The 54,962-nt window shown below is 62.8% G+C and carries 56 protein-coding genes and 1 pseudogene (1 of these 57 running past the window's edge); 25 read left to right on the plus strand and 32 right to left on the minus strand.

The features are described from left to right. Positions 1–863, minus strand: an 863-nt coding sequence (gene tssI, locus N8H74_RS16540) for a type VI secretion system tip protein TssI/VgrG (RefSeq protein ID WP_262148856.1), incomplete at its 3' end; no start/stop codon positions are given. A 141-nt stretch (positions 864–1,004) separates the two neighbouring features. On the opposite strand from tssI, the gene N8H74_RS16545 reads away from it, so the two are divergent. After that, complete coding sequence (locus N8H74_RS16545; RefSeq protein ID WP_262148858.1) at positions 1,005–2,216, plus strand: helix-turn-helix domain-containing protein; 1,212 nt, start codon at positions 1,005–1,007, stop codon at positions 2,214–2,216. A 31-nt stretch (positions 2,217–2,247) separates the two neighbouring features. Continuing rightward, positions 2,248–2,880: a PQQ-binding-like beta-propeller repeat protein gene (locus tag N8H74_RS16550; protein WP_262149168.1), complete on the plus strand. Its 633-nt coding sequence runs from the start codon at positions 2,248–2,250 to the stop codon at positions 2,878–2,880. Between the two features lie 19 nt (positions 2,881–2,899). Here N8H74_RS16550 and N8H74_RS16555 read toward each other — a convergent pair whose 3' ends face one another. Then, a complete protein-coding gene (locus tag N8H74_RS16555; RefSeq protein WP_262148860.1) occupies positions 2,900–3,766 on the minus strand; it encodes a CAP domain-containing protein in 867 nt (288 codons plus the stop codon). A gap of 133 nt (positions 3,767–3,899) precedes the next feature. Next, positions 3,900–4,670, minus strand: a complete 771-nt coding sequence (locus tag N8H74_RS16560) for an alpha/beta fold hydrolase (RefSeq protein WP_217833523.1) — start codon at positions 4,668–4,670, stop codon at positions 3,900–3,902. Positions 4,671–4,782: 112 nt separating this feature from the next. Between N8H74_RS16560 and N8H74_RS16565 the strand changes: the two genes are divergently transcribed. Continuing rightward, a complete protein-coding gene (locus N8H74_RS16565; RefSeq protein ID WP_262148863.1) occupies positions 4,783–5,727 on the plus strand; it encodes an aldo/keto reductase in 945 nt (314 codons plus the stop codon). Here the strand turns inward: N8H74_RS16565 and N8H74_RS16570 are convergent. Then, the gene (locus N8H74_RS16570; protein WP_262148865.1) at positions 5,724–6,620 is read right to left on the minus strand and encodes a LysR family transcriptional regulator; all 897 of its coding nucleotides are present in this window, start codon (positions 6,618–6,620) and stop codon (positions 5,724–5,726) included. The genes N8H74_RS16565 and N8H74_RS16570 overlap by 4 nt on opposite strands. Positions 6,621–6,723: 103 nt before the next feature. On the opposite strand from N8H74_RS16570, the gene N8H74_RS16575 reads away from it, so the two are divergent. Further along, a complete protein-coding gene (locus N8H74_RS16575; protein WP_262148867.1) occupies positions 6,724–7,200 on the plus strand; it encodes a cupin domain-containing protein in 477 nt (158 codons plus the stop codon). 92 nt (positions 7,201–7,292) lie between these two features. Here the strand turns inward: N8H74_RS16575 and paoC are convergent, their stop codons facing one another. The 3 genes from paoC to paoA are packed head-to-tail and all read right to left on the minus strand — an operon-like array spanning position 7,293 to position 11,082. Further along, entirely contained in the window at positions 7,293–9,491 is a 2,199-nt protein-coding gene (paoC, locus tag N8H74_RS16580) for an aldehyde oxidoreductase molybdenum-binding subunit PaoC (protein WP_262148869.1), read from the minus strand. Beyond that, positions 9,488–10,444: a xanthine dehydrogenase family protein subunit M gene (locus N8H74_RS16585; protein ID WP_262148871.1), complete on the minus strand. Its 957-nt coding sequence runs from the start codon at positions 10,442–10,444 to the stop codon at positions 9,488–9,490. The genes paoC and N8H74_RS16585 overlap by 4 nt, the downstream gene beginning before the upstream one ends. Continuing rightward, positions 10,441–11,082, minus strand: coding sequence for an aldehyde dehydrogenase iron-sulfur subunit PaoA (gene paoA, locus N8H74_RS16590; protein ID WP_262148873.1), 642 nt, complete (start codon positions 11,080–11,082; stop codon positions 10,441–10,443). Before paoA ends, N8H74_RS16585 begins: the two co-directional genes overlap by 4 nt. A gap of 377 nt (positions 11,083–11,459) precedes the next feature. Here paoA and N8H74_RS16595 point away from each other — a divergent pair, with 377 nt between their 5' ends. Continuing rightward, on the plus strand, positions 11,460–11,666 hold the full coding sequence (locus tag N8H74_RS16595) for a hypothetical protein (protein ID WP_217833530.1): 207 nt from the start codon (positions 11,460–11,462) through the stop codon (positions 11,664–11,666). A gap of 47 nt (positions 11,667–11,713) precedes the next feature. Here the strand turns inward: N8H74_RS16595 and N8H74_RS16600 are convergent, their stop codons facing one another. Then, positions 11,714–11,986, minus strand: coding sequence for a hypothetical protein (locus N8H74_RS16600; protein WP_262148876.1), 273 nt, complete (start codon positions 11,984–11,986; stop codon positions 11,714–11,716). A gap of 210 nt (positions 11,987–12,196) precedes the next feature. On the opposite strand from N8H74_RS16600, the gene N8H74_RS16605 reads away from it, so the two are divergent. Both N8H74_RS16605 and N8H74_RS16610 read left to right on the plus strand, forming a co-directional pair. Then, on the plus strand, positions 12,197–13,276 hold the full coding sequence (locus N8H74_RS16605) for a hypothetical protein (protein ID WP_262148878.1): 1,080 nt from the start codon (positions 12,197–12,199) through the stop codon (positions 13,274–13,276). 2 nt (positions 13,277–13,278) lie between these two features. Then, entirely contained in the window at positions 13,279–13,632 is a 354-nt protein-coding gene (locus tag N8H74_RS16610; RefSeq protein ID WP_217833533.1) for a DUF1428 domain-containing protein, read from the plus strand. A gap of 20 nt (positions 13,633–13,652) precedes the next feature. Here the strand turns inward: N8H74_RS16610 and N8H74_RS16615 are convergent, their stop codons facing one another. After that, positions 13,653–13,847 (minus strand): hypothetical protein, encoded by a 195-nt coding sequence (locus N8H74_RS16615; protein ID WP_217833534.1) that lies wholly within the window; start codon positions 13,845–13,847, stop codon positions 13,653–13,655. Positions 13,848–13,953: 106 nt separating this feature from the next. On the opposite strand from N8H74_RS16615, the gene thpR reads away from it, so the two are divergent. Next, positions 13,954–14,493 carry an RNA 2',3'-cyclic phosphodiesterase gene (gene thpR, locus N8H74_RS16620; RefSeq protein ID WP_262148882.1) on the plus strand — a complete coding sequence of 180 codons (540 nt, stop codon included), beginning with the start codon at positions 13,954–13,956 and terminating at the stop codon, positions 14,491–14,493. Between the two features lie 173 nt (positions 14,494–14,666). Here the strand turns inward: thpR and N8H74_RS16625 are convergent, their stop codons facing one another. From N8H74_RS16625 to N8H74_RS16645, 5 genes are all read right to left on the minus strand, one after another. Further along, positions 14,667–15,764: a polyamine ABC transporter substrate-binding protein gene (locus tag N8H74_RS16625; RefSeq protein WP_217833536.1), complete on the minus strand. Its 1,098-nt coding sequence runs from the start codon at positions 15,762–15,764 to the stop codon at positions 14,667–14,669. 99 nt (positions 15,765–15,863) lie between these two features. Then, a complete protein-coding gene (locus N8H74_RS16630) occupies positions 15,864–16,742 on the minus strand; it encodes an ABC transporter permease subunit (RefSeq protein ID WP_217833537.1) in 879 nt (292 codons plus the stop codon). Then, complete coding sequence (locus N8H74_RS16635) at positions 16,739–17,620, minus strand: ABC transporter permease subunit (RefSeq protein ID WP_217833697.1); 882 nt, start codon at positions 17,618–17,620, stop codon at positions 16,739–16,741. Before N8H74_RS16635 ends, N8H74_RS16630 begins: the two co-directional genes overlap by 4 nt. 29 nt (positions 17,621–17,649) lie before the next feature. Continuing rightward, positions 17,650–18,792, minus strand: coding sequence for a polyamine ABC transporter ATP-binding protein (gene potA / locus N8H74_RS16640; protein WP_217833538.1), 1,143 nt, complete (start codon positions 18,790–18,792; stop codon positions 17,650–17,652). A gap of 368 nt (positions 18,793–19,160) precedes the next feature. Next, the gene (locus N8H74_RS16645) at positions 19,161–19,922 is read right to left on the minus strand and encodes a gamma-glutamyl-gamma-aminobutyrate hydrolase family protein (protein WP_217833539.1); all 762 of its coding nucleotides are present in this window, start codon (positions 19,920–19,922) and stop codon (positions 19,161–19,163) included. A 282-nt stretch (positions 19,923–20,204) separates the two neighbouring features. On the opposite strand from N8H74_RS16645, the gene N8H74_RS16650 reads away from it, so the two are divergent. From N8H74_RS16650 to N8H74_RS16670, 5 genes are all read left to right on the plus strand, one after another. Further along, on the plus strand, positions 20,205–21,581 hold the full coding sequence (locus tag N8H74_RS16650; RefSeq protein ID WP_217833540.1) for a glutamine synthetase family protein: 1,377 nt from the start codon (positions 20,205–20,207) through the stop codon (positions 21,579–21,581). 284 nt (positions 21,582–21,865) lie between these two features. Beyond that, the gene (locus tag N8H74_RS16655; RefSeq protein ID WP_262148886.1) at positions 21,866–23,356 is read left to right on the plus strand and encodes an aldehyde dehydrogenase; all 1,491 of its coding nucleotides are present in this window, start codon (positions 21,866–21,868) and stop codon (positions 23,354–23,356) included. A 50-nt stretch (positions 23,357–23,406) separates the two neighbouring features. Beyond that, on the plus strand, positions 23,407–24,690 hold the full coding sequence (locus tag N8H74_RS16660; RefSeq protein WP_262148888.1) for an FAD-binding oxidoreductase: 1,284 nt from the start codon (positions 23,407–23,409) through the stop codon (positions 24,688–24,690). 240 nt (positions 24,691–24,930) lie between these two features. Further along, on the plus strand, positions 24,931–25,479 hold the full coding sequence (locus N8H74_RS16665; protein ID WP_217833543.1) for a cupin domain-containing protein: 549 nt from the start codon (positions 24,931–24,933) through the stop codon (positions 25,477–25,479). 57 nt (positions 25,480–25,536) lie between these two features. Further along, positions 25,537–26,094, plus strand: a complete 558-nt coding sequence (locus N8H74_RS16670) for a hypothetical protein (RefSeq protein ID WP_262148890.1) — start codon at positions 25,537–25,539, stop codon at positions 26,092–26,094. A gap of 92 nt (positions 26,095–26,186) precedes the next feature. On the opposite strand, the gene N8H74_RS16675 is transcribed toward N8H74_RS16670, so the two are convergent. Beyond that, complete coding sequence (locus N8H74_RS16675) at positions 26,187–26,474, minus strand: fructose-bisphosphate aldolase (RefSeq protein WP_262148892.1); 288 nt, start codon at positions 26,472–26,474, stop codon at positions 26,187–26,189. A 594-nt stretch (positions 26,475–27,068) separates the two neighbouring features. On the opposite strand from N8H74_RS16675, the gene N8H74_RS16680 reads away from it, so the two are divergent. Then, positions 27,069–27,494 (plus strand): hypothetical protein, encoded by a 426-nt coding sequence (locus tag N8H74_RS16680; protein WP_262148894.1) that lies wholly within the window; start codon positions 27,069–27,071, stop codon positions 27,492–27,494. A 113-nt stretch (positions 27,495–27,607) separates the two neighbouring features. Here the strand turns inward: N8H74_RS16680 and N8H74_RS16685 are convergent, their stop codons facing one another. Then, positions 27,608–28,039: a hypothetical protein gene (locus N8H74_RS16685; protein ID WP_262148896.1), complete on the minus strand. Its 432-nt coding sequence runs from the start codon at positions 28,037–28,039 to the stop codon at positions 27,608–27,610. 166 nt (positions 28,040–28,205) lie between these two features. Here N8H74_RS16685 and N8H74_RS16690 point away from each other — a divergent pair, with 166 nt between their 5' ends. The 5 genes from N8H74_RS16690 (at position 28,206) to N8H74_RS16710 (ending at position 31,359) form a co-directional block, all read left to right on the plus strand. Beyond that, positions 28,206–28,595, plus strand: a complete 390-nt coding sequence (locus N8H74_RS16690; protein ID WP_262148898.1) for a hypothetical protein — start codon at positions 28,206–28,208, stop codon at positions 28,593–28,595. Between the two features lie 16 nt (positions 28,596–28,611). Then, the gene (locus N8H74_RS16695; RefSeq protein WP_262148900.1) at positions 28,612–29,034 is read left to right on the plus strand and encodes an HD domain-containing protein; all 423 of its coding nucleotides are present in this window, start codon (positions 28,612–28,614) and stop codon (positions 29,032–29,034) included. A 37-nt stretch (positions 29,035–29,071) separates the two neighbouring features. After that, positions 29,072–29,719 carry a hypothetical protein gene (locus tag N8H74_RS16700; protein ID WP_262148902.1) on the plus strand — a complete coding sequence of 216 codons (648 nt, stop codon included), beginning with the start codon at positions 29,072–29,074 and terminating at the stop codon, positions 29,717–29,719. Between the two features lie 50 nt (positions 29,720–29,769). Beyond that, positions 29,770–30,789, plus strand: coding sequence for an AbrB family transcriptional regulator (locus N8H74_RS16705; RefSeq protein WP_262148904.1), 1,020 nt, complete (start codon positions 29,770–29,772; stop codon positions 30,787–30,789). Positions 30,790–30,909: 120 nt separating this feature from the next. Continuing rightward, the gene (locus tag N8H74_RS16710) at positions 30,910–31,359 is read left to right on the plus strand and encodes a YMGG-like glycine zipper-containing protein (RefSeq protein WP_262148906.1); all 450 of its coding nucleotides are present in this window, start codon (positions 30,910–30,912) and stop codon (positions 31,357–31,359) included. Here N8H74_RS16710 and N8H74_RS16715 read toward each other — a convergent pair. Genes N8H74_RS16715 through N8H74_RS16725 form a run of 3 tightly spaced genes read right to left on the minus strand, consistent with a single transcriptional unit; the run spans position 31,344 to position 35,041 of the window. Further along, the gene (locus N8H74_RS16715) at positions 31,344–32,369 is read right to left on the minus strand and encodes a DUF2955 domain-containing protein (protein WP_262148908.1); all 1,026 of its coding nucleotides are present in this window, start codon (positions 32,367–32,369) and stop codon (positions 31,344–31,346) included. The two genes, N8H74_RS16710 and N8H74_RS16715, sit on opposite strands and share 16 nt — an antisense overlap. Continuing rightward, complete coding sequence (locus N8H74_RS16720) at positions 32,359–33,495, minus strand: HlyD family secretion protein (protein WP_262148909.1); 1,137 nt, start codon at positions 33,493–33,495, stop codon at positions 32,359–32,361. Before N8H74_RS16720 ends, N8H74_RS16715 begins: the two co-directional genes overlap by 11 nt. Then, on the minus strand, positions 33,488–35,041 hold the full coding sequence (locus N8H74_RS16725; RefSeq protein WP_262148911.1) for a TolC family protein: 1,554 nt from the start codon (positions 35,039–35,041) through the stop codon (positions 33,488–33,490). Before N8H74_RS16725 ends, N8H74_RS16720 begins: the two co-directional genes overlap by 8 nt. 132 nt (positions 35,042–35,173) lie before the next feature. On the opposite strand from N8H74_RS16725, the gene N8H74_RS16730 reads away from it, so the two are divergent. Continuing rightward, entirely contained in the window at positions 35,174–35,689 is a 516-nt protein-coding gene (locus N8H74_RS16730) for a transporter suffix domain-containing protein (RefSeq protein ID WP_217833556.1), read from the plus strand. Positions 35,690–35,788: 99 nt separating this feature from the next. Here N8H74_RS16730 and N8H74_RS16735 read toward each other — a convergent pair. After that, positions 35,789–36,573 (minus strand): annotated as a pseudogene (locus N8H74_RS16735) (NAD(P)H-dependent oxidoreductase). A gap of 84 nt (positions 36,574–36,657) precedes the next feature. On the opposite strand from N8H74_RS16735, the gene N8H74_RS16740 reads away from it, so the two are divergent. Together N8H74_RS16740 and N8H74_RS16745 are read left to right on the plus strand one after the other, a co-directional pair. Then, entirely contained in the window at positions 36,658–37,551 is an 894-nt protein-coding gene (locus tag N8H74_RS16740; RefSeq protein ID WP_262148914.1) for a LysR family transcriptional regulator, read from the plus strand. Positions 37,552–37,798: 247 nt separating this feature from the next. Then, positions 37,799–38,584: a DeoR/GlpR family DNA-binding transcription regulator gene (locus N8H74_RS16745; protein WP_262148916.1), complete on the plus strand. Its 786-nt coding sequence runs from the start codon at positions 37,799–37,801 to the stop codon at positions 38,582–38,584. 150 nt (positions 38,585–38,734) lie between these two features. Here N8H74_RS16745 and N8H74_RS16750 read toward each other — a convergent pair whose 3' ends face one another. The 6 genes from N8H74_RS16750 to N8H74_RS16775 all read right to left on the minus strand — a co-directional run bounded on the left by N8H74_RS16750 (position 38,735) and on the right by N8H74_RS16775 (position 46,267). After that, on the minus strand, positions 38,735–40,018 hold the full coding sequence (locus N8H74_RS16750) for an FAD-binding oxidoreductase (protein WP_262148918.1): 1,284 nt from the start codon (positions 40,016–40,018) through the stop codon (positions 38,735–38,737). Between the two features lie 74 nt (positions 40,019–40,092). Next, entirely contained in the window at positions 40,093–41,457 is a 1,365-nt protein-coding gene (locus N8H74_RS16755) for a glutamine synthetase family protein (protein ID WP_217833561.1), read from the minus strand. A 421-nt stretch (positions 41,458–41,878) separates the two neighbouring features. Next, positions 41,879–43,222 carry a chromate efflux transporter gene (gene chrA, locus N8H74_RS16760; RefSeq protein WP_262148920.1) on the minus strand — a complete coding sequence of 448 codons (1,344 nt, stop codon included), beginning with the start codon at positions 43,220–43,222 and terminating at the stop codon, positions 41,879–41,881. Positions 43,223–43,344: 122 nt separating this feature from the next. Continuing rightward, positions 43,345–44,244 carry a bestrophin family protein gene (locus N8H74_RS16765; RefSeq protein WP_262148922.1) on the minus strand — a complete coding sequence of 300 codons (900 nt, stop codon included), beginning with the start codon at positions 44,242–44,244 and terminating at the stop codon, positions 43,345–43,347. 35 nt (positions 44,245–44,279) lie between these two features. After that, positions 44,280–45,278 carry a GTP 3',8-cyclase MoaA gene (gene moaA / locus N8H74_RS16770; RefSeq protein WP_262148924.1) on the minus strand — a complete coding sequence of 333 codons (999 nt, stop codon included), beginning with the start codon at positions 45,276–45,278 and terminating at the stop codon, positions 44,280–44,282. A gap of 137 nt (positions 45,279–45,415) precedes the next feature. Beyond that, a complete protein-coding gene (locus N8H74_RS16775) occupies positions 45,416–46,267 on the minus strand; it encodes a CAP domain-containing protein (RefSeq protein WP_262148926.1) in 852 nt (283 codons plus the stop codon). 200 nt (positions 46,268–46,467) lie between these two features. On the opposite strand from N8H74_RS16775, the gene N8H74_RS16780 reads away from it, so the two are divergent. Then, entirely contained in the window at positions 46,468–47,088 is a 621-nt protein-coding gene (locus N8H74_RS16780) for a cell wall hydrolase (protein WP_262148928.1), read from the plus strand. On the opposite strand, the gene N8H74_RS16785 is transcribed toward N8H74_RS16780, so the two are convergent. After that, a complete protein-coding gene (locus N8H74_RS16785; protein ID WP_262148930.1) occupies positions 47,085–47,972 on the minus strand; it encodes a LysR family transcriptional regulator in 888 nt (295 codons plus the stop codon). The genes N8H74_RS16780 and N8H74_RS16785 overlap by 4 nt on opposite strands. 102 nt (positions 47,973–48,074) lie before the next feature. Between N8H74_RS16785 and N8H74_RS16790 the strand changes: the two genes are divergently transcribed. Then, positions 48,075–49,469: an MFS transporter gene (locus N8H74_RS16790; RefSeq protein ID WP_262148932.1), complete on the plus strand. Its 1,395-nt coding sequence runs from the start codon at positions 48,075–48,077 to the stop codon at positions 49,467–49,469. A gap of 133 nt (positions 49,470–49,602) precedes the next feature. Here the strand turns inward: N8H74_RS16790 and N8H74_RS16795 are convergent, their stop codons facing one another. The 4 genes from N8H74_RS16795 to N8H74_RS16810 form a co-directional block, all read right to left on the minus strand. Next, positions 49,603–51,003: a heavy metal sensor histidine kinase gene (locus N8H74_RS16795; RefSeq protein WP_262148934.1), complete on the minus strand. Its 1,401-nt coding sequence runs from the start codon at positions 51,001–51,003 to the stop codon at positions 49,603–49,605. Continuing rightward, positions 51,000–51,671 carry a heavy metal response regulator transcription factor gene (locus N8H74_RS16800; protein WP_217833570.1) on the minus strand — a complete coding sequence of 224 codons (672 nt, stop codon included), beginning with the start codon at positions 51,669–51,671 and terminating at the stop codon, positions 51,000–51,002. The genes N8H74_RS16795 and N8H74_RS16800 overlap by 4 nt, the downstream gene beginning before the upstream one ends. Positions 51,672–51,683: 12 nt before the next feature. Then, on the minus strand, positions 51,684–51,941 hold the full coding sequence (locus N8H74_RS16805; protein WP_217833571.1) for a DUF2790 domain-containing protein: 258 nt from the start codon (positions 51,939–51,941) through the stop codon (positions 51,684–51,686). A gap of 185 nt (positions 51,942–52,126) precedes the next feature. Continuing rightward, positions 52,127–52,840: a murein L,D-transpeptidase catalytic domain family protein gene (locus tag N8H74_RS16810; RefSeq protein ID WP_217833572.1), complete on the minus strand. Its 714-nt coding sequence runs from the start codon at positions 52,838–52,840 to the stop codon at positions 52,127–52,129. Positions 52,841–52,989: 149 nt separating this feature from the next. On the opposite strand from N8H74_RS16810, the gene N8H74_RS16815 reads away from it, so the two are divergent. Continuing rightward, positions 52,990–54,594 carry a L,D-transpeptidase family protein gene (locus N8H74_RS16815; RefSeq protein WP_262148938.1) on the plus strand — a complete coding sequence of 535 codons (1,605 nt, stop codon included), beginning with the start codon at positions 52,990–52,992 and terminating at the stop codon, positions 54,592–54,594. A gap of 19 nt (positions 54,595–54,613) precedes the next feature. Here N8H74_RS16815 and N8H74_RS16820 read toward each other — a convergent pair whose 3' ends face one another. Beyond that, positions 54,614–54,962, minus strand: partial view of a DoxX family protein gene (locus N8H74_RS16820; RefSeq protein WP_217833574.1) — the 3' portion only. 167 nt of this gene lie beyond the right edge of the window; only the last 349 of its 516 coding nucleotides appear in the window; the start codon falls outside the window, past its right edge — the gene reads right to left on this strand; it ends in the stop codon at positions 54,614–54,616.

Below are 54,962 nucleotides of genomic sequence, written 5' to 3' on the forward strand. Positions count from 1 at the left end.
TCGTCGCCCTTGCCCTCGACCAGCGTGTAGTCGCTGCGATGGCGCTCCAGGGCGCGGGTCGACAGCAGCTTGCCGCGCTCGCGGGTGGTGAAGCGGCCGGGGTAGTCGTAGTCTTCGAGGTCCGGCATGAACGCGGACTTGGCCGCGCCTTCGGGCAGGATTTTCGGTTTTTCGAAGTCGTAATCGCGGCGGCTGACGCGGCTGGTGCGGGTTTCCAGGCGCAGGTTGAAGCGCTTGATCACCGGTTTGTCGGCGGCCATGCCGGAGTCTTGCTGGTAGTTCACCGGTTTGAGTTTGCGGAACACTGTCTGGTCGTCGCCGAACACCAGTTTGTGGCCGCTGCTGCTGTGCTGGAAGTGGAAGTGAATGCCTTCTTCCTCGCACAGACGCTGGATGAAATGCAGGTCGGACTCGTCGTACTGCACGCAGTAATCGCGTTCCGGGTACTCGGTGCCGAGCTGGAAACTGTAGGCATCGGCGAGAATCCCGCGATCCTCCAGCACCTGGGCGATGATTTTCGGCACGGTGAGGTGCTGGAAGATCTGCTGATCGTGGTTGTGCCGCAGGTACGCCAGTTGCGGGACCAGGCTGAGGCTATAGCGGGTCAGGGTCTTGCCGGAGTCGCCTTGCTCGATGCGGTACACCAGACCATGGATCTTGCCCTCGCCGGTGGCGCCGAAGGTCAGGCAGCCGGGCTTGTGCAGGAGTTCTTCGAGCTTGAGGTCGGGACGGGCGCTGACCAGTTCGATGTCGAAACGGAAGGGCTGGTTGAGGGCTTCGCGACCGGTGAAGCTGAGGACTTGCAGGTCGGCGGAGGCGCCTTCGAGCGTGAGGGTGATGTGGGTAGCGTTCGCGTCCAGCATGCCTGACTCCTTCCGTGGAAAAGCTTTGCCGATGGTGCAGGAACGCCAAAGTGCTATCAAGCAATTTAAACGCATCCGGACGCTGAGATTAAACTCGATTACACGACTCTGCACGGGAGCAGCCGCCAGGATGAATTCACCATGGACTCGTTGATCAACGCCGCCGGCCGGGCGCTCGCGGCGGGCGATCCGTTGGCCGCGCTGAATTTCGTCGCTCTGCGCGAAGACCCGCCGGCGCTGGCGCTGCGTGGCATCGCCATGGCTCAACTTGGCGATCTGGCGCGGGCCAAGGGCTTGTTGCAGCGGGCAGTGAAGGCGTTCGGCGCCAATGAGCCGCTGTCCCGTGCGCGCTGCGTGGTGGCCGAGGCCGAAGTAGCGCTGGCGGCGCGGGATCTGGGGTGGCCGGTCAAGGCGCTGGACGCCGCGCGGCGCGTGCTGCAGGAGCATGGCGATCCGTTGAATGCGGCGCACGCGGGGTATTTGCAGGCGCGACGCTGGCTGTTGATCGGCGAGCTGGATGCCGCGCAAGCGTTGCTCGGCGAACTGGACCCCGCGCCGTTGCCGCCAGCGTTGCGTGCGGCTCACGAACTGATGGAGGCGGGGCTCGCGCTGCGTCGGGTGCAGGCGCACAAAGCCCGGTCGACGCTGCTTCGGGCGCGGCAGGCGGCGCAACAGTCCGGGATCGCAGCGCTGGCGGCGGAGGTTGAGCATGCGCTGGGCCTGCTCGACGCGCCGGCGGCGCATCTGATCCGTTCGGGGCGAACGCAAACGGTGATTCTGGAGCAGGTTGAAGCGTTGTTTAACTCGCCAGGCCTGGTGGTCGACGCCTGCCGCTACAGCGTGCGCGGCGCCGGCATGACCATCGCATTGTCCAGCCGACCGGTGCTGTTCAACCTCGCCCGCTTGCTCGCCGAAGCCTGGCCGGGGGATGTGCCGCGAGCGGTGCTGATCGCCAACACCTTTCGTTTGAAACTCAGCGATGAATCGCACCGCGCCCGTCTGCGGGTCGAGATCGGACGTTTACGCGCGGCGCTGGAACCGCTTGGCAACGTCATCGCCACGCCCCGCGGTTATGCGCTGCTCGCCAGCGAGGTGGCGCTGCTCACGCCGCCGGTCGAGGAAAAGCACGCGGCGCTGCTGGCCTTGCTCGCCGACGGTCAGGCCTGGTCGAGTTCCGGACTGGCGCTGGCGTTGGGCAGCAGTCAGCGCCAGGTGCAACGGGCACTGGAAACCCTGGCGCTCGACGGCAAGGTGCAGGCGTTCGGTCTTGGCCCTGCGCGACGCTGGATGACGCCGCCGGTGCCGGGTTTCGCGACGATCTTGTTACTCCCGGTGTCTCTGGGCAATGGCTAGGCTGGACGCTCCAATCAGCGAGGAAAGCACCATGAAACAGGCAAACGCAGAAGTGCTCCGCGAATATGGCCCGTTCGACGGCATCGGCAACGTCCACGGCGTGACCTTCGACGGTCGGCAAGTGTGGTTCGCCAGTGACGGCCAGCTCAATGCGCTGGACCCGGCCAGCGGCGAAACCACCCTCGCCATCAAGGTCGGCGCCGACGCGGGCACCGCGTTCGACGGCACGCATCTGTTCCAGATCGCCGACAGCCGCATCCAGAAAATCGACCCGGCCACCGGCCGCGTACTCAACAGCATCCCGGCCCCCGGCGGCGGCAATGACTCGGGCCTGGCCTGGGCGGAAGGCTCTCTGTGGGTGGGGCAGTACCGCGAGCGCAAGATCCATCAGATCGACCCGCAGACGGGCGAGGTGCTGAGGACACTGGAGTCGAACCGGTTCGTCACGGGCGTGACCTGGGTCGACGGCGCGCTGTGGCACGGCACCTGGGAGGGCGATGAAAGCGATCTGCGACGGATCGACCCGCGCAGCGGTGAGGTGCTGGAAAGCCTGAAGATGCCGACCGGGATCGGCGTATCGGGGCTGGAGGCGGACGGCGGCGATCGTTTTTACTGCGGCGGCGGGGGGAGCGGCCGGGTGCGGGTCGTTCGGCGCCCCAGGTAACTGAAGTGCCCGGAGCCGATCAAGGCGCGCCGAACAGCATTGTCCAGTAAACCCCTTCATCACTGCGCGCCTGACTGGCAAACCCGGCGCCGACCTGGGTGAACATCGGGTTCATCAGGTTGGCGCAGTGGCCGGGGCTCGCCAGCCAACCGGCCATGGCCTTGCCTGGGGAACTCTGCCCGGCGGCAATGTTTTCGCCAATCTGCCGGCCACGATAACCGGCGGCCCGGGCGCGATCCGCCGGCATATCGCCGTCCGGGTCACGATGGGCGAAGTAGTTGCCGTAGGCCATGGCTTTGCTGTGGCTCTGGGCGGCGGCGCCAAGCGCCGGGTTCCAGCTCAGCGGGCGGGCAGCGGCGAATCGCTGGCGTCCGCACATCCGTGGCCGGGCGCGGGCGGCGTTGACCTCGGCCAGCAGCGCTTTGCCGACACTGCGGTTATCGCCTGCGCGACGGTCGAGTACCGGTTGCGCGAGCACCACTTGCCATTCATTGCGCGAGCGACTGATGCCGATGTCGGCGTACTGGCTATCCAGCAGGGCGCCGCAATAATCGCTTTGCAGCAGGTCGAAGGCGTCTTCGGCGTCCTCGGCCCCGACGATGCGGATGCTGCGCACGCTCACCGCCGCATACCCGGACGATTTCAGCGCCTCACGCATGCCACCGACGTAGCCATAGCCAATCGGCAATGCAAGGTTCGAGTTCAGGGCCAGTGGCGCCAGGCGCTGGGCGGGGCGCCGGTCACACCGTTGCGGGTGTGCCCGATAGTCGTTGATGGCGGCCACCAGTTGTCGCTCGGCGCTGGCGTGGGCGGTGTCAGCGAGCAGGGGCGAAAGGATCAGCAGGCACAGCGAAATGACGCGAGACGAACGAACGACGTGGCGCATGGGACGGGCGACTCTGAAAAGGACAGCGCTGAAATGGGGTGAACCGCAGAGCGCGGCGCGGGTAGGACTGGTGTTTTTCGACTTGGTTCACGGGCTCAATAATGGCCTTTTGGGCAAGCCGACGACTGGTGTGTCACCGATTCAACACATCCTCCATCCACTGCAGATACTGCTCCCGCTCGGAGATCGAGTTGTGCCCCGAATCCGGTACTACCCGCAGCGTTGCCACGCCCTTGGGAAAATGCGCCAGCAACCGTTCCGTGCTGGCCCGGGGGATCACTTCATCATCGCTCGCCGCCAGCAACAGGGTCGGCACGCGGATATGCGCCGCATATTGACCCGACTCGTAACGATCCTTGAGCAGCCAGTTCACCGGCACCCACGGATAGTGCTGGACGGCAAGTTCGGCGAGGCTGTTGTACGGCGTCACCAGAACCAGTTGCGCCACCGGCCGTTGACTCGCCAGCCGTACCGCCACCCCGGAACCGAGACTGCGCCCGACCAGGGCAATCTGCGGATGGCTGGCGTACACCTGATCGAACAGCGCCAGGGCGTCCTGCGCGATCGCTTCCTCTGACGGCGAGCCGCCGCTGCCGCCAAATCCCCGGTAATTCAGCAGATACAGCGCGTAATCGGGAAACGCCTCGGCGAACCCTGGCAGATTGCGTGACACGTCTTCGGCATTGCCGCCGAAATAGATCAGCGCCCTCGACCCGGAGTGCGCGCGGGTAATCACCTGAATCTCGGCATCCGGCATCGACAGGGTCAGCCGGGCGTCCGCTGAAACCGCTGCGCCGGACGACGGGAAATAGATCAACGAACGCTGAAACACGAACAGCCCCGCACACAGCAGCAGGTAGACGGCGACGAGCAAAACGACGAGTGACAACAGGGTTCGTGACATTCGGCTAACTTTATCGGGACGCGGAGGTTCGTCGTCGCAGTGTAGTCCAGCGATCTGGCGCAGCGGCCGCGATACACAAGGCGCAACAGTTCCACGCAGCAGGAGCCCGGGCATGAGCCACACTCAGGGTTGTTCCCGCCGTCACCTGCTGACTCTGGCTGCCGGGGTTTCGGCGGTCGTCACCTTTGATCGGGCGTTGGCCATCGCCACGTCGCCGAGCGGCACAGGAGACCAGACCATGCAGACCCGCCCCATCCCTTCGAGCTCCGAGCCGCTGCCGCTGGTGGGATTGGGCACCTATCGCGGTTTCGATGTCGCCCCCGGCGATCCGCTCTACAAACAGCTGCCGGCGGTGTTCAGCGAGTTGTTCCGAAAGGGCGGCACGGTGGTCGACAGCTCGCCGATGTACGGCCGCGCCGAAGAAACCACGGGCGAGCTGCTGTCGATCCATGAGCCGCGCTCACCGGCGTTCCTGGCGACCAAGGTGTGGACGCGCGGGCGCCAGGAGGGCATCGCGCAGATGGAGCGTTCGTTCAGCCTGCTGCGCACCGAGCGCATCGACCTGATGCAGATCCACAACCTGCTGGACTGGCAAACGCACCTGCCGACCTTGCGCGAATGGAAAGCGCAGGGGCGCATTCGCTACATCGGCATCACTCACTACACGTCCTCGGCTTACGAGGAGGTCGAGGCGGTGCTGAAAGCCGAGCCGCTGGACTTCCTGCAAATCAACTACGCCCTCGATGATCGCGGTGTCGAAAAACGCATCCTGCCGCTGTGCCGCGAACGCGGGGTGGCGGTGATCTGCAACCGGCCATTTGGCGGTGGTGATCTGCTCTCGAAGCTCAAGGGCAGGCCGTTGCCGGGGTGGGCGCCGCAGGTGCAGGTCAACAGTTGGCCGCAACTGGCGCTGAAATTCCTGCTGGCGCACCCAGCGGTGACCTGCGTGATTCCCGGCACCGGCAATCCGCGCTACATGGCCGACAACGCGGGCGCCGGGTTCGGCTTGATGCTGACCGATGCGCAGCGCCAGCAGTTGATTGCGCTGGTGAGTTAGCGGCCGCGATAACGCAGCGCCTCCAGCAGCAGCGCAAAGGCTGGCGCGGCCTGGCGCCGGCTCGGGTAGTACAGGTGATAACCGGAAAATGCCGGGCACCAGTCTTCCAGCACTCGTCGCAGACGTCCGTCCGCCAGATAAGGGGCGACGACATTTTCCGGAATGTAGCTCAGACCGAAACCGTCGAGCGCCGCGTCGAGCAAGGGGTAGACGCCGTTGAGGGTGATCTGCCCGGAAACCCGCACCTTGAGGCTTTCGCCGTTCTTCTCGAACTCCCAGCTGTACAAGCCGCCATTGGTCGGCAGGCGCAGGTTGTTGCAGGCGTGTCCGGTCAGCTCCCGTGGGGTTCTCGGCGGCGGATGCCGGTCGAAGTAGCCCGGCGAGCCGACCACCGCCATGCGCATGTCCGGGCCGATGCGGGTGGCGATCATGCCTTGCGCCACGTCTTCGCCCAGGCGCACGCCGGCATCGAAGCCTTGCCCGGCGATATCGACGAAGCCGTAGTCGCAGCAGACCTCGACGGCGATGTCCGGGTATTGGGGCAGGAACGTTTGCAGCACCGGGCGCAGCAGCCAGTCCAGCGAATGATCGGTGGCGCTGATGCGGATCCGCCCGGCCGGGGTTTCGCGCAGGTTGCTCAGGGCCGCCAGCTCCAGTTCGATCTCCTCGAAACGCGGGCCGACGGTTTGCAGCAGATGCTCACCGGCCTCGGTGGGGGACACGCTGCGCGTGGTGCGGGTCAGCAGGCGCAGGCCGAGGCGCGCTTCGAGGCTGCGAATCGTATGGCTGAGCGCCGATTGCGAGACGCCGAGCCTGGCCGCTGCCTTGGTGAAACTGCGCTCCCGCGCCACGGCGAGGAAGGCGAGAAGGTCGCTGGCGTTTTCCCGAAGCATTGATGAGTGTCCTGCATAAGTTTTTTCGAATTCTAGTCGATTATCTGAAGAGTACGGATCGATAAAGTGGCGCGGTGTATTCATCAGACTCTGGAGACATGCCATGAACCCGAGTGCCGCTTCGGCGCTGACCCTTTCCCTGCTCGCGGGTGAGGTGCAGGCCAATGAAACGCCACGCGTGACGGTCACGCCCAATGGTTCGCAACCGTCGGCCAAGGGGCCGGCGGACTGGTTTACCGGCACGGTGCGGGTCGATGCGCCGTTCAAGGGTACTGACGCTGCTCGGGTCAGTGGTGCGACCGTGACCTTTGAACCGGGCGCACGCACGGCGTGGCATACCCATCCACTGGGGCAGACGCTGATCGTCACCGCCGGCGCGGGGTTTGTACAGGAGTGGGGGCAGCCGGTTCGCCGTATTCAGCCGGGCGATACCGTATGGATTGCGCCGGGGGCGAAGCATTGGCATGGCGCGGCAGCGACGACGGCGATGAGCCATATCGCGATTGCCGAAGTGCTGGACGGGAGCGTGGTGGAGTGGATGGAGCAGGTGGGGGAGGCGCAGTATCCGCGTACCGAATAAGGCCCTTAGCCCAGCCCTTTCCCCCGGGAGAGGACTGGGCGGGCGGCGTTCGATGAGGACAAAAGGGTTCACCCGATTTCAGCGTCACACCCTCAGACCATCTCCGGCAAAGCGCCCATAATCTTGTCCAGTGTCACCGGGTATTCCCGCACCCTGGCCCCCGTCGCGTTATAGATCGCATTCGCCACTGCCGCGCTCACGCCGCAAATTCCCAGTTCTCCTACTCCCTTGGCTTTCATCGGCGATGAAACCGGGTCCGTCTCATCGAGGAAAATCACCTCCTGATGCGGAATGTCAGCATGTACCGGCACCTCGTACCCCGCCAGGTCATGGTTGACGAAGAAGCCCAACCGCTTGTCCACCGCCAGCTCCTCCATCAATGCCGCCCCGACACCCATGGTCATGGCGCCGATCACCTGGCTGCGCGCGGATTTCGGGTTGAGAATCCGGCCGGCCGAGCACACCGCGAGCATGCGCCGTACCCGCACTTCACCGGTCGCTGCATCCACCGCGACTTCGGCGAAATGCGCGCCGAACGTCGACTGCTGATACTGCTTGGCAAGGTCGCCGAACTCGATGCTGTCCTCGGCCTCCAGCGCCGCATCCTGCGCGGCGTTGCGCAACGGCAGGCTTTTGCTGCCGAGGCGCACATGGCCGTCGATAAACTCGGCTTCGCCCTGGCTCATGCCGAGTTTCGCCGCTACGGCCTCACGCAGTTTCACGCACGCCGCATACACCCCGGCAGTCGAGCAGTTGCCACCGAACTGCCCACCGGAGCCGGACGACACCGGAAAACTCGAATCGCCCAGATGCACCACCACATCTTCCAGACCCACGCCCATCATCTCGGCCGCCGTCTGCGCGATGATCGTGTAGCTGCCGGTGCCGATGTCGGTCATGTCGGTTTCCACGGTGAGTTTGCCGTTGCGCTCCAGCCGCACCCGCGCGCCGGACTTCACCAGCAGATTGTTGCGAATCGCCGCCGCCACGCCCATACCGATCAGCCAGCGACCTTCGCGACGGCTGCCCGGTTGTGCGCTGCGCTTATCCCAGCCGAAGCGTTCGGCGCCGGTTTGCAGGCATTCGATCAGGTGGCGCTGGGAGAATGGTCGCTCGGTTTTCACCGGGTCGACCTGGGTGTCGTTGAGGATGCGGAACTGGATCGGATCGAGTTTGAGTTTTTCCGCCATCTCGTCCATGGCGATTTCCAGCACCATCAGCCCCGGGGTTTCCCCGGGCGCGCGCATGGCGTTGCCTTCCGGCAGGTCCAGCGGCGCGAGGCGCATGCTCACCAGACGATTTTCGGCGGCGTAGAGCAACTGGCTCGGCTGCGCCGCCAGCTCGACCTTGCCCTCGGCCAGATTACCCGACCAGCCTTCATGGGCGATGGCGGTGAGTTTGCCGTCCGCCGTGGCACCCATGCGAATCCGTTGAATGGTGGCGGGGCGGTGGGTGGTGTTGTTGGCGACCTGCGGTCGGGTCAGCGCGACTTTCACCGGTCGGCCAGCCAGGCGTGCGCCAAGAGCGGCAAGGATTGCATCCGCGCGGATGAACAGCTTGCCGCCGAAGCCGCCACCGATGTAGGGCGAGATCAGGCGGACCTTCTCCTTGGGCAGACCCAGGGTGGCGGCGATGTCGCCGACGCTCCAGGCGACCATCTGGTTCGAGGTCCACAGGGTCAGTTGATCACCTTGCCATGCGGCCAGCGTGGAGTGCGGCTCCATCATGGCGTGGGACTGATCCGGCGTGGTGTAGGTCTGATCGAACTGCACCGGCGCCGCCGCGAATGCCGCTGCGAAGTCGCCGTGGCGGACGTCGGGCATTTCGTCCTTGGGTTCGACGCCCTGGTCGCGCACGCTGGCCAGATCGAACTCGCCCTTGGCGGCCTCATAGTCAACCTTGACGCACTGCGCGGCAGCGCGAGCCTGTTCGAACGTCTCGGCGACCACCAGCGCCACGGCCTGGTGGTAGTGCTGCACCTGCGGGCCGGCGAGCAGGTGCGCGGCGTTGTATTTGCCCTTGCCGAGCTTGCCGGCGTTGGCAGCGGTGACGATCGCCAGCACCCCCGGCGCGGCCTTGGCCTCGGCAAGATCAATGTTGGCGATGCGACCTTTGGCGATGGTCGAGCCGACCATGACGCCATAGGCCTGATGTTTTACCGCTTCATGTTGTTCATAGGCATACGGCGCCTGGCCGCTGGTTTTCAACGGGCCTTCGATACGATCGGTGGCTTTGCCGATGACCTTCAACTGGTCGATCGGATTGCGGGTGGCGGGCGTGTCGAATTTCATGCGTCGTCCCTCGCCTGGGCCAGCACCGAGGCGAGTGTGCGCTCGACCAGGGTCACTTTGAATTGGTTGTCCTGGGTGGGCGTGGCGCCGTCGAGCAAGCGGGTGCTGACCGCTTTGGCGCCCTGAGGCAACAGCGCTTCCGCCGCTTCGACCCGCCAGGGTTTTGGCGCGATGCCACCGACGGCGATGCGGCCGCCGCCGTCCTTTTGCAGGATCAGCCCGACTGAAACCAGCGCAAAAGCGTATGACGCGCGGTCGCGGACCTTGTGATAGATGTGAGTGCCGCCCACGGAGGGCGGCAGAGCCACGGCGGTGATCAGTTCGCCGGGTGCCAGGCTGGTTTCGACATGCGGCGTGTCGCCCGGCAATTGATGGAAATCCGCCATGGCGATACTGCGAGTGCTGCCATCGGCGCTGATCGTTTCGACCTGAGCATCCAGTGCCCGCAGGGCAATCGCCATGTCGCTCGGGTGAGTGGCGATGCAGGCAGCGCTGACACCGATGATGCCCAGTTGCCGACTGACCCCGCCAATGGCCGCGCAACCACTGCCCGGTTTGCGTTTGTTGCAGGCCTGGGCGGTGTCGTAGAAGTACGGACAGCGGGTGCGTTGCAACAGGTTGCCGGCGGTGGTCGCCATGTTGCGCAACTGGCCCGAGGCGCCAGCGAGCAAAGCGCGGGAGAGCAGCGCGTAGTCTTTGCGTACACGGGCGTCGGCGGCCAGATCGGTGTTGCGCACCAGCGCGCCGATGCGCAGGCCGCCGTCGGGTGTGACGTCGATCTGGTCGAGGCCCAGGTGATTGACGTCGATCAGGTGCTGCGGCGTCTCGATGTCGAGTTTCATCAAGTCCAGCAGATTGGTGCCACCGGCAATGAACCTTGCGCCCTCGAACTGCGAGGCCAGCGCGGCGGCTGCGGCGGGGGAATCGGCTCGGCTGTAATCGAACGCTCTCATGCCGGCACCTCCGCGACTTCGCTGATCGCCTCGATGATGTTGGAGTACGCGCCGCAGCGGCAGATATTGCCGCTCATGCGTTCCTGCAATTCCGCAGCGCTCAGCCTGGGTGGCTCGGTCAGGCTGGGGCTGACGTGGCTGGGGATGCCGTGGTGAATTTCCTCAAGCACCGCCACCGCCGAGCAGATCTGCCCCGGTGTGCAATAACCGCATTGATAGCCGTCGTGCCTGATGAACGCGGCCTGCATCGGATGCAGGTTGTCCGGCAGACCGAGGCCTTCGATGGTGGTGACCTCGGCGCCGTTTTGCATCACCGCCAGGGTCAGACACGAGTTGATCCGCCGACCATCGGCAATCACCGTGCACGCGCCGCACTGACCGTGGTCGCAGCCCTTTTTGCTGCCGGTCAGGTGCAGGTGTTCGCGCAGGGCGTCAAGCAGGGTGGTGCGGGTGTCGACTTCAAGGGTCTGCGACTGACCGTTGACCTGGATCGTGACCTTGGCCATGGGCGGTTGCTCCAGAGTGGCCGCATAGGCCTTGAGGCTGATGAAGGGCGGCATCGCAAACGCGGTCGCGGTGACGACGCCCAGAATCAGGAATCGGCGTCGCGAGAGCGTTGAGGGTTCATGGTCGTTCATGGCTGGGCTTCCTCTGATCAGGGCGGCAGGCTGCACTGAGCCGCGCGGGCGCCGGCATGGTTGCCAGTCTCTTCAACGAGTGACTCTGTGCAGACGGAAAAGGTTTAAGCGGATTTTCGCCAGGGTGTGACGCGCCGCTTTTGTGAGCGCCGGGCTGCCCGCGAACGGGCGGGGACTTGCAGCCTGCAAGTCGGCCGACACAGCGCTTTCGGGGCAAACTCACTGCCACGGGAGCGAGCCGACCAACGGTCGTCGGCAGGCCCTGAATCATCAGTCATTTGCCCGGTCGTATCTGCGGCTGCGCGCACTGCGCCTCGAAGGCGAGGGCAGCGCTGACCGTTTCCGTCGTCAAGACCTGGGTTTTAGGGAAGTGTTGAATGAAGCACGCTACAACGATGCTGCTGACCGTTTCTGCCGCCGTATTGCTGGGCGGGTGTGTGGCGGATTTTGATGATGACTATCGCCACGGCCGGCATTACGACCGCGACCACGGGCGTTACTACGACCACGACCGGCGCTGGGACGATCGCGATGACGACCGCCGTGACCGACGTCGTTACTACCGCGACCGGGATGATGACTGAGTAAAAAAAAGAAGGCGTCCCCCACACGGGGACGCCTCCAAGGGGCATTAAAAGTGAGCGCTTGCCTGGACGCGGGATCGCGCAGGCGCCGAGGCCTCGAGATCCAGCAAATGGGTGGCAAGAATGTCGCTCAGAAAGCGGAACTGATCGTTGAGGCCCACCACTTCATTGCTGAAATGATTGCTGGCGGCGGGCATCAGCAGATCTTCGAAATCTTCGTTGAACACCAGCCCGTGGGTCTTTTGTGGCACGTGGCGTTGCTCGTAATAGTTGCTGCCGAATACCGGGAAACTCACGGCGAGGGTGACGGTAGTGATCATGCTGTGAACTCCTCGTTGCGTCTCGGATGTGGCAATCCTGGGCCATTGGGTCCTGCGGCGGAAGGCAATCGTGGCGATGGTGAATATCGACGCCAGTGATGGTTGGGTTTCTGTGCCGGGTTTGACGGCGCCTGACACGACCGGACAAACGGCCCGCCACTCACTCCTATACTCAAATCAGCTACCTCCTCATTTGAAGGACTCCGCCCCGTGAAGCTGCGCGCGCTGCTGGTCGCCGCCGTGTTTCTGCTGGCCGGCTGCGCCACTTCGGCACGGGCCCCGGTGACAGCGCCGGCGGTGGTGGTATCACCCGCGACCTGGCAGCAGATCGACCGGGAAATCCTCAGCGCCTCGCAGCAAGCCACCGAACAGGTCAAGGTTTTCGCCCGTGGCTCGATGGAACATTGGCGCACTCGGGTCTACGAGCAAACTGAAGAAAATTTCATCCCGTGGTTCAGCAGCTACTGGACCCAGGAATGGCTGTCGATGAAAGTCAGCTGGTACACGATCAGCGCCGGTGGCGAGCAGGACGCATCGGCCAAGCGTCTGGCGGCGTATCTGCTTGAGCAATATCAGGAAAGGGTGCTGGCGCCGGTGGCGGTGGAGATCGATCCGGACGCGATCCTCGGTCAGTCCACTGCGTTCTACGCGCAACTGATGGCGCAGCAGATGCCGCTCATCGCCCAGCGTCATGGCGTACCGATTGCCCAGCTCAACGGGCGCCTGCAAAAGATTCCGGCGATTGCCCTTGGTCCACCGCCGGCGCGAGACGCGTCGTTGTATCAGGTCGTCAGCACCGAACCGTTGAATACGCTGCCGGCCTATGCCGCGCTGATCGACAAGGTTCACACCGCGGGCGGTTCGAAAGGCGTGGCGTCGACCGACTCGACCATGGCCCCGGTCGCCAAGCGTGCGAGCCAGCGCATGGAAGCGGAAATGGCCCCGCGTGGCGCTGCCGGTGCCGTGGCGGCAGCGGCGGGGAAACTCGCCGGGGCGCTGATTTCCGTGGGCGTGGCGGGCATCCGCGCGATCATCCAGGCCAACGACCGGCCCGACAGCGAGGCATTGATCCGCAGCAGCCTGGGCAACACTTTCGACAAGGCCTGGCTGAAACTGCTGCAAAACCCGACGACCGGGGTCATGGCCGGCACACTGCACATCGCGGGGCAGGTCGAGGGCAGCCTGGGCGGACGCGACGAACCGTCGGTCGGTTTGGGCGTCAATCGTGTCGAATGGCGGCCGCCGGAATCGATCAACCCACAGATCGAACCGACCCAGCAAGGAGAATGAACATGTCTTATATCGATATTTTCGTGGCGCCCGTTCCGACCGCCAATCTTGCGCAGTACACGAAACACTGCGAAGTCGCGGCAAAACTGTTCAAGGAGTACGGCGCCCTGAGCGTCGTTCAATGCTGGGGCGATGACGTGCCGGACGGCAAGGTCACGTCGTTCCCCATGGCGGTAAAACTCAAGGAGGGTGAAACCGTGTCATCCGGCTGGCTCATCTGGCCCGACAAGGCCACCCGCGACAGCGGCATGGCAAAAATGATGGAAGACCCGCGCATGCAACCGGACGTCAATCCGATGGGCTTCGACGGCCAGCGCATGATCTTCGGCGGCTTCAAATACCTCATTGAACCTTGAACCCCTCGGCAACGGCCGGCTCACTCCACCGACGGGGTGATCCGGCAGCTTTTGCGCAGGCGGATTTCTTCATCCGTCGGTCGTTCATGGACGAATTCGAAGCGCGGCTCGCCCTCGCTGTAATGCACCAGCCAGCCCCATTCCAGCTCGTTTTCATTCTGTCCGGGATGCGGCGGGCTGGCCCACCAGGGTTCTTTGCTGAGGATCTCGCGCATGACGTCCTCCGGTTGATGGCAATCCTTGAACTATAGACAGGTGTCGCCGATCGCCAGAGTGGGCCGTGTAGAATCGGTCCATCGACACCCGCAAAGGAGCGCGCCCATGACGGACGCAAAGCATGGCGATCAACCGTTCAAGCGGCTGTTTTTCGCTCTGGACTGCCCACCGGCGCAGCGCAAGGCGATTGCCCAGTGGCGTGCTGAGCTGGGCTTGAGAAGTGGTAAACCGGTGCCGGCGGACAATTTTCACCTGACACTGCTGTTTCTCGGTGCGGTGCCGCTGGCGCAGATTGCCGAGGTCTGCGAGGCGGCGGCCAAGGTGCGCACTTCGGGCGAGGTGTTGAAGATTTCGCTGGATCGCTTGCAGGTCTGGCACCGCGCCGGAGTGTTGTCCCTGGCGCCCGAGCAGGCACCGCAAGGGCTGCTGCGGCTGGTGTATGCGCTGGAGCAGGCAATGTTGCCGTTCGGCTTTGAAGAGGCCACCCGCGAGTACCGACCGCACCTGACCCTGGCCCGGGACTTCCGCGCGCCGGAGCCGGAATCCGCGACGCCGCCGGAGTTCTTCCTGCGTGCCGAACGCTTCGTGCTGTTCGAATCCCACAAGGGGCGCTATCGGGCACTGGCCGATTGGCCGCTGACCTGAGCCGACAAAAAAAGGCGCCCGAGGGCGCCTGAATTCACCTGAGCCGAGGGAGCCAGGTGAGGCCGTTCAGAGGAGGGTGCAGCGGTGGTAAGGCGCTGCGTGAACGGGAAATCTTTACGGTTGATCGTCCAGCAATGTGGGAGTGGGCTTGCTCCCGCCGTTCTTCCGAACCGTTATTTACCCAACTTCACCCGCGTCCAGCCCCGGGTCATGATCCGCTGCGTGGCGATCGGCTGATCCGGCACCGCGTACAACGTTGCCATCACCGCTTGCGACGGGTACGAAGCCGGCTCGTTGCGGATCGCTTCGTCCACCAGTGGTGTGGCGGCCGCGTTGGCGTTGCTGTAGCCGATGCTGTTGGTGACTTCGGCGATGATGTCCGGGCGCATCAGGAAGTCCATGAACAGGTAGGCGTTGTCGACGTTGGCGGCATCACGCGGGATCGCGACCATGTCGTAGAAGCTGCCGGCGCCTTCCTTGGGAATGCTGTAGTCGATTTCGATCTTGTTGCCGGATTCCTGCGCGCGGGCCTTGGCCTGCAGCACGTCACCGGAGTAACCGACCGCCACGCAGATGTTGCCGTTGGCCAGGTCCGAGATGTACTTGGAGGAATGGAAATACGCCACCGACGGGCGGATCTTCATGAACAGCGCTTCGGCTTCGGCGATGTGCGCCTTGTCCTTGTCGTTCACCGGGTAGCCCAGGTAGTGCAGGGCGGCCGGGAGCATTTCGGTCGGCGAGTCGAGGAAGCTGATGCCGCAGGCTTTTAGCTTCTCGGCGTTCTCCGGTTTGAACAGCAGGTCCCAGGAGTTTGTCGGGGCGTTGGCGCCCAGCACTTCCTTGACCTTGGCCGGGTTGAAACCGATGCCGATCGAGCCCCACATGTACGGAAACGCGTGGGCGTTGTCCGGGTCACTGGCGGAGGCGTTTTTCAGCAGCACCGGGTTGAGGTTCTTCCAGTTCGGCAGTTTCGATTTGTCCAGCGTCTGATAGACCCCGGCCTTGATCTGCTTGGCCAGGAAACTGTTGGACGGCACCACGATGTCGTAGCCCGATTTGCCCGCCAGCAGGCGCGCCTCGAGGGTTTCGTTGCTGTCGAACACGTCATAGGTCACCTGGATCCCGGTCTCGTCCTCGAATTTCTTGACGGTGTCCGGGGCGATGTAGTCCGACCAGTTGTAAACGCGCAGCACCTTGTCGTTGGCCTGGACGCCCGTGGCGATTGCGCCCATTAAGGACAGTGTCAGCAGAGTCCTGCCAAACATTTTCATCGGTACAACTCCATTCTTTTTATTCAAAAGCTATTCAAAAACACAAAGCAGAAATCCGTAGCGGGGGAGCGGGCTCCCTCGCCACGAAAACATCACGTATCAGGCTGCAGTGGCCGCCCGTTGCGGCTGTTGCCACGACTCGTTGGCGGTCTGGTCCATGGCTTCCTGGATCGCCCGCTTGCGGTTGGCTTCTGCCTTGCGGCCGAAGTACCAGACCAGGAAGGTCACCAGCGACACCGCCAGCAGAATCAGGCTCGCCACGGCGTTGATCTCAGGTTTCACGCCCAGGCGCACCGCCGAGAACACTTCCATCGGCAGGGTCGTCGAGCCTGGCCCTGAGACGAAGCTCGCCAGCACCAGATCGTCCAGCGACAGGGCGAACGACATCATGCCGCCCGCCGCCAGCGACGGCGCGATCATTGGAATGGTGATCAGGAAAAACACCTTGAACGGCTTGGCGCCCAGGTCCATCGCCGCTTCTTCGATCGACAGATCCAGCTCACGCAGGCGGGCGGAGACTACCACCGCGACATAGGCGGCACAAAACGTGGTGTGGGCGATCCAGATGGTGACGATGCCACGCTCTTGCGGCCAGCCGATCAGTTGCGCCATCGCCACGAACAGCAGCAACAACGACAGACCGGTGATCACTTCCGGCATCACCAGCGGCGCGGTGACCAGACCACCAAACAGCGTGCGGCCCTTGAAGCGCGTCACGCGGGTCAGGACGAATGCCGCCAGTGTCCCCAGCGCCACCGCCGCGACAGCGGTGTAGCAGGCGATTTCCAGCGAACGCACCACCGAGCCCATCAGTTGCGTGTTGTCGAGCAGCCCGGCGTACCACTTCACCGACCAGCCGCCCCACACCGTCACCAGTTTCGAGGCGTTGAACGAGTAGATCACCAGGATCAGCATCGGCAGATAAATGAACGTCAGGCCGAAGATCAGCATGAACTTAGAAAATCCGAAGCGTTTCATCCCCGTCCCTCCATCTCTTTGGCCTGGCTGCGGTTGAACAGCAGGATCGGCACAATCAGGATCAGCAGCATCACCACCGCCAGGGCGGACGCCACCGGCCAGTCGCGGTTATTGAAGAACTCTTGCCACAGCACGCGACCGATCATCAGCGTCTCCGGACCGCCCAGCAGCTCCGGAATCACGAACTCGCCGACCACCGGAATGAACACCAGCATGCAGCCGGCGATGATCCCGTTCTTCGCCAGCGGCACGGTGATTTTCCAGAAGTTGTTGAAGTTACTCGAACCCAGGTCCTGTGCGGCTTCCAGCAGACTGCCGTCGTGTTTCACCAGGTTGGCGTACAGCGGCAGCACCATGAACGGCAGGTACGCATACACCACGCCGATATACACCGCCGTGTTGGTGTTGAGGATTTCGACAGGGTGATCCGTCAGCCCGGTCCACATCAGAAACGCATTGAGCAGACCGTTGTTGCTGAGGATGCCCATCCACGCATAGACGCGGATCAGGATCGCGGTCCAGGTCGGCATCATGATCAACAGCAGCAGGACGTTTTGCGCTTCCTTGCTGGCCTTGGTGATCGCGTAGGCCATCGGGAAACCGATCACCAGGCACATCAGCGTGCTCAGTGCGGCGACCTTCAGCGAGCCGAGGTAGGCCGACAGATACAGCTCGTCTTCGCCGAGCATGCTGTAGTTGCCGATGTTCAGCAGCAGCTGGAATTTCTGTTCGGCGTAGGTGTAGATCTCGGTGTAGGGCGGGATCGACAGCGCGGCTTCCGAGAAGCTGATCTTCATCACCAAAAAGAACGGCAGCATGAAGAACAGGAACAGCCAGATGAACGGGATGCCGATGACCAGCTTGCGTCCGCTGGGCACCAGGCGCAGGCATTGCTGATTGAAGGTTCTCATGAGCGCAGTACCACGCCGCTGTCGTCTTCCCACCAGACGTAGACCTTGTCGTCCCAGGTTGGCCGCGCGCCACGGCGTTCGGCGTTGGCCATGAACGACTGGACGACCTTGCCGCCGGGCAACTCGACGTAGAACACCGAGTGGCCGCCGAGGTAGGCGATGTCATGCACCTTGCCTTCGGACCAGTTGTAGCGGGCCTCTGGCTTGAGCGTGCTGACCAGCATTTTTTCCGGGCGGATTGCGTAGGTAATCGACTTGTCCTGCACCGAGGTGCTGACGCCGTGGCCGACGTAGATCTTCTGCTGCAAGTCCGGGCTATGGATGATCGCGTGACCTTCCAGGTCTTCCACCACCGTGCCGTCGAAGGCGTTCACGTTACCGATGAATTCGCAGACCATGCGGCTGACCGGCGCTTCATAAATGTCCACCGGGCTACCGATCTGGGCGATCCAGCCCAGGTGCATGATTGCGATGCGCTCGGCCATGGTCATGGCTTCTTCCTGGTCGTGGGTCACCATCACGCAGGTCACGCCGACGCGCTCGATGATCTCAACCAGCTCCAGCTGCATTTGCGAACGCAGCTTTTTGTCCAGTGCGCCCATCGGCTCGTCGAGCAGCAGCAGCTTCGGGCGCTTGGCCAGGGAGCGGGCGAGGGCGACACGCTGGCGCTGACCACCGGACAGTTGATGCGGCTTGCGCTTGGCGTATTGGGTCATGTGGACCAGACGCAGCATCTCTTCGACGCGGGCGTCGATTTCGCTGGCCGGCAAACGGTCCTGCTTGAGGCCGAAGGCGATGTTCTGGGCCACGGTCATGTGCGGGAACAGCGCGTAGGACTGGAACATCATGTTGATCGGCCGCTCGTATGGCGGCATGTCGGTGATGTCCACGCCGTCGAGCAGAATCCGCCCGTCAGTCGGGCGCTCGAAACCGGCGAGCATGCGCAGCAGGGTCGATTTGCCCGAACCGGAGCCACCGAGCAGGGCGAAGATTTCGCCTTGATGGATCTCCAGGGACACATCGTCCACCGCCGTGGTTTCGTCGAATTTCTTGGTGACGCGATCGACTTTCACCAGAACCTTTTTCGGTTGCTGATGACCTTCAAGAGCCTTCCTGTAAGTGCTGGAGGCGTTTGCCATGTGAAACTCCCAACAGGTTTCAGTCGCCGGGCCAACGTGGCCGGGCTTAAGTGGATTGCAAGCCTGAGTCGGGCGCTTCAGTCAGGTGTGTCGAGGAACCTGTGGGAGCGGGCTTGTCCGCGAAGCGGCCGGAGCATCCGGCACTGCTGTCGCCTGACACACCGCTTTCGCGGGCAAGCCCGCTCCCACATGAATCGCGCTACCTGACTGACCTTTCCCGTACCACTGGGCCTGATCGGCGCCGCCGTCCTGGCTGCCTGGTCGTACTTGTTGTTATTGCGGTTTGTTGTTTTCACGGATGACGGATGCGCAAACGCGCACCCGCCGACCCGTGGGGGCAGTCAATCGTTGTCTGGTTTTCGCCGTTGTCAGCGCTTGTCGCGTCGCGCCGCCCGTTGCCGGCAAGCCTCGCCGAACGCCTGGAAGATCCGCAGGTAGTTCGGGTTGTCCAGCACTTGCCATTCCGGGTGCCATTGCACGCCGAGGGCGAAGGTCGGGCTGTGCTCGACCGAGATCGCCTCGATAAGGCCATCCGGCGCCACGGCTTCGGCACGCAGGCCGGGGGCGAGGCGGTCGATGCCCTGGCTGTGGATCGAGTTGACCTGGAACTCGCCCGGCAACTCCAGCGCTTCGAACACGCCGCCGGCCAATACGCGGACGGCGTGGGCCGGTGCGTATTGCACGGCGACGTCCGGGCTGTCGGCTTCGCGATGGTCGAGCATGCCCGGCAGCTCATGCACCTTCTGGTGCAGGCTGCCGCCGAACGCCACGTTCATTTCCTGGAAGCCCCGGCAGATGCCGAGTACCGGAACGCCCGCCGCGATGGCTGCACGCAATAGGGGAAGGGTGGTGGCATCCCGCGCCGGATCGTGATCCGTGCCGGGAGCGCTGGCCGGGCCTTGATAGTGGAAAGGTTCCACGTTGGAAGGCGAGCCGGTCAGCAGCAGACCGTCGAGCTGACCGAGCAGGTCGTCGATTTCAGTCAGTTTGCCAAGGGAAGGAATGACCACCGGCAACCCCAGCGCCGCAACGCTGACAGCGCGCACGTACTTGTCGCCGCTGATGTGATAGGGGTGCAGGCCAATCTGTTTGACGCACGCAGTAACGCCGATCAATGGCTTGAATGCCATTTTTATTCACCTCGAAGTTTGACACTTGAACGAGCTTTTCCGGAGCTTAGCCGCGTTTATTTTAATTAACAACTGCCATGTAAAAAATTCTAAACGCCGTTCATCCAATCTTCATCAAGCGCGGCTATCTGGCGCCTGCTTTGGCACGCAAGTGTTAAAAAAAGCCCAAAAAATAAACGCTGAACGGCCAGGTGTTCGCTATTGACTTCACTTTGCCGTTCGGGTTGACTGGCTCGGCGAAACAGCAGTGAACATAATAATTAACAGCTAAATAGGTGCATCATGTCGGTCCCTCTGCGTGCCGTTCAACTCAACGAAGCAAACGCATTCCTTAAGAAACATCCTGAGGTTTTGTACGTCGACCTTCTGATTGCAGACATGAACGGTGTGGTGCGCGGCAAGCGCATCGAGCGCACCAGTCTTCATAAGGTTTACGAGAAAGGCATCAACCTGCCGGCCTCGCTCTTTGCCCTCGACATCAACGGCTCCACGGTGGAAAGCACCGGCCTGGGCCTGGACATCGGCGACGCCGACCGCATCTGCTACCCGATCCCCGGCACCCTGAGCATCGAGCCGTGGCAGAAGCGTCCGACCGCCCAACTGCTGATGACCATGCATGAACTGGAAGGCGAGGCGTTCTTCGCCGACCCGCGTGAAGTGCTGGCCAATGTGGTGCGCAAGTTCGACGAACTGGGCCTGACCATCTGCGCCGCGTTCGAGCTGGAGTTCTACCTGATCGACCAGGACAACGTGAACGGCCGTCCGCAGTCGCCACGCTCGCCAGTGTCGGGCAAGCGCCCGGTGTCGACCCAGGTCTACCTGATCGACGACCTCGACGAATACGTCGACTGCCTGCAAGACATCCTCGAAGGCGCGAAAGAGCAGGGCATCCCTGCCGACGCCATCGTCAAGGAAAGCGCCCCGGCGCAGTTCGAAGTCAACCTGCACCACGTCTCCGACCCGGTGAAGGCCTGCGATTACGCGGTGCTGCTCAAGCGTCTGGTGAAGAACATCGCCTACGACCACGAGATGGACACCACCTTCATGGCCAAGCCGTATCCGGGCCAGGCGGGCAACGGTCTGCATGTACACATTTCGATTCTGGATAAAGAAGGCAACAACATCTTCGCCAGCGAGGATCCCGAGCAGAACGCCGCGCTGCGCCACGCGATCGGCGGTGTGCTGGAGACCCTGCCTGCGCAAATGGCTTTCCTCTGCCCGAACGTCAACTCGTACCGCCGTTTCGGCGCGCAGTTCTACGTGCCGAACTCGCCGAGCTGGGGCATCGACAACCGCACCGTGGCCGTGCGCGTACCGACCGGTTCACCGGACGCCGTGCGCATCGAACACCGCGTTGCCGGCGCCGATGCCAACCCGTACCTGCTGATGGCCTCGGTGCTGGCCGGTATCCACCACGGCCTGACCAACGAAATCGAGCCGGGCGCCCCGGTCGAAGGCAACAGCTACGAGCAGAACGAACAGAGCCTGCCGAACAACCTGCGCGACGCCCTGCGTGAGCTGGACGACAGCGAAGTCATGGCCCGCTACATCGACCCGATGTACATCGACGTGTTCGTTGCGTGCAAGGAAAGCGAGCTGGCCGAGTTCGAGAACTCGATCTCTGACCTTGAGTACAACTGGTATCTGCATACGGTGTGATTGAGGCCCTCAAAAGCCAAGAGCCCCTTACCCTAACCCTCCCGAAACGTCGGACCGCCCGGAGGGAGAGGGGACTGACCGGGGGATGCTCAGGAAATCCTGCGACCTGAACCTGCTCTGCCGAATCCATAATCGACTCGGTCATTCAGGTCGTTGCAGCTCCAGAGACAACTCGGTCGGTCCCCTCTCCCTCCGGGCGGTCCGACGTTTCGGGAGGGCCAGGGTGAGGGCAGCCATCTCAAGCCAAACACGCACCCCCAATTCCCCCTCGTCGAGCTAAAACAATGACAACCACCCGCAACGACTGGGAACAACGCTTCCAGTCCCTGACCATCGAAAGCCGCGCGTTCATCAACGGCGAATACCGCCCGGCCATCAGCGGCGAAACCTTCGAGTGTCTGAGCCCCGTCGACGGCCGCTTCCTGGCCTCCGTCGCCAGCACCGATGAGGCCGACGCCAACCTCGCCGTCGAAGTCGCCCGTCAGACCTTCAATTCCGGTGTCTGGGCCAACAAGGCCCCGGCCGAGCGCAAGCGCATCCTGATTCGCTTCGCCGATCTGATCCTGCAACACCAGGAAGAACTGGCGCTGCTGGAAACCCTCGACATGGGCAAGCCGATCAGCGACTCCATGAGCATCGACATCCCGGCGACCGCCAACGCGATCCGCTGGAGCGCCGAAGCCATCGACAAGATTTACGACGAAGTCGCCGCCACGCCCCACGATCAACTCGGCCTGGTGACCCGCGAGCCCTCCGGCGTGGTCGCGGCCATCGTGCCGTGGAACTTCCCGCTGATCATGGCCAGCTGGAAATTCGCCCCGGCCCTGGCCGCGGGCAACTCGTTCATTCTCAAACCTTCGGAGAAGTCGCCGCTGACCGCCATCCGCATCGCGCAACTCGCGCTGGATGCCGGTATTCCAAAAGGCGTGTTCAACGTCCTGCCGGGTTTCGGTCACACCGTCGGCAAGGCGCTGGCGCTGCACATGGACGTCGACGTGCTGGCCTTCACCGGCTCCACGGCGATTGCCAAGCAACTGATGATTTATGCCGGCCAAAGCAATATGAAACGCGTCTGGCTCGAAGCAGGGGGCAAGAGCCCGAACGTGGTGTTCGCCGACGCGCCGGATCTGCGCGCGGCAGCACAAGCGGCGGCCGGCGCCATTGCCTTCAACCAGGGCGAAGTCTGCACCGCCGGCTCGCGCCTGCTGGTGGAGCGTTCGATCCGCGACCAGTTCATTCCGCTGCTGGTGGAAGCGCTGCAAGCGTGGAAACCGGGCCACGCCCTGGACCCTGCGACCACCGTCGGTGCCGTGGTCGATCAGCGTCAACTCGACAACGTCCTGCGTTACATCAGCATCGGCCGCGAGCAGGGCGCCGAACTGATCGCCGGTGGCAAACGCACCCTCGAAGAAACCGGAGGCCTGTACGTGCAACCGGCGATCTTCGACGGCGTGACCAATGCCATGACCATCGCCCAGGAAGAAATCTTCGGCCCGGTGCTGTCGCTGATCACCTTCGACACTGCCGAAGAAGCGCTGCAGATCGCCAACGACAGCATCTTCGGCCTCGCCGCCGGGGTCTGGACCAGCAACCTGAGCAAGGCCCACACCTTCGCCCGTGGCTTGCGCGCCGGCAGCGTGTGGGTCAACCAGTACGACGGCGGCGACATGACCGCGCCGTTCGGTGGTTTCAAGCAGTCGGGCAACGGTCGCGACAAATCGCTGCACGCCTTCGACAAGTACACCGAGCTGAAAGCGACCTGGATCAAGCTCTGACTCTTTATTGAACGGCGGCCGCCGGTTTATGGCGGCCCTCGGAGAATTCTATGAAACAGCAACACGTAAACAGCTACTACGCCGCCACCCGCAACGAAGTCATCGACTTCCCGATTCTCGAAGAAGCGGTGGATTGCGATGTGTGCATCATCGGCGCCGGCTACACCGGTCTGTCCTCGGCGCTGTTCCTGACCGAGGCCGGCTACAAAGTGACGGTGCTGGAAGCGGCGAAAGTCGGCTACGGCGCCAGCGGCCGCAACGGCGGGCAACTGGTCAACTCCTACAGCCGCGATGTCGACGTGATCGAAGAGCGCTACGGCGACAAGACCGCCGAAATCCTCGGCAGCATGATCTTCGAAGGCGCCGACATCATTCGCTCGCGCATCAAGCAATACGACATCAACTGCGACTACCGCCCGGGTGGCATCTTCGCGGCGATGAACAAGAAACAACTCAACGGCCTGGCCGAGCAGAAGCGCAACTGGGAACGCTACGGCAACCGTAATCTGAAGATGCTTGATGCTGCGGACATCCAGCGCGAAATCGGCTCCGACGCCTACGTCGGCGGCCTGCTCGACATGCAGGGCGGCCACGTCCATCCACTGAACCTGGCCCTCGGCGAAGCCGCTGCCATCGTCAGCCTCGGCGGCAAGATCTACGAGCAATCCGCCGCCGTGGAAATCACCTACGGCGAGCCGAACGTCGTGCGCACCGCCAAGGGCCTGGTGCGCGCCAAGTACCTGCTGATCGCCGGCAACGCCTATCTGCCGCAAGGCCTGGACAACCGCGTGACCGCCAAGAGCATGCCGTGCGGCTCGCAGATCGTCGTCACCGAACCGCTGACCGAGAAGCAGGCGCGCAGCCTGATCACCAACAACTACTGCGTCGAAGACTGCAACTACCTGCTGGATTACTACCGCCTCACCGCCGACAACCGTCTGCTGTACGGCGGCGGCGTGGTCTACGGCGCCCGCGAGCCGGACGACATCGAACAACTGATCCGCCCGAAGATCCTCAAGACCTTCCCGCAACTCAAGGACGTGAAAATCGACTACCGCTGGACCGGCAACTTCCTGCTGACCATGTCACGCATGCCGCAATTCGGCCGCATCGAGAAAAATGCCTACTACATGCAAGGCTACAGCGGCCACGGCGTCACCTGCTCGCACCTGGCCGGCAAACTGATCTCGGAAATGATCCGTGGCGACGCCGAACGCTTCGATGCGTTCGCCTCCCTGCCGCACATGCCAATGATCGGCGGCCGCACCTTCTCGGCGCCACTCACCGCCCTCGGCGCCGTGTACTACTCGCTGCGCGACCGCTTCGGCATCTGAGTTACCTCCCCGGCGGCGGTCCCCAAGGCCCCGCCGGTTTTTCCCCGCGCAATTTGCGCAAACGCCCCGTCCGAAAGACTTTTACCCAACCGTCCATCGAACCTGCTGAGCAACACCACCAAACGTGATTTAATAGCCGCCTTTCACGGTTCAGGGACAGGGAAAACGGCATGACACGCGGCCTGCGTCCATCCCGCCTTCCACCCCCATTACCCTTAAGTACACTCACATAAGGCTGTCATGGATACGGGTTCTCGACTCAAATTAGTACGCGAAAGCTACAAACTCTCCCAGCGCGAGCTGGCCCGGCGTAGCGGCGTGACCAATGCCACCATTTCCCTGATCGAACAGAATCGCGTCAGCCCTTCCGTCAGCTCTCTGAAAAAGCTGCTCGAAGGCATACCGATGTCCCTGGCCGACTTCTTCACCTTCGACCAGCCGCCGCGCGAACACCAATACGTCTTCCGCGCCAACGAACAACCCGACCTCGGCCGCCACGGCCTGCGCCTGCTCCTGATCGGCGCCTCGGTGCCGAGCCGGCAGATGCGCCTGCTGCGCGAACAATACGCACCGGGCGCCAGCTCTGGCGAAGAGCCGATCGTGCATGCGGAAGGCGAGGAGTGCGGCCTGGTGACCCGTGGCACCGTGGAATTGACCGTGGATGGCTCGGTGAGCATTTTGAGTGCCGGAGATGGGTATTACTTCCCGACGACGCTGCCGCATAAATTCCGCAATATCGGAGCGGATGAGGCGGAGATTATCAGTGCGAATACGCCGGCGAATTTTTGAGGGCCGACGACATACTCAGTCAGTAGCAAGCTTGATTTTCTTGTAAAGGAAGACGTGATGGAAAATGGCGCATTTTGGAAGCAATTAAGCTTGCCTGTTGTGTTTGCTTTGATATTTGTAAGTATTGCGACAGTAGCCGGAATGTTGTTGTACTCCGAATCAAAGGGCATCGTTTTTCGTATATGGGGCCAGGATTTCGGTGCTGTGAAAAATGCGCCAAATGTTGATAGTGCGCTTCAAGGAAAAATAGTTTCGCTTGAATCTCGCCTTGCTGTACTGGAAAAAGAAAAACAGTTGCAGGCTGTAAAATCGCCTGAAGTCGTGGTGGCGAAGCCTATAAACAAGGTTAGAGTTCTGGACGTGGGCCAAGCACTGAACGAAAGCACGCTACCGTTTAGCGTGTATGTCAAATCAGGGTCCGGTGGTGATGGTTATGCGAATTTCCTGATTGAAATCCAGACTCCCGAATCTCCTTTGTACTCTGCCGAAGTCACTAAGGGATGGAGTCGAAGTTTTGAGGTGGGGTCGCGAGAGTTTAATTTTAGTGTTGTTGATATTGATAAAAGGCTTGCCACTATTACGGTATCGCTGAAAGAAGTCAGCGCTAGAAGATGATGGAGCGGTGACCGACTTTCGCTACATAGTCGGTCATTTTCAAATTCCGGCGGTCGAAACACATTTTTTCCCGCTATGAATCCTCGCAAGTGCTAGGCAGAAACATCAAACCCCCGCTGCTCAATCACCCGAAACACATCCCTCACGTCCTGCACCATGATCCTGGCGATGTTGGTGACGGTGTTGATGTCGTGTTCGGCGTAGTCGGGGAGGCTGGTGCAGGCCATGAGATCGAGGTATTTGAGGACTGCTTCGAGACGTTCGGCTGCGCAGGCGTGGAGGTCGCGCAGGGGCGAGTCGGCATCGACCAGGAGGACGGGGTGGTCGGTGGCGGGGTGGGACATGTGCGTGTAGCGATAGAGCGGTTTTTTGATCGTCATTAGAAAAGGTCTCTGGCTAAAAAAGAGCCACCGTTCTGCTGCGAAACAAAATGGGTGGCGGTTGTGAGCGGGTTCGCAGACCGAGAGAAGAGACCAAACCCCGGCAGACCCAAAGGTCTCCCGCGCACAACCGCCATAAAACGTAATGCCGGCGAATTTTGCCAGAATTGTTGTTTGACAGTGTTGGTCAATTCTCTCTTTGGGCTGCGAAACCCATCGCGGACGGCAGTCGGCGACGAACTCACTCTAGGCACCGATCCCATCACCCGCAACCGAGGTGTAGGACGCCCAATCGGCTGTTCAGCCGCTCTGGTTCAACCTCTTCCTACAAACCAACCCCAATCAATACAGGCCCTCCGACCTGCCTGAAGAAACGGACTAACCGGCTTTGAGTCTGCTTCGCAGCCCAGAGAGAGCAAGCTCTGGCGCCACAAAGAACGTTTTCCTACGAGGTTTTCAGATCTTCAAATTCAGCGCGCAATTCTGTCTCGGAACTTTCCTTAAAAGCGATGTCAATTTGATAGCGTGTCGCGACGCTCATTCATCGGCTCAAGCAGTGCCAGGCTGTTTCCTGGCAATCCAGGGAAGTGTGAGATGAAGCTGATTCTTGCGGTGTTGTTGATGTTCAGCGGTTATGCCTTTGCCAGTTGCGGCAACATTGATGACCACGACCAGCGTACTTACTGCAACGCGATGGCAGGTAATGGCAGTTGCGGGAACATCGACGATCATGATTTGCGTACACGCTGTAACGCGGAATTGGGTAACGGGTCCTGCGGCAACATTGCGGATCATGACCAGCGCACTTACTGCAATGCGAAGCAGGGCAATGGCAGTTGCGGGAATATCGATAATCATGATCTACGCACGCGTTGCAACGCGGAAACGGGCGCAGGTTCCTGTGGCAACATTGATAACAGTGACGACCGTGCCTTTTGCAATGCAACCGCGGGTAACGGCAGTTGTGGAAATATCAGTGATCATGACTTGCGCACCCGATGTGAAGCCATCAAGCGTTAATAGCTGATTCTGTAGGGTGGCTTCCAGTCCTCCGGAGGGCGCAGCGGCCCGACAGTTCGCGCAAAAATAGGGACACCAACCAGTGTCCCTTTTTCATACCCGCGACAAACCCGCTACTTCGCCTTCCAACGCCCACCGCCATTCTCACAATCCACCTTCGCCTGCGCCAAATGCTCTGCATCGTAGTAATACGTGGTCACTTGCGTGTTGTCGGGAATGTTCAGCGACTTGGCGTTCTTGTCCTTGCTGGTCGAATGCGGATTGGCCAGGGATTCCTGGGTGAGGGTGGCGATGCACGACGCCTGATAGTGATCGGCGCAATGCTCGACCTTTTTCTTGGTGCTGTTGAGCATGTCCTTGCTCTCGTTGCTGCACGACCAGCCGATCGAGTTGACCGGCATGCCTTCGTATTCGTAGCAGCTATGGGTCTCCACGGCCGGCACGGCGGGGCTGGAGGAGCGGGTCAGGACGTCGCAGCCTTCGGCCATGACGCAGGTGGGGATGACGCTGAAGGTGGCGATCAGAAGCAGAAATCGAATGTTCATCGGGGTTTCCTCTCCCAGGGCCGCGCTCTGATCGAAGATTTGCGCGCTTATTGTTTTCGAGGCGGCAGGGTGAGGGGAGGTTCCATCAGGTTTTTCGTTTGCACCGGTCGGCTGGTCTGCGAAACAATCAGACACATCTAGCGCCCCCAAGGATTGGAACATTGCCATGATCGAAATCGGCAGCCGCAACAACGTGCCCACCTCGCAGCATCCTTTCCACGACATTTATCTGTTCCATATCGATCCGTCGAAGCCCGACACGCCGTTCTGTTTCGAGCAGTCGATGGGCGGCGGGCATATGGAGCATGGCGGCGCGCGGTTTCTCGCGCTGGATGAACTGGACGGCTGGCCCGGCGACTGGCGTGAGCATCTGAAGAAAGCCGATTGCGTCTGGGTCGCGGAGTTGATCGACGCGCATCCGGGGGCGGATCAGGCGACGCTGGTGGCGTTGATTCTCCAGCGCCACGCCGAGCAAAAACAACCGGTCGGGCGTCTGCAGGCGATTGGCGGCTGGCTCAAACGCAATATCCATGTCGGCGGCCGGTATGGCGTCTAACCCGGAGGTTTCACTCATGACTCAGACCCTTGAACGCGCCATTGCCATCGCCGCCACGGCTCACACCGGGCAGGTCGACAAGGGCGGTGCGCCGTACATTCTGCATCCGCTGAAGGTGATGCTGCGCATGACCACGCTGGAGGAACGCATCGTCGCGGTGTTGCACGATGTGGTCGAGGACTGCGGCATCAGCCTTGATGACCTGCGCCGGGAAGGGTTCAGCGAGGAGGTTTTATCTGCCATCGAATCAGTGACCAAAGTGCCGGGCGAGTCCTATGAGGATTTCGTCGAGCGCTCGGCGCAGAACCCGATCGGGCGGGTGGTGAAACTGGCGGATCTGGAAGAGAACAGCGACCTGTCGCGGATCGCCTCGCCGGGCTGGGAGGATCTGGAGCGGATCGAGAAGTACCGGCGGGCGATCGGGCGGTTGCGTTCGTAGCCGGTATGGCAATCAAGGGAATGAAGAGGAACCACGGATGGAGTTCGCAACAATTGTTCAATTACTGACGGTCATGGGCATCGTCGCAGCAGCGACGAAAGTCATCCGTGAGTTGTTGTTCATGGGCAAAAGTCGTCTGACCGAGGAATATCGGGTCGCCAGAGACGTACTCAAGGACATGGAGCAAAACCCAAACCAGCACCCTTTGGTCGTCGAGCGTGGTTACTTCGCTATTGCGGGGACTTCGGCGATCAACCCGGCAGATGTTGCGTATCTGATTTCCCTCGTTGACCCCGCCAAAAGCCTGAAGGCTTACGTGCTTTCACGACAGTACGTCGAGCTGGATGCGCGGCGGCACAGAATTGATTTTCGGCCGAAGTACAAAAGCAGTTTTTCCAGAATCTGGCGTAAAGCCTGGTACGGCACGATGTATGTCGTGTGGTGGTTAATCGCAATGGCACCCCTGCTTTTGATCCAGCCACTGAGCCTTGAACCCAAGTTCGCTCTCTGGATGGGCATCACGCTTCCGGTCGCGGGTTTCTTTGGCGTCAGTTCGTTGATCGATTGCCTGAAAATTTCCAGGAGCGAGAAATTGGTCAAGTCTCAAGAGCAGCACACACCAAGGATTCTGGTCTCGCGAGAGTCGAAGAAATCGACGATCACCCCCACTAAAAATCCATCCTGAATCCTCGGTTCAGACGACATCAACCTTACTTTCACGTCGATGGAGTATTGATGAAATCCATTCTGTGTCTATTGATCGCCACCGCATTGGGCGCTGCGCTGCAAGCCAGCGGCGTGCCCCATGGGCTGCTGCTCGGCTCGATCCTCGCCACTTCGCTGATCGTCAGCCAAACCGGTTTCGCGCCGACGACGCCCTATGGTCTGGGTTATATCCAGGTCACCCTGGGCATCGCCACCGGGTTGATGTTCGAGGCATGGGACAGCGCGACGGCGGCGACGATGTTGCCCAGCCTCGGCGTGTTGTTGCTGTGCCTGATGGCGCAGATCGCCCTGGCCGGTTGGTGGCTGACGCGCGGCGCCGGCTGGAATCGTACGGATGCGTTGCTGGCGGTGTATCCGGGGGCGTTGGCGGCGGTGTTTGATTTGCTCGAGTCGCATCAGGCGTCGAGCAAGGTGATCATCGTGCATCTGATGCGGCTGCTGTTGATCACCGTGCTGGTGAGTCTGTGCATACCCGGTCAGGTGTCGGATGCCGTGGTCGATAGCGCCCCGTTGAGTACCGGCATGGCGCTGACGGCGTTGTCGGTGATTTTCCTGAGTGTGCTGCTGGGGCGATTGTTGCTGGTGGTGGGCGTGCCGGCGCCGTTCATGCTGACGGCGATCATCATCACGGCGGTGTTTGTAAAGGCGGGGTGGTTGCACGGCTTTCATATGCCGGACTGGAGTCTGAATCTGGCGGCGTTGATTCTCGGCGCACGGATTGGCTCGCGCTTTCAGGGGATTGGCCTTGGCGAACTGGCGCGCCATGGGCGGACGGCGTTGATGTCGGTGGGGTTGATGCTGGTGGTTGCGGCGGCGTTCGCCGGCGTGGCGGGGCGGTGGTTGGGCAGCGATTCGCTGACACTGTGGCTGGCGTACATGCCGGGGGCGATCGAGACGATTGCCATTGTGGCGTTTGGTGGCGGGCTGAATGTGGTGTTTATTCTGACTCATCATTTGAGCCGGATGGTGCTGCTGCATTTTGCGCCGGCGTTGGTGGTGCAGGTTCGGCGGGGGCGGGAAGGGGTTTGAGCGTTTCAGTGACCTCGATCCCCCTCACTCCAGCCTTGAGGGGCTTTCGCTCTGAAACCTGAACTACACTCCCAGATTACCCCGCACCACAGGCAACCCCCACGCCCGCCGGAGGTAATCATGAACCGCATCTCGTCCATCTCGCTTTTCATCGCCGCCGCGCTCTGCGCCAGCGAGGCCCGCGCCGAGTCTGTCGTCCCGCTCAAGGGCCAATCCCCGCAACAAACCCAGATCGACATCAACGACTGCCACTCGGTCGCGTCCAGTTCCACCAGCTCGGCACCCCAGGCCGGCGGTCGGCTGAAAGGCGCGGCAGTCGGCGCGGCGGCGGGAGCAACGGCCGCCCAGGTTCGAGGCCGTCAACACGACGAGTTTTACGAAGCCGTCGACGATGACCGCAAGCAGGATTACCGGCAAAACCAGGCCAAACAAACCGCCGCCGCCGGAGCGGTGGTCGGTGGCTCGCGGCAGCGTCAGGATCGGCGCGAGCAGCGCAGGACGGACGCTTCAGCCAGTTCCAGCGCCTACACCGGTTGCCTGCAAGGTCGTGGTTATCAGGTCACGCCCTGAGCGGTGGGGCGATGGTTTTCCAGCAGGTGCATCATCAGCCCGCTGTAGAGCGTCACGAGGATGAACAAGCCCATGCGCACGGCGAACGCGGTGTAGACGTCCTTGCCCGCCGCGCTGTCCTCGACCGATTGGCCGAGCAGGATAATCATCGTCACCAAGGTGTTGAGCCAGAAACCGGGGGTGAGCTGCGTGGCGTGCAGGCGATAGAGTTTGCGCGCCAGCGCCAGGCTGAACAGCAGCGTCCACAGGGCGAACATCCACAGATGCACGAACAGGCTCAGCGCGCACCAGAACAGCACCGCCAGCAACCCGCCGAGCAGGGTTGAACCGAGCAATTCGCGGCCCGCGTGGTAGGTGCGGGTGGTGGTGCTTTGCTGGCCGAGACTGACGGCCTTGAGGATGATCGGCAGATAACTGGCCGGATCGATCAGCACCAATACGAAGGTGGGCAAAACGATCAGCGTCGCGCGCAACGCCACGCGCGGCACGTCTTCGGCGGGCATGGCGAGCGGCGGTGGCGGGGCGGGGCTGTTGGCCGGTTCCGGGAAAAAAGCGTGGCTGACGGCGACCATGATGACCGCCAGCAACAGGCCTTTGAGCAGCGCGCCGATCACCGCCATGGCCAGGTCGAACGAGGCGAAACCGGCGGCGGAGATCAGGGTCATGCCGATCACCATGAAGGTCATGATCAGCACGTTGCCGCCGCGCAATCCATAACGGAAAACCACAAACAGACCGATGCCGATCAACAGCACGCCGCACACCGGGTAATAACGCAGCAGCGGCACCAGCAACAGGCCGAAACTGGTGGTGAACGCGGCAGCCAGCGTGAGCGCCACGGCGGCTTTCAACGGCAACGGCCGGGGCACGCTGGCGAGCAGCAACACCGCCAGTACCGGCGACAGAAACGCCAGCGGCAACCCGAGCCCGTAGCTCGCAGCGGTACACAACGCGGTGCCAAACGCCAGGCGCAAGGCGCGTTGCGCCGGGACGCTGCGCTCAGTAGGCATACGACAGCCAGCTCATCAGCCAGACAAACACCCGCCCCAACGGATTGAGCCAATTGCCCTCGCTGGGAAACGCCATGACTTCCGCCTGGCCACCCGCACGGATGGCACGACTGTCGAACAGGCGTTTTTTCGCCTCGTCACTGAATTCGATAATCACCGGAAAACGCTGGGCCGGACGCAGCCAGTCGCGGCTGTTCTGGATGGTCGGCAGGGTGCCGGGTTGAGTCGACTGACCGACGCTGACGCCATAACCGATGCTGCGTACCCGGCCATCCAGCACTTCACCGGGCAGCGAGTCGAGGATGATCGACACCGGTGTGCCGACCTGAATCCGCCCCAGATTGTTCTCGGTCAGGTCAGCGCTGACCCACACGTCGTGGATCGCTATCAGGGTCATCACCGGGCTGCCGACGGCGGCAAACTGGCCGGCGTCGGTGCGCAGGTCGGTGATCAGCCCCGCCGAGCGCGCGCCGATGCGGGTGTTGGCCAGATCGAGTTCGGCTTTCGCCAGTGTCGCGGCGGCGCTGCGCAATTTGGCGTTGGTGTCGGCATCGCCACCGCCTTCGGTTTCCTGGGCACGCACGACTTCGGCGCGGGCGGCGGCGACCTGACTGACGGCGGCCTCGCGATTGGCCCGGGACACCTCCAGCAAGCGCACCGACACCGTACCCGGATCCTGTTTGTACAGCCCTTCGAGCCGCTGATTGTCCTGGCGTGCCTTCAGTTCATTGGCCTGCGCGGCCCGCAACGAGGCCTCGGCGGAGGCGATGCCGGCGGTGTTGGCGCCGACCGAACGGCGGGTCGTTTCCAGATCGGCCCTGGCCCGGTCGACGGCAATTTGCAGCGGTTGCGGATCGAGCTCGAAGAGGATGTCGCCAGCCTTCACATCCTGGTTGTTGCGCACGTTGACCTTGATCACCCGACCGGCGACTTCCGACGCTACCGGAATCACGAACGCGCCGACCCGCGCCTGTTGCGTGTACGGCGTGAAACGGTCGGCCAGCAGATACCAGGCCAGACTCAGCAGGATCACCAGCAGCACCAGGCGAATGCCTTTTTTGGCCGGATCTGCAGCAGGCGCGGGGGCCGGCGCTGGGGCGGGAGCGGGAGGCGCGGCGTCAGTCATGGTGGCTTACCTGGGAGGGAATGGGGTACGCCGGTTGCGGCGCTGGCGTGGTGAGCAAATGGCCCCAGTCGGTGCGTTGTTGCATCTGTTGTCGGGTCGGCTCGTCGATCTGCGGCGCGCTGCTTTGCCAGCCGCCGCCGAGGGCTTTGTAGAGGGCGATCAGATTGCTCACGGCGTTGGCGCGGGTGACCAGATAACTGTCCTGAATCTGCAACAGCGCCCGTTGCGCATCGAGCACCCGCTGAAAGTCCGAATAACCTTCGCGATATTGAGTGTTGGCCAGCGCCAGAGAACGCCGCGCCGCCGCTTGCGCTTCACCCAGCACGCGTTCCTGTTCGAGGCCTTTGCTCAAACCGCTGGCGGCATCGTCGGCCTCGCGCGCGGCCTGGCGCACCTTGTCGCGGTAGGCTTCGATCAATTGCTGCAAACGCGCATCCTGCACCCTCACGTTGTTGCGGATCCGTCCGTAATCGAAGATGTTCCAGCGCAGGCTCGGGCCGCCGATCAGGTCGAGGCTGCGTGGCGTGGCGCCGAGGGTATCGCTGGACCAGACGATGCTGCCAAGCAGGGTCAGCGACGGGTACAGATCGGTTTCGGCGACGCCGACCAGCGCCGATTGTGCGGCGACATTCAGCTCCGCCGCCCGCACGTCCGGCCGGCGCAGCAACAGGTTGGCCGGTACGTCCTGGAGCACCGCGCGGTCAATCAGCGGGATCAGCCCCGGTTGCTCGGCCAGCAGCGCCGCGCCGCCGGGCGGCTGACCGACCAGCACTGCCAGCGCATTGCGGGTGCGCAGCAATTGGTCTTCGAATGCCGGGATGCTTGCCAATGTGGTCAGGTACTGGGTTTTCGCCTGTTGCAGGTCGAGTTCGGCGGTCTGGCCGCTGGTGAACAGTTGCTCGGTGATTTCAAAGTTGCGTTTCTGCTGATCGGCGTTTTCCCGGGCGACCCGCAGCCGCGCCTCGGTGGTGCGCAGCAGAAAGTAGGTGTCCGCGACCGACGCGCGCAGCAGCACCAGCGCATCTTCATAGTTGGCCTGGGCGGCGAAGTAGCTGGCGTCGGAGGATTCGATAGCGCGGCTGAAACGGCCCCAGAAATCCAGCTCCCAACCGACGTCGAATGCCGCGTTGTGTTGCCAGAAATGCGCGTCCTGCGGGTTGTTGCCGCCGGACTGGCGCCGGTCGATATACAGGCTGTCGACGCCGACCTGTTGCAGTTGCGGGAAGCGCCCGCTCTCGGCGATGCCCAGTTGCGCGCGGGCTTCGAGAACACGCAGGCCGGCGATTTTCAGGCTGGCGTTATGCGCGTCGGCTTCGGCGATCAGGCGATCCAGCACCGGGTCGGCAAACACCTGCCACCACTGGCGCAGGTCCGGATGCGCGCCGCGCTCGCTGGCCTGTTCCAGCGCAGCGCTCTGCCATTGCTTGCTCCAGGGTTCGCCCGGCGGCTGGAAGTCCGGCCCCAGGCGCACGCAACCGCCAAGGCTCAGCGCACCGAGCAACAGCAGATGACCGGGACGTCTGAGCAGGGCCGTCGTTGCAGGCATTCGGTCCGTTCCACATTGGAAATTTCACTGGAGCATAGACGCCAGATTGCGGGTTGAAAGGGCAAATCACCTGCTACGCTTTTTCAGGCGAAGTTCACTGATCTGCGCCCCTGACGAAAAGGTATGGAACCCATGGATACTGCTCAAGATTCGGTTGAACCGACCGGCGCCAACTGGCGCTTCAAGGTCGGCGTGGCAATCATCTGCGTGATGCTCGGTTCATGGCTTCTGGTGCCTCTGGCGGCGGCGCTGGATGTGCCCGGCTCGAAAGTCGCGGCGCTGACCGGGGTGCTGTTCATCAGCAACAAGGTGTTGCTGCTGCTGGTGATCGCGGTGATGGGCAAGGCCGGGTTCGCCGAACTCAAGCGCACCATCGGCCGCTACATCTCCGGGGTGATCCCGACGCCGGTGGCCGAAGTCAGCCCGATACGCCACAAGATCGGCGTGGTGATGTTTTGCCTGCCGCTGCTTTCGTCGTTCCTGGAACCGTATTTCGACAACTTCTTCCCCGGCGTACGGCCCAATCTCTGGCAGATGCAGGCGCTGGGCGACCTGATGTTCATCGGCAGTTTCTTCGTGCTGGGCGGTAATTTCTGGGACAAGGTGCATGCGCTGTTCGTGCGCACGGCGAAGGTGGTGACTGCTTGAATTGAGCGGTGTGGCAGTGGGTACAGCGCTGCCTGACACACCGCTTTCGCGGGCAAGCCCGCTCCCTCATTGGAACGGGGGGCCTTTGTGGGAGCCACCTCAGCGCAGATGCGCGGCAAAACCCTCGCGGTCCGGTGCGATTTCGTCCTTCAAGGTCAAGTCGGGAAACCGGTAATCCCCGGCATTCTGCTGGCGGAAGGCAATCGGCCGGGTGCTCCACAACTCATCCAGGCGTGCGCCGAGGGCCTCGCAGGTTTGCGCAAACCGCGCCTCATCCATGCGGCTGGTGCGGTACACCACGAACGGCGGCAGGACGTCGAAGCCGGGGTAGTAAAGCGTGCCGTGGTGGATCGGAAACAGCAGATCGTCGATCGGCCCGTTGATTCCGCGCGGGCTGTAGTGCGATTCCCAGCCGCCGGCCGTGACCATCAACATCGCCCGTTTGCCTTGCAGCGTGCCCTCGCCGTAACGATCCCCCCAACGGGCATCGGAATGCTCGCCGACGCCGTAGGCAAAACCGTAGGCGTACACCCGTTCGACCCAGCCCTTGAGGATCGCCGGCATCGAAAACCACCACAGCGGGAATTGCAGGATCAGGGTGTCGGCCCACCGGCCCACCGCAGTTTTTCCTGCTCGCGGGCGATGTCGGCGGCCTGCGTGCCCTGGGCGAAGGCGATTTTCGAGTCGAGGGAGGTGTGGAACGGCCGGCTGGTGTCGCGTTCGGGGCTGTCGTCGGCGTCGAGGATGGCTTTCCAGTTCATTGCGTAGAGGTCGGACACCTGCACGGTATGGCCGGCGGCCTCAAGGCGCTGGACGGCGAAGTCCCTGAGCGAGCCGTTGAGGGAAGTGGGTTCGGGGTGGGCGTAGACCAGTAGCACATTCATTGTGAAGCTCCGTTGCTGAGTGGCAGCAGGATCGGGGTTGTGCAGGTATATTGGAAATGAATGTCTGATATGTCTGGTATAGCCATGAATAATTTGAGACGGCTGGATATCAACCTGCTGCTGACCCTCGACGTGTTGCTGGCCGAGCACAACGTCACCCGTGCCGCACAGCGGCTGAACCTGTCACAGCCCTCGGTGAGCGTGCATCTGGCGAAGTTGCGCGACATCTTTGGCGATCCGTTGTTGCTGCCCGGCCCCCGTGGCATGCGTCCGACCGTCCGCGCCGATGAACTGCGCGAGCCGCTGCGCGAAGCACTGGAAGCATTGGAGCGGGCGGTGGCGCCGGCCAGCCCGTTCGACCCGGCGCTGGCGATCCACACCTGGAAAATCTCGGCAACGGACTACGGCGAATCGACTATCGTCCTGCCAGCCCTGAGCGGTTTGCGTACGCAGGCGCCGGGTACACGGCTGGCGGTGGTCGACCTGCTGCCGGGGCAAATGGTCAAGCAGGCGGAGCAGGGGCTGTTCGACCTGGCGCTGCACATCACCGAAGGCGCGCCGCCGGAGTTGCATCAACGGCCGCTGTTCACCGAGCGCTACGTGCTGGCCGGCCGTATCGGCCATCCGGGTTTGAACGCGCCGCCGACACGCGAACAGTTCTGCGCACTGGAACACGTCATGGTGTCGCGGGAGGGCGGGGGCTTCTGGGGCACGACCGACAATGCCTTGGCCGATGTGGGGCTGTCGCGCAAGGTGGTGCTGTCGGTGCCGCACTTTCTGTTGGTGATGTCGGTGCTGGCGAGCACCGACCTGGTGGCGATGCTGCCGTCACGCCTGGTGCGTGGCCACCCGGCGCTGCAAGTGGTCGACGCACCGCTGCAAGTGCCGGGTTACGAGATGGCGATGTTCTGGGGCGAGCGTTCCCACCGCGACCCGGCGCACAAGTGGCTGCGCGAGCATCTGGCGGCGTCGGTCTGAGTGTCAGGCGTGGCCGAGGGCAATTGCGAAGGACACGACGATCATGCAGGCGAAGGCGAAATTGAGGTTCACGGCGGGCATCCTGAGCCATTTGGAGTGGGGCCATTTTGAACAGGCTGAAAGCAAAGGAAAAATTCGCCTTGGTGATTCCAAAGATCGAAACAATTGATGGCTGCCGGTTTGTGTTTGGCCGAGGCTTTCGCTAGGCTCGCAAAACCTGCAACTACAAGCATAAACAGGCATTACCATGCACGACCATTCCGCCAGCGAACTCCCGTCCCTGCGCCGTCAGAAAATCCTCCTGATCCTCGAACGTGACGGCAAGGTCATGGCTTCCGAGCTGAGCCAGCACTTTGCGGTGTCCGAGGACACCATTCGCCGCGACCTCGCCGAACTGGACAGCGCAGGCCTGGTGCAGCGGGTTCATGGCGGGGCGCTGCCGCGACCGAAGGACACTGGCAAGGATTACTTCACGCGTCTGGACGAGACGGATGAGGTCAAGGTGCGGCTGGCGCAGTTGGCGGCGCAGAAGGTCGAGGACGGGCAGATCGTGTTGTTCGATTCCGGCTCGACCACGTTGCAGGTGGCGCGGGCGTTGCGTCCGGACATCAGTATCACGGCGGTGACGGCGGCACCGATGACGGCGATTGCCTTGGCGGCGTACGCCGGGGTGAAGGTGATCCTGGCCGGCGGGCAGTTGAACCCGAAAACCCTGTCGGCCGGCGGGCATGAGGCGTTGCGGCTGATTGCCGGGATCAAGGCGGATCTGGCGTTTACCGGGGTCTGCGCGATTCACCCGGACGTGGGCATCACCTCGCTGCATTTCGATGAGGTGCCGGTGAAGCAGGCCTTGCTCGCCAGCGCGGCGCGGGTGATTGCCGTGACCACGGCGGACAAGCTCGGCGCGGTGGAGCCGTTTGTGGTGGCCCCGTGTGAGCGACTGCACACCCTGATCACCGAGCGGCACCTGGCCTCGGGCAGTGTCGAGGATTACCGGCGGTTGGGGATTGAGGTGGAGCAGTTGCCAGACTGAAGTCTTGTGGCGGGTCTGACGGCGTTTTCGCGGGCAAGCCCGGCGCCCACATTTTCCGGGGTATCAGACCCGGACGTTGTGGGCGCCGGGCTTGCCCGCGAAGAGGCCGGTCCATTCACCGCAAAATCCGGCCTCGCTCAGACACCCGAATCAGCGCAACCGCTCCAGCATCTGGTAGTACCACATCCCGGCCGCCAGCATCGGATTGCCCAGCAGATCGCCCATCGGCACGCGAATGTGCTGACAACGCGCAAACGTATCGAACTGCTCCATCTGCCCGGTGATCGCCCGGCCCATGATTTCACCCATGATGTGCGTGGTGGCGATGCCGTGCCCGGAGTAGCCCTGGCAATACCAGACGTTATCCGAGAGCTTGCCCAGTTGCGGGATGCGGTTGATCACGATGCCCATGGCGCAACTCCACTGGTAATCGATCGGCACACCCTTGAGCGCCGGGAAGGTTTGCTCGATGCAGGGCCGCAGTTCGCCGGCGATGTCCCGTGAGTCCTTGCCGCTGTAGTTGGCGCCGCCGCCGAACAGCAAACGCCCGTCGGCGGTGAGGCGGTAGTAATCGAGGACGAAACGGCAGTCGTACACCGCCAGGTCTTGGGGGTTGATCTGCTTCGCCAGATCCCCCAGCGGCGCGGTGGTGACGATGCCGCCCATGGCCGGGAAAATCTTGCCCTTGAGCTGGCCGGGTTCGAGCTTGTGGTAGACATCGCCGGCCAGCAGCACTTGCCTGGCATCTATCTGGCCATGGGCGGTTCTGATACCCGGTGTGTCGCCGTGGATGATCTCCAGCACTTCACTGTTTTCGAAAATCAACGCCCCCAGACCTTCCGCCGCCCGTGCTTCGCCGATGCACAGATTGAGCGGGTGCAGGTGCATGTTGCGGGTGTTCTTGATTGCGCCGTAATAGAGGTCGCTTTGCAGCAGATCGCGCACCTGGCTGCGGTCAAGCAGGCTGACTTCGTCACCCATGCCACGGCGCACGGCTTCTTCATAGTCGCTGCGCAAACCGTCCATGTGACTCGGCTTGTACGCCGCGTGCAGATGGCCGTGCTTGAGGTCGCACTGGATGGCGTATTTCTCGACTCGCTGCTGGATGATTTCGTGCCCGCGCCAGCGCAGATGCCAGATGAAATCGTCGACCTCATCGCCGAGTTTGCGGCGCATCTGTTTGCGCATCGCGCCGTCGCCGGACAGGCTGCCGGTGACCTGTCCGCCATTGCGCCCGGTGGCGCCCCAGCCGATCTTGTGGCTTTCGACGATGGCGACTGTCAGGCCTTTTTCGGCCAGTTCGACAGCGGTGGCGACGCCGGTGAAGCCACCGCCGATGATGACCACGTCAACCTTGTGTCGGCCTTGCAGCGAGGGGTAATCGGTGTCCTGGTTAAGGGTGGCGGTGTAGTAGGAATGAGTGCGTTGGGTCATGTGAGTGTCCAGAGAAATTCAGGCTCGAGGGCGGACACAACTCCCTTTGTGGGAGTTGTGTGGGGCAGCGGAAATCAGGCCTCCGTCAGATACCAGCGCCAATCCTGCTCGCCCACCTCGGCCATGAACTGGCGGTATTCCGCGCGTTTCACTGCCAGATAAACCCCGAGAAATTCCTGCCCCAACGCATCCCGCGCCCATGCCGAGTGGTGCAACGCATTGAGCGAGGTCAGCCAGTCGGTCGGCAGCAGCTCCGTCGCTTGCGCATACCCATTGCCCTCTACCGGTTCGCCCGGGTCGAGGTTGTCCTTGATGCCGCGATGAATGCCGGCGAGGATTGCGGCCGCTGCCAGATACGGGTTGGCATCGGCGCCGCAGATGCGGTGTTCGATGTGGCGGGTGTTGGCCGGGCCGCCCGGTACGCGCAGGCTCACGGTGCGGTTGTCGACGCCCCAGGTCGGTGCCAGCGGGGCGTAGCTGTTGGCCTGGAAGCGACGGTAGGAGTTGGCGTTCGGGCAGAACAGCAGCAGTGAGTCGAGCAGGGACGCGAGCATGCCGCCAATCGCTGTGCGCAGCAGCGGGGTGCCGGCCGGGTCTTCGGCGGCGAACAGATTGCGCCCCTCGTCATCGGCGAGGCTGACGTGCATGTGCATGCCGGTGCCCGCCAGATCATCGAAGGGCTTGGCCATGAACGTCGCCTGCATGCCGTGCTTGTGGGCCACCGCCTTGACCAGCCGTTTGTAGCGCACAGCCTGATCCATCGCCTCCAGCGCATCGCCGTGTTCGAGGGTGATTTCCACCTGGCCCGGCGCGTATTCGGAGATCGCCGTGCGCGCCGGAATGCCATGTAGTTTGCAGGCGCTGTAGAGGTCGGCGAGGAAGGGCTCGATCTGCTCGAGCTCCCGCAAACCGTAGACCTGAGTGTGTCGCGGTCGTCCGCCGTCGGCGTCCAGCGCCGGTTGCGGACGGCCGTTGTGATCGCGTTTGGCGTCGAGCAGATAGAACTCCAGCTCGCAGGCCATGACCGGGTGATAACCCTCGGCTTTCAAGCGCTCGATCACCTTGATCAGCAGGTGTCGCGGATCGGCGATGCTGGCCGGCAGGCCTTGCTCCGGGTGCATGCTCACCTGCACGGCGGCGGTGGGAATCTGCCGCCACGGCAGGCGCACCAGACTGCCTTCCAGGGGATAGGCGCGGCAGTCGATATCGCCGACGTCCCACACCAGGCCGGAATTTTCCACGTCCTCGCCATGCACCGTCAGGCCGAGGATGGTGCTGGGCAATGGACGGCCGCTTTCATACACGGCGAGCAGTTCTTCACGATGCAACAGCTTGCCGCGCGGCACGCCGTTGGCGTCGAGGATGAACAGCTCGATCATGTCGATGTCGGGGTTCTGATCGAGAAAGTTACGGGCGTCTTCAAGGGCTGCGAATTTCATGTCAATCACTCACGAGTGCGCCGCACGGGCGCGCAGATTCGGGCCGGACGCAGCAACGGGCAAAAGACCCGGGCGTCCTGGCAGGGATATCGAAAGAGGGGGACTGTCGCGTGGTCAACCGGCGCGATCAGACGGGCAGGGAGATATCCGGCGGACGTGCGGAGTGACGCAGCTTGGAACGGCGCAGGGCCATGGGGAGATTGACGATGCGATTCATGCGCGGCTCCTGCGAGGAAGGGCGCATGCAGCAGAGACGTTCAACGATTCTGGTTGTTGTGGTGACGTGCTCATGACGCGTGTTTCCGTTGGCGGAAAACGTCGGCGGCGGGAGTGTCCCGCCATGCCGGGGTGGCTGGATAGTAAGGGGGAATCCCCGGAGAAGTAAACGGCTGATTCGCGGCCGGGAGGCTCGGCCGCAGGCTCAGCGCAACAGGTGGAACCCCAGCCCGACGAGGGCGCAAACGGTCAACACCTCGATCACGCCACGCTTGAAAATAAACAGACCGAGCGTGGCCGCCGCCGCGAGCAGCAGCGAAAAAACATCCGGTGACGCGGCAAAACCGTTCGGCCAGAACACGTGGTAAGCGAAGAAGCACGCCAGGTTCAGAATCACCCCGACCACCGCTGCCGTGATCGCGGTCAGCGGGGCGGTGAACTTCAGTTCGTTGTGGGTCGACTCCACCAGCGGCCCGCCAGCGAGGATGAACAGGAACGAGGGCAGGAAGGTGAACCACGTCACCAGCGTCGCCGCCAATGCACCGGCGACGAACGCATGCTCGGGGCCGAACGCCGGCTGCACGTAACCGCCGACGAAGCCGACAAACGCCACCACCATGATCAGCGGCCCCGGCGTGGTTTCCCCGAGCGCGAGGCCGTCGATCATCTGCGTCGGCGTCAGCCAGCCGTAATGCCCGACCGCGCCTTGATACACGTAGGGCAACACCGCGTAGGCACCGCCGAAGGTGAGCAGCGCCGCTTTGGTGAAGAACCAGCCCATCTGCGTGAACGTGCCGTCCCAGCCGAAGAGTGCTGTCAGCAGGGCCATCGGCAGGCACCACAGCAGCGCGCCGACCACTGCCAGGCGCAGCAGCTTTGGCAGATGAAAGCGTGCGTGTTCGGGTGTCGGTGTGTCGTCGTCGATCAGCGCCGGGCCGAAGGATTTTTCGCTGCCGCGCTGGCCGCCGTTGTTGAATCTTTCCGGTGTCAGGCGCCCACCCAGGTAGCCGATCAGCGCCGCGCCCAGCACGATCAGCGGGAATGGCACGTTGAACGCGAAAATCGCCACGAACGCGGCCCCGGCGATTGCCCATAGCCAGGTGTTTTTCAGCGCCCGCGAGCCGATGCGGTGAGCGGCGTGCAGGACAATCGCCGTCACTGCCGGTTTGATCCCGTAAAACACCCCGGCCACGGCGGGCACGTCACCGAACGCGATGTACACCCACGACAGGCCAATCAGGATAAACAGCGACGGCAGGACAAACAGCGCACCGGCCAGCACCCCGCCCCAGGTACGGTGCAGCAGCCAGCCAATGTAGGTCGCCAATTGCTGAGCCTCGGGGCCGGGCAGCAGCATGCAGTAATTGAGGGCGTGGAGAAAACGCCGCTCGGAGATCCAGCGCCGCCGCTCCACCAGCTCCTGATGCATGATCGCGATCTGCCCGGCCGGACCGCCGAAACCGATGCAGCCGAGCTTCAGCCAGAAGCGCCAGGCCTGACGCAGGGTGACGGGGTCGGGGCGGGGGAGATCCTGCGGCGTTGTGCTCAAGGGCACTCCTGGGTGAGTCGTGTCAGGGGCCTCTATCTCATCAGGTTTGTATTGCAATCAACAACCACCCAGAACCACGCCGGGGACTCGGTCGCCCCCAGAAAGTTTTGCAGCGTGTGGATTCAGCTCAGCACGTAGTCCACCGGCATCAACACCGGAGGCAGTTCGGTTTCGCCGAGCTCAAACAGAATGTCGCGCTCGATGGTGCGCACCAGTGCGTCGGTCGGCAGATCGTTTTCGTCGCGGCCGAAGGGGTCTTCCAGTTCGTCGGCGATGGCGTCCAGGCCGAAGAAGGTGTAGCTGACGATGGCAGTGAACAGCGGTGTCAGCCAACCCAGCGGTTCGGCCATGGCGAACGGCAGCAGGATGCAGAACAGGTAGATCGTGCGGTGCAGCAGCAAGGTGTAGGGGAAGGGCAGCGGGGTGTTCTTGATGCGGTCACACACCGCTTGCGCCTGGGTCAGGCTGGTCAGGTGATTGGCCAGCAGCATGTAGCGCCATTCGCTGAGTTCGCCGCTCTGCTGCAGGTCGCCGCATTGCTCGCCGATCTGATGCAAGATGCGCCCGCTGTAGTCCGGCACTTCTGCATCAAGTTTCGGTGTGATCCACGCAGCGCTGGCCACCGCCTCGCTTTCGCGGCGCAATCGCGCATTCAGGGAGTGGGCGAAACCGCAAAGGTTGAGCAACAACGGCCGGCGGTGGACTGATTGGCGGATAACTTGGGTCTCGCGCATTACCGAGCGGGTATGCACGATCACTTCGCCCCACGCCTTGCGGGCTTCGTACCAGCGGTCGTAACAGGCGTTGTTGCGAAAACTCATGAAGATCGACAGCGACAGCCCGAGCAGGGTGAACGGCGTGGCGCTGACCTTGGTGAAACTGCTCGGATGGAGGATTTCCACCAGCACGATACCTGCCGCCAGCAGCGTGACCATCAATGCGCGCAGCGCGATGCGCTTGGCGATCGAACCCTTGAGGGTAAAGAGGATGGCGAATTGGTTGATCTTGGGTCTGATGATCATGCTGTGCGATCCCGGTTACGCAGGGAGGTGGCGGTTCAGCCGCCGGTCATGTTCATGAAGCGCACGACCTGAACGTCGTCGTTCACTTCGAAATGGTGGCGATAGGGTTTGAGTTTCATCGCCTCGATAATCGCTTTCTCCAGCCGCTGCGGTTGCCCCGGATGGGCGCGCAGCACCGCTTTGAGATCCACCGAGTGTTCGTTACCCAGACACAGTAGCAGGCGACCTTCCACGGTCAGCCGCACGCGGTTGCAGGTGCCGCAGAAATTGTGGCTGTGAGGTGAAATGAAGCCCAGGCGGATATGCGGCGCCTCGGCCAGGCGCCAGTAGCGCGACGGGCCTTGGGTCGATTCGGCGGAGTCGATCAGGGTGTAGCGTTCGGCGATCCGCTCGCGCACCTGGGCGCTGGAGAAAAACGACTCGGCGCGGCTGTGTTCATGAATGATGCCCAGGGGCATTTCCTCGATGAAAGAGATGTCCAGTTCACGGTCGATGGCGAAGCGCACCAGATCGTTGATCTCGTGATCGTTGCGCCCTTGCATCACCACGCAGTTGAGCTTGGTGCGGGTGAAACCGGCGTTGCGCGCGGCATCGATGCCGTTGATCACCTGCGCCAGGTCGCCGGTGCGGGTCATCTGTTTGAAGCGGGCGGGATCGAGGCTGTCGAGGCTGACATTGAGGCGCTTGACCCCGGCCTCGAACAGCGGCGCGGCCAGTTTGCCGAGCTGCGAACCGTTGGTGGTCAGGCACAGCTCGCGCAGGCCGGGCAGGGTGGCGATCTGCTCGCACAGTTTGACCACGCCGGGGCGAATCAGCGGCTCGCCGCCGGTGAGGCGAATCTTGCGGGTGCCCAGCGCCACGAAACCCTGGGCCAGTTGATAGATCTCTTCCAGGGTCAGCACTTGCTGACGTGGCAGAAACTGCATGTCTTCGGCCATGCAGTACACACAGCGGAAGTCGCAGCGGTCGGTGACTGACATGCGCAGATAGTCGACGCGGCGGTTGTAACCATCGATCAGGACGCGCTCTGGCATGGCAGCCTCGCAGGGAAAACGGCGCAGATTAGGCACAACCGCGCAGTGCGTCCAATCACTAATAGTGAATGATCGATTGACGGGATCGATGACCCCTCCACCGGCCTCGGGCTGAACTTTCGAGGACGATGGGCAGATTATTCGGCGCCGAACATCGCGGTCCAGTAGATGCCCGCATCGCTTTTCGGGTCGGTGGCGTAGGCGGCGCCGAGTTCGCGGTATTGCGGGTTCATCAGGTTGGCGCAGTGGCCGGGGCTGGCGAGCCAGCCGTCGACGACTTTGCGTGGGGTGTCTTGCCCGGCGGCGATGTTTTCGCCGACTTGCTGGCCGCTGTAGCCAGCCAGTTCGGCGCGGTCGCCTGGGGTGCGGCCGTCGCGGTCCTTGTGGTCAAAATAGTTTTTGTTGGCCATGTCGCGGCTATGGTCCTGAGCGACTGTGCCCAGGGTCGCATTCCACGCCAGCGGCGCAGCGGCGGCGAATGCCTGACCGCCACACTGGCGCGGCTGGCTGCGGGCGGCGTTGAGTTGTTCCAGCAACTTCTGGCCTTCGCTCTGCGCATCGCCCAGGCGTGCGCTGAGCAGCGGCCGGGCGAGGGTGATGCGCCAGTCGCGATCGGCGCGGCTGACAGCGATATCGACGAACTGCGGGTCCAGCACCACCTGACAGAAACTCTCCTGAATCGCCTTCATCGCCGACGCTGCATCGCGAGGTCCGTTGAGGCTGATCGCCTGCACATTGACCATCGGGTAACTGGCGCGAGCCATGGCCTGTTGCAGATCGACCACGCCGCTGGCCGGCAGAATCAGCCGTGGATCGGCCGACAGTGGCGGCAGCTCGTTCGACGCCTGGGTGCCGCAACGCTGGGGCTGGCTGCGATAACTGTTGATCGACTCGACCAGTTGCGACTCGTCGGTGGCCATGGCCGAGGCGGCAAACGCCAGGCCTGCGGACAGCGCGGCAATTCGCAAAACGGATGGCATGAAGCGCATGGAAATCTCCCTTGGGCTGAGTGAGCCCATGATGCGCGAAATGGCCCCGGTGGGTGCAATGTCTTTTTCTTCACGCAACGATATTTTCTGCGCAACTTTAGGCTTGAGTTTGCCGTCTACACTCTGCGAAACCCCCGGAAAACGGGCGTTTCACCGCTGTAACACCTTGCCCGCACCGGGCGCTGCCGGACGTATCGATCATGGGATTCAACGGGTTGCTTTTATGTCTCGCGTTAACCCTGCCGGGCATGGCCGTGATGGCCACCGAGCAGGCCCCGATCAAGGAAAAGGCTGAACAGAAGGCCCAGGTGCTGGAGGAAAAGGCCGCCGATAAAGTCAGCGCGGCACCGGCGCCCAAATCCGAAGCCATCACCCCGACCGAAGCACAAGCGGTCGACCCGGCCGGCGCCGCGCCGCTGGACGATCCGCTCACCTGCCTGGCACGCAGCATCTATTGGGAGGCCAAGGGCAAGGACAATGCGGAAATGGAAGCGGTCGCCAATGTGGTGATGAACCGCCTCGGTCATGAAGGTTTTCCGGATACTGTGTGCGCGGTGGTCAAGCAAGGTTCGGAAACCAAGAGCTGCCAGTTTTCCTGGTGGTGCGATGGCCGCTCGGATCAGGTCAAGGAAGACGCCGAATACGCGCTCGCCAAGGAAATCGCCGGCAAGGCGCTGAACCGCCAGCTCACCGATCGCACCCACGGCGCGTTGTACTTCCACGACCGCAATGTGCATCCGGGCTGGGCCAGGGAATACACCAAGACCGCCGAAACCGGAAAGTTCCTGTTCTACAAACCCGCCGGTGGCGATGCGCGCTAGGCGCAAGTCTCCCGCACACAGTCGCGCAGCCAATGGTGCGCCGGATCGGCGTCCATGCGCGGGTGCCAGAGCATCGACACGGTGATGTCCGGCACCACCAGCGGCAGTTCGAAGCTGTGTAGACCGGCACGCAGCTTTTCGGTATGCCGGTCTGGCACGCAGGCGATCAGATCCGAGTCACGCACCAAGGCCAGCGCAGCGGAGAAGCCGCCGACCGTGGTGACGATGTTGCGGCTCAGCCCCAGGCCTTGCAGTGCCTGATCCACTGGGCCGCTGGCAGCGCCATGACGTGACACCAGCACATGTTCGCCGGCGATGAATCGCCGGGTGCTGACCTTGCCCGAACTCAACGGATGCCCCTCGCGCACCACCCCGACAAAACGGTCGCGGAACAGGATGCGGCTGTGCAGCGAGTCATCGGTGCTGTCCACGATCACCCCGGTTTCCAGATCGACCCGACCGTCGCGCAGCAGCGTGCTGTCCTTGTCGGTTTTCTGCAGAAAGCGCAGACGTACGCCGGGCGCTTGCCGGGCAATACGCGCGAGCAGGGCAGCGGCAAACGTCTCGACGAAACCATCGCTGCTGCGCAGCGTAAACGTGCGTTGCAACTGAGCAGGATCGAGCACCCGGGCCGGGCGCAGCAGCGCTTCGGCTTCCTGCACCAGCAGGCCGACCCGCTCGCGCAATTCCAGTGCCCGAGGCGTCGGCACCAGTCCACGACCGGCGCGCACCAGCAACGGGTCGCCAGTGGTTTCACGCAGTCGGGCGAGGGCGCGACTCATGGCCGACGGGCTCAGGTGCAGTTGCTCGGCGGCGCGGGCGACGCTGCCTTCGCGCAGCAGCACATCGAGGGTAATCAGCAGATTCAGGTCCGGCGCACTCATGACATGGCGCTCCATGCAGCTATGGAGTGCAAAGCATGCGTCTTCCGCCATGTGCTGTCGAGACTTAGGCTGGCGCTCATGACCTCGCCGGAGTGAACGCCCATGTCGCAACAACCCTCCTTGAACAGCAATGCCCGTTGGGCGCTGACCGGCCTGTGCCTGTCGATGCTGATGCCGTCCCTCGACACCAGCATCGCCAACGCCGGCCTGCCGACTCTGGCCGCCGCATTCGATGCCTCGTTCCAGCCAGTGCAATGGATCGTCCTGGCCTATCTGCTGGCGGTAACGACGTTGATCGTCAGCGTCGGCCGTCTCGGCGATTTGCTCGGGCGTCGGCGATTGCTGCTGATCGGCATCGGCATTTTTACCGTCGCTTCGTTGGCCTGTGCAGTGGCCAGCGAGTTGCCGTGGCTGATCGCTGCGCGGGCGGTGCAGGGCCTGGGCGCTGCGATCATGCTGGCGTTGACCATGGCGCTGGTCGGTGGCGCGGTGCCGAAGGAGCGCGCCGGCAGTGCCATGGGGTTGCTCGGAACGATGTCGGCGATCGGTACTACGCTTGGGCCATCGCTGGGCGGCGTGTTGATTGCGCAGGTCGGCTGGCAGTGGATGTTCCTGATCAACGTGCCGCTGGGTTTGCTTAACGGGTGGCTGGTTTATCGCTATCTGCCGACGGATCAAACCCGTGGCGCGCGGGTGCGTTTCGATCATGTGGGCACGCTGGTTCTGGCCGTGACGCTGGCGGCTTATGCGCTGGCGATGACGTCCAGGGAGAGTTCCGCGTTCACCCTGGCGCTGTTGCTGGTCAGCGTGTGTGGCGGCGGGCTGTTCATCTACATCGAGCGCAGCGTGGCGGCGCCGTTGATTCGTTTGTCGCTGTTCGCCGAGCCTCGGTTGAGTGCCAGCCTGGCGATGAGTGCGCTGGTGGCGACGGTGATGATGACCACGCTGGTGGTCGGGCCGTTTTACCTGAGCCGGGGACTTGGCCTGAGTGCCGGGGTGGTGGGGCTGGCGTTGTCGGTCGGGCCTTTGGTGGCCGCATTCGGCGGCGTGCCGGCGGGGCGGCTGGTGGATCGCTTCGGCGCACAGCGGATGATGCGTGTCGGGTTGTTGGGGATGGTCGGCGGTTGTGGATTGCTGGCGCTGTTGCCAATGGGATTCGGGCTGTTCGGGTATGTGCTGCCGATTGCCTGGGTCACGGCCAGTTATGCGTTGTTTCAGGCGGGCAATAACACCGGGCTGATGGCCGGTGTCAGTCAGGATCAGCGCGGGGTGGTTTCGGCGCTGCTGGGGTTGTCGCGCAATCTTGGGTTGATCACGGGAGCAGCGGCGATGGGGGCGGTGTTTGCCGTGGCGACAGGTGATCCGACTCAGGCGCCGGCCGAGGTGATCGGCCGTGGTTTGCACGTGACGTTTGGGGTGGCTGCGGGGTTGATGATTGTGGCTTTGTGGCTCAGCCGGGTGGAGATAAAAGGCTGGGCGGGTGTCAGCTTGCGGTGAAAGGGTGGCCGGGCTGGCCCACTCCCACAATGTCTTCGGTATACCGATCCATCCTGTGGGAGCGGGCTTGCCCGCGAAGAGGGAATGTCAGTCCCCCATTTGCCAGATGACCCACCGCCGCCACGAGCCGCGATCACTCCCGCGCCGGAAAAAACAGCTCGAAGCAGGTCACTCCCTCAATACTGCTGACGCTGTACCGGCCCTGATGCAGTTGCATGATCGTCGCGACGATCGACAGCCCCAGGCCGTTGGATTGTGCCGAGCGTTCGCGGGACTGGTCGACGCGGTAGAAGCGCTCGAACAGCCGCGACAGATGTTCGGCGGGGATGGTCGCGCCCTGGTTACGCACCCGCAGGTAGCTGCCGTCAGGCTCGGCCACCGCCTCGACCTGCAGCGTCGAGTCCGCCGCGCCGTACTTGATCGCGTTGGCGCACAGGTTGGCGAGTGCCCGGCGCAGCAGCATCGGTTCGGCCCAGATCACGCCGCTGCCGCGCGCCTCGATGCTGATCCCGACATCCGCCGCCACCCCTTCGAAGTAATCGGCAATGCGCTGCATCTCGTCGGCGGCGTCCAGTTCCTGGCGCTGGCTCAACGCCGATGAAGGATCGGTGCGCGCCAGGAACAGCATGTTGTCGAGCATCCGTGTCAGCCGTTCCAGTTCTTCGACGTTGGAGGCGAGCAACTGCTGATAGGCCTCGATGCTGCGGTTCTGGTGCAGGGCGACCTGGGTTTCGCCGAGCAGGTTGTTGATCGGCGTGCGCAGTTCATGGGCCATGTCGGTGGAGACCTGGCTCAACTGGGCAAAACCTTTGGCGAGTCGATCGAGCATGGCGTTGAACGCTTCGATCATCGGTTGCAATTCCCGTGGCGTGCCGTGGCTGTCGAGCCGCTCGCCGAGGTTGCCGACGCCGATCCCATGGGCATGACGCGCCAGCCGGCGCAGCGGCAGCAGGCCGCGATACACCAGCAGGCAGCCGATCAACGCCAGCACCACCGCCGCCAGCGTCGCCAGGCCGTACACGCTCAGTCGATAGTTGGCGAGCATCGCCGTGCGTTCGCTCATCAAACGGCCGGTGAGCACTTGCAGGTTGCCCAGTTCGCCGGAGTCGATGGTCGCCGCCACCGCCGAAAACGGCACGCCGTTGACGCTGGGCAGATGTTGCACATCCTTGAGGGTCATCGGGTGATCGATGGGCACGGCCGGTAGGGTCGGGGTGTTCAGGTTGCCGGGGTTGACCACCAGCAGCGGCGGTTGCCCCGGTGCGCCGATGGTCAGCAGCGCTTCGCGATTGCCGAGCATGTTCTGGAACAGCGCCGGTTTGTTCTTGATCAGCTCCAGGGTGTTGCTGTCGTTGAGGAAGGTGCGCAACTGATCGACACGGCTGACCAGGGAAATGTCATCGCGACGGATCAACTGCTCCTCCAGCTCCTGATACAGCGCCGCGCCGAGGCCGGCCAGCGAACCGAAGGCGAGCAGGGCGAACACCAGCGCCAGGCGCAGGGTCAGGGAGTAAGTGCCGGCGTTTTTCTTCATGGCTGGGTATCGAAGCGGTAGCCGATGCCGCGCACGCTATGGATCAGCTTGAGCGTGAACGGGTCGTCGATCTTCTGTCGCAGGCGGCGCACGGCGACATCCACCACATTGGTGTCACTGTCGAAATTCATGTCCCACACCCGCGAGGCGATCAGCGAGCGCGACAGCACTTGCCCGGTGTGGCTGGCGAACAATTGCAACAGGGCGAACTCCTTGTTGGTCAGGGTGATCCGCATGTTGTCGCGGGTCACCCGGCGCTTGAGCACATCGATCTGCAGGTCGGCGACTTGCAGATGTTCCTCTTCGTGGATCGGGCCACGGCGAGTCAGGGTACGCAGGCGCGCCACCAGTTCGGCGAAGGAAAACGGCTTGATCAGGTAATCGTCGGCGCCCAGTTCCAGGCCCTTGACCCGGTCGGCGATGTCGTCGCGGGCGGTGAGGAACAGCACCGGCGTGTCGGCTTCCTTGCGCAGCCGGCGCAGGACTTCCCAGCCATCCATTTTCGGCATCATCACATCCAGCACGATCACGTCGAAGCTGTGCTCCAGCGCCAGGTGCAGGCCGTCGGCGCCGTCCCGGGCCAGGCTCACGCTGTAGCCCAGTTCCTGCAGGCCGTTGAGCAGGTAGTTGCCGGCCTTCGGTTCGTCTTCGACGACAAGGATGTTCATGGACGCTTCGCCTTAGTTGTCATTGGTGCAGCCGCTGCCTTGCACTTGATAGTCCAGCACATGTTCTCGGCCCTGGCTGTCGAGATAATTGAGCCGCGCGGGGATCACGCCGCAGGCCTGGGAAATATCGGTGCTGGAGAGCACTTTGTCGACATCCAGATGCACGAAGAAACCGGGTTTGTCATGAATGACGGCAGTGTCCGGGGTGGTCGCGGCGAATACCGAACCACTGGCGAGGAGGGCGGTGAAGGCGAGGATCAGGGTTTTCATGATGGCGTACTCGGTAGTCTGAAGAGGATCGGCGTTCTGGCCGGGACAACTTCAGGCTACCGAGCGATCCGCTCGCTAAACCGACAACTCGATTACAAATCTGTAATGAAACGGGGGCGAGTCAACGCTGTTGATCGTTCCCACGCAGAGCATGGGAACGATGTAAGGAAACGGTTGTGTGTGGTTCAACTGCCGTGGGTGCTGAGGATGCTCGCAATCTGTTGCGGCTGGCAGTTGAGGTACGGCGAGGTTTTCAGCCAGCGCTGGTCGGGATACCAGGAGAACATGAACTGGCCGTTCTTCAGGCTGTCGATCACCCGCCGGGCGATTTGCGGGCGTACCGCCGGGCAGCCCTGGCTGCGTCCGATGCGCCCCTGGCGCTTGCTCCACAACGGATTCACGTAATCGGCGGCGTGAATCACGATGGCGCGGTCGCGGGCCATGTCATTGAAACCCGGCTCCAGACCGTCCATGCGCAGCGAGTAACCGTGGGTGCCTTCGTAACTTTCCTGGGTACGGAACAGACCGAGGCTGGACTGGAAACTGCCTTCGCGGTTGGAGAACTGCGTGGCGAAGTTTTCCCCGGAGTTCGAACCGTGGGCGACCAGATCACGCAGCACCAGTTTCTTGCGGGTCAGGTCGAAGATCCACAGGCGGCGCGCGGTGGACGGCTGCGAATAATCGATGATCGCCAGGTGGCGAGACTGTTTGGCGCCGTTGTTGATCGCACATTGCATGGCGTTCAATGCGCCTTTCAGCGCCTGGGGATTGAGTTCCGGTGCGGCGTGCGCGAGGCTGGTGTACAAAACCGGCGAAGTGGTGCCGGCGGCGAAAACCTGACTGGTCACCAGCCCGACGGCGGTGGCAGTCAACAAAAGTCGGCGCAAAAACGTCAACATTTAGAAAGTGTCCTCATCTGTTGCTCATTGGCACTTTGGCTCCTGACGTCCAGTCGTCCCCGGCAGGCCCGAGAATCGAGCCTGACTGTTCACCGCACCTGATGTAAGGTTGACCACTATCAAGGTGGCCATGGATTGGAGTAAAGCAGTTGTTCAAAAAATGCGCATGTTACTTGAGCATTTGTTTGCTCGCAGCGCCGTTGGTCGCGACCGCCGAAGCGCCGTTGCCGCCGCTGGAAACACTGCCGGCGCCATTGCCGGTCGAGCCGCAGAGCCCGTTGCAAGCCGTGTTGATCGGTCTGCCGCAGGCGTGCCCGGGCGTTGCCGCGAACCTCAACGGCCCGGCGCTTGAACAATTGCAGGCGTTCTATCAGCAACAGGACTGGTTACCGGTATGGGCGCAAAGCCAGCAATTACCGGCCTTGCAGGCGCAATTGCAACTGCTGGCCGACGACGGCCTGAACCCGAAACGCTACCCGGTGGCGGCCAGCGCACCACAGGACGGCGAGCTGTGTGCCGACATCGAAATCAGCCGCTATTACCTGCAAGCCTTGCAGGATTTGCACTACGGTCGCCTGCTGCAATCGCACTTCGAGCCGCTGTGGCATTCCGACGAAACGCCTCGTGACCGCCAGGCCGAACTGCTGACGATCGCCGTGCCGGGGATGCATGACATTGCAGCCGCCTTCGACCTGGCCCGCCCGCGTCTGGCGCAATACCAGAACCTGCGTCACCTCTACGCCGCGCAACGTCTGCAAGCCCTGCCGCACTGGCAGTCGGTCGGCAACGGGCCGCTGCTGCGTCCGAACATGGAAGACAAACGCGTGCCGGAGCTGGCGCTGCGCTTGTACAGCGAAGGCTATCTGAGCAGCGCGGTCGGCACTCCGGACAACGCGTATCACGGCGTACTGGTCGAGGCGGTGAAAAGCTTCCAGGCCAATCATTCGTTGCAGGCCGACGGCGTGGTCGGGCCGGGCACCATCGCCGAACTCAACATCAGTCCGTTGACTCGCCGCGAACAACTGCGGGTCAACCTCGAACGTTTCCGCTGGCTGGCCCAGGACATGGAGCCGGATGGTCTGCTGGTCAACGTGGCCGCCGCCGAACTGACCCTGTATCAGGACGGCCTGCCGGTGTGGCAGACCCGCACCCAGGTCGGTCGCGCCGAGCGCCAGACCCCCTTGCTCAAATCCCGGGTCACACGCCTGACCCTGAACCCGACCTGGACCGTGCCGCCGACGATCTGGAAGGAAGACAAACTGCCGGAGATCCGCAAGGACCAGACCTTCCTCAGCCGGCAGAACCTGCAAGTGCTCGACGCCAACGGCCAGCCGTTGGCCGCAGCGGACATCGACTGGGACAACCCCGGCAACATCCTCCTGCGCCAGGACGCCGGCCCGCGCAACCCGCTGGGGCAAATGGTCATCCGCTTTCCCAACCCGTTCTCGGTGTACCTGCATGACACGCCGAGCAAGGCGCTGTTCGACAAAGGGCCGAGGGCGTTCAGTTCCGGTTGCGTGCGGGTCGAGCATCCACTGAAATTGCGCGACTTTTTACTCAGCCCGGCAGAAAAAGCCCGCACCGACACCTTGCTCGCCAGCGGCACCACCCACGAGTTCCGCCTGAGCAATCCAGTGCCGATCCTGATGACCTACTGGACCGCCCAGGTCGACAACCATGGCCGCGTGCAATACGCCCCGGACATCTACAGCCGCGACACCGCGCTGCTCGCCGGGCTGGACCGGGTGCACTGAGTTTTACCGAGGGTGTCGTTCAACGGTTGGCGCGCTTCCAGAACAGCCGCGCCAGCCACGCATCCACGCTCAACTTCCCGGCCCCGGCGAATACCAACGGCACCATCGCGGCGAGGTAGATCGCCGGCAACTTGAAATTGCCGAAGCCCTTGTTGGTGATCGCATAACCCTGGGCCAATTCGCTCAACGACGACCAGTCCGCCGGCCAGTGAACGGCAGCGGTGGCGACGATGGTCACGACAATCAGCGAAATCGCCGAAATCCGCGTACCGAAGCCGATCAGAATGGCCAGGGCACCGATCAACTCGGCCCACATCGACAGCTCCCAGTTCAGCGTCGCCGGCAGGTGGTCGAAGGGAAACGGGAAG

Origin of the sequence: Pseudomonas sp. B2M1-30 (genome assembly GCF_025447575.1) — a bacterium.
Classification (GTDB): Bacteria; Pseudomonadota; Gammaproteobacteria; order Pseudomonadales; family Pseudomonadaceae; genus Aquipseudomonas; species Aquipseudomonas botevensis.

Excerpts from the sequence above, each read along its gene's own strand:
- N8H74_RS16545 (WP_262148858.1), top strand. The coding sequence starts at position 1,005 with ATGGACTCGTTGATCAACGCCGCCGGCCGGGCGCTCGCGGCGGGCGAT.
- N8H74_RS16550 (WP_262149168.1), top strand. The coding sequence starts at position 2,248 with ATGAAACAGGCAAACGCAGAAGTGCTCCGCGAATATGGCCCGTTCGAC.
- N8H74_RS16555 (WP_262148860.1), bottom strand. The coding sequence starts at position 3,766 with ATGCGCCACGTCGTTCGTTCGTCTCGCGTCATTTCGCTGTGCCTGCTG.
- N8H74_RS16560 (WP_217833523.1), bottom strand. The coding sequence starts at position 4,670 with ATGTCACGAACCCTGTTGTCACTCGTCGTTTTGCTCGTCGCCGTCTAC.
- N8H74_RS16565 (WP_262148863.1), top strand. The coding sequence starts at position 4,783 with ATGAGCCACACTCAGGGTTGTTCCCGCCGTCACCTGCTGACTCTGGCT.
- N8H74_RS16570 (WP_262148865.1), bottom strand. The coding sequence starts at position 6,620 with ATGCTTCGGGAAAACGCCAGCGACCTTCTCGCCTTCCTCGCCGTGGCG.
- N8H74_RS16575 (WP_262148867.1), top strand. The coding sequence starts at position 6,724 with ATGAACCCGAGTGCCGCTTCGGCGCTGACCCTTTCCCTGCTCGCGGGT.
- paoC (WP_262148869.1), bottom strand. The coding sequence starts at position 9,491 with ATGAAATTCGACACGCCCGCCACCCGCAATCCGATCGACCAGTTGAAG.
- N8H74_RS16585 (WP_262148871.1), bottom strand. The coding sequence starts at position 10,444 with ATGAGAGCGTTCGATTACAGCCGAGCCGATTCCCCCGCCGCAGCCGCC.
- paoA (WP_262148873.1), bottom strand. The coding sequence starts at position 11,082 with ATGAACGACCATGAACCCTCAACGCTCTCGCGACGCCGATTCCTGATT.
- N8H74_RS16595 (WP_217833530.1), top strand. The coding sequence starts at position 11,460 with ATGAAGCACGCTACAACGATGCTGCTGACCGTTTCTGCCGCCGTATTG.
- N8H74_RS16600 (WP_262148876.1), bottom strand. The coding sequence starts at position 11,986 with ATGATCACTACCGTCACCCTCGCCGTGAGTTTCCCGGTATTCGGCAGC.
- N8H74_RS16610 (WP_217833533.1), top strand. The coding sequence starts at position 13,279 with ATGTCTTATATCGATATTTTCGTGGCGCCCGTTCCGACCGCCAATCTT.
- N8H74_RS16615 (WP_217833534.1), bottom strand. The coding sequence starts at position 13,847 with ATGCGCGAGATCCTCAGCAAAGAACCCTGGTGGGCCAGCCCGCCGCAT.
- thpR (WP_262148882.1), top strand. The coding sequence starts at position 13,954 with ATGACGGACGCAAAGCATGGCGATCAACCGTTCAAGCGGCTGTTTTTC.
- N8H74_RS16625 (WP_217833536.1), bottom strand. The coding sequence starts at position 15,764 with ATGAAAATGTTTGGCAGGACTCTGCTGACACTGTCCTTAATGGGCGCA.
- N8H74_RS16630 (WP_217833537.1), bottom strand. The coding sequence starts at position 16,742 with ATGAAACGCTTCGGATTTTCTAAGTTCATGCTGATCTTCGGCCTGACG.
- potA (WP_217833538.1), bottom strand. The coding sequence starts at position 18,792 with ATGGCAAACGCCTCCAGCACTTACAGGAAGGCTCTTGAAGGTCATCAG.
- N8H74_RS16645 (WP_217833539.1), bottom strand. The coding sequence starts at position 19,922 with ATGGCATTCAAGCCATTGATCGGCGTTACTGCGTGCGTCAAACAGATT.
- N8H74_RS16650 (WP_217833540.1), top strand. The coding sequence starts at position 20,205 with ATGTCGGTCCCTCTGCGTGCCGTTCAACTCAACGAAGCAAACGCATTC.
- N8H74_RS16655 (WP_262148886.1), top strand. The coding sequence starts at position 21,866 with ATGACAACCACCCGCAACGACTGGGAACAACGCTTCCAGTCCCTGACC.
- N8H74_RS16660 (WP_262148888.1), top strand. The coding sequence starts at position 23,407 with ATGAAACAGCAACACGTAAACAGCTACTACGCCGCCACCCGCAACGAA.
- N8H74_RS16665 (WP_217833543.1), top strand. The coding sequence starts at position 24,931 with ATGGATACGGGTTCTCGACTCAAATTAGTACGCGAAAGCTACAAACTC.
- N8H74_RS16670 (WP_262148890.1), top strand. The coding sequence starts at position 25,537 with ATGGAAAATGGCGCATTTTGGAAGCAATTAAGCTTGCCTGTTGTGTTT.
- N8H74_RS16675 (WP_262148892.1), bottom strand. The coding sequence starts at position 26,474 with ATGACGATCAAAAAACCGCTCTATCGCTACACGCACATGTCCCACCCC.
- N8H74_RS16680 (WP_262148894.1), top strand. The coding sequence starts at position 27,069 with ATGAAGCTGATTCTTGCGGTGTTGTTGATGTTCAGCGGTTATGCCTTT.
- N8H74_RS16685 (WP_262148896.1), bottom strand. The coding sequence starts at position 28,039 with ATGAACATTCGATTTCTGCTTCTGATCGCCACCTTCAGCGTCATCCCC.
- N8H74_RS16690 (WP_262148898.1), top strand. The coding sequence starts at position 28,206 with ATGATCGAAATCGGCAGCCGCAACAACGTGCCCACCTCGCAGCATCCT.
- N8H74_RS16695 (WP_262148900.1), top strand. The coding sequence starts at position 28,612 with ATGACTCAGACCCTTGAACGCGCCATTGCCATCGCCGCCACGGCTCAC.
- N8H74_RS16700 (WP_262148902.1), top strand. The coding sequence starts at position 29,072 with ATGGAGTTCGCAACAATTGTTCAATTACTGACGGTCATGGGCATCGTC.
- N8H74_RS16705 (WP_262148904.1), top strand. The coding sequence starts at position 29,770 with ATGAAATCCATTCTGTGTCTATTGATCGCCACCGCATTGGGCGCTGCG.
- N8H74_RS16710 (WP_262148906.1), top strand. The coding sequence starts at position 30,910 with ATGAACCGCATCTCGTCCATCTCGCTTTTCATCGCCGCCGCGCTCTGC.
- N8H74_RS16715 (WP_262148908.1), bottom strand. The coding sequence starts at position 32,369 with ATGCCTACTGAGCGCAGCGTCCCGGCGCAACGCGCCTTGCGCCTGGCG.
- N8H74_RS16720 (WP_262148909.1), bottom strand. The coding sequence starts at position 33,495 with ATGACTGACGCCGCGCCTCCCGCTCCCGCCCCAGCGCCGGCCCCCGCG.
- N8H74_RS16725 (WP_262148911.1), bottom strand. The coding sequence starts at position 35,041 with ATGCCTGCAACGACGGCCCTGCTCAGACGTCCCGGTCATCTGCTGTTG.
- N8H74_RS16730 (WP_217833556.1), top strand. The coding sequence starts at position 35,174 with ATGGATACTGCTCAAGATTCGGTTGAACCGACCGGCGCCAACTGGCGC.
- N8H74_RS16740 (WP_262148914.1), top strand. The coding sequence starts at position 36,658 with ATGAATAATTTGAGACGGCTGGATATCAACCTGCTGCTGACCCTCGAC.
- N8H74_RS16745 (WP_262148916.1), top strand. The coding sequence starts at position 37,799 with ATGCACGACCATTCCGCCAGCGAACTCCCGTCCCTGCGCCGTCAGAAA.
- N8H74_RS16750 (WP_262148918.1), bottom strand. The coding sequence starts at position 40,018 with ATGACCCAACGCACTCATTCCTACTACACCGCCACCCTTAACCAGGAC.
- N8H74_RS16755 (WP_217833561.1), bottom strand. The coding sequence starts at position 41,457 with ATGAAATTCGCAGCCCTTGAAGACGCCCGTAACTTTCTCGATCAGAAC.
- N8H74_RS16765 (WP_262148922.1), bottom strand. The coding sequence starts at position 44,244 with ATGATCATCAGACCCAAGATCAACCAATTCGCCATCCTCTTTACCCTC.
- moaA (WP_262148924.1), bottom strand. The coding sequence starts at position 45,278 with ATGCCAGAGCGCGTCCTGATCGATGGTTACAACCGCCGCGTCGACTAT.
- N8H74_RS16775 (WP_262148926.1), bottom strand. The coding sequence starts at position 46,267 with ATGCGCTTCATGCCATCCGTTTTGCGAATTGCCGCGCTGTCCGCAGGC.
- N8H74_RS16780 (WP_262148928.1), top strand. The coding sequence starts at position 46,468 with ATGGGATTCAACGGGTTGCTTTTATGTCTCGCGTTAACCCTGCCGGGC.
- N8H74_RS16785 (WP_262148930.1), bottom strand. The coding sequence starts at position 47,972 with ATGAGTGCGCCGGACCTGAATCTGCTGATTACCCTCGATGTGCTGCTG.
- N8H74_RS16790 (WP_262148932.1), top strand. The coding sequence starts at position 48,075 with ATGTCGCAACAACCCTCCTTGAACAGCAATGCCCGTTGGGCGCTGACC.
- N8H74_RS16795 (WP_262148934.1), bottom strand. The coding sequence starts at position 51,003 with ATGAAGAAAAACGCCGGCACTTACTCCCTGACCCTGCGCCTGGCGCTG.
- N8H74_RS16800 (WP_217833570.1), bottom strand. The coding sequence starts at position 51,671 with ATGAACATCCTTGTCGTCGAAGACGAACCGAAGGCCGGCAACTACCTG.
- N8H74_RS16805 (WP_217833571.1), bottom strand. The coding sequence starts at position 51,941 with ATGAAAACCCTGATCCTCGCCTTCACCGCCCTCCTCGCCAGTGGTTCG.
- N8H74_RS16810 (WP_217833572.1), bottom strand. The coding sequence starts at position 52,840 with ATGTTGACGTTTTTGCGCCGACTTTTGTTGACTGCCACCGCCGTCGGG.